Consider the following 56,233-nt stretch of genomic DNA (forward strand, 5'->3'; position numbering starts at 1 on the left):
CCTCGAAGGGCAACGCCTCCGCATTGGCCTCGACGAATGTCAGCCGATCCAGAAGACCGGCCTTGCCCGCCCGTTCCGCGCCGACATCGAGCATTGACCCGTTAATGTCGAGCACCGTCACCTGAGCGTTGCCGCGCGAGGCATCGACAATGCGAAAGGCGATGTCGCCGGTGCCGCCAGCCACGTCGAGCGACGACCAGCCCGGCCGTTTTCCCGGCTGAAGCCAGGCCACCATCGCGCTCTTCCAAGCGCGATGCATGCCCATGCTCATCAGGTCGTTCATCAGATCGTAGCGACGGGCGACGGTGTGAAAAACCGTATCGACCTTCGCCTGTTTCTCGTCTTCGCCGACCCTTTGGAATCCGTAGGAGGTTTCCATACCGCCGGCGGCGGTTGTGCGATCTGTCGACATGATATCCTTTCCGAAGAGTGTTCTTCCCGGATCGATTGGCTGGCGCATAACAGATCGGCTACGGCAAGGCGAGATCAGTCAGGCTGTTCCTGCCGATATATGCAACTGGACGCACTGCTTTAACCGTCGTTGAAGACCCATCGGCTAAAATGAAGGTCCGCCGATCGATTTCCAGGTCCCGACATGCTTTTTCGAATGGTTCTTCCTGCTGCCGCCATCGCGCTTCTGATCGCTTATGCCGGGCCGAAGATCATCGAACGGCAGCTCGACCGGATTTCATCGGAAAAAGAGGTGGCGGACCCCTTGGAAGCCACGGCTTCTGTAGCGTCCATCGAACCTACCTCGCCGCAGCCGATACTGGATGGCTGGGATCGTCAATACGTCATGACGGCCGACGCCGGCGGCCATTTTCGCGGAACCTTCATTCTGAACGGCAAGCCGTTTCAGGCGATGGTCGATACGGGCGCGACACATGTCGCCATCAACCAGTCCATGGCACGGCAGGTCGGGCTCAACCTGATCCCGGCCGATTTTACCCACGAGGTGCAGACCGCCAATGGACGCGCCAAAGTGGCGCTCGCCGAGTTGCACAGCGTTCAGATCGGTCCCATCCGCCGGGAGCGCGTGTCCGTTCTCGTGACGCCCGACAGCGCGCTTTCGACGCCGCTGATCGGCATGAGCTTTCTGAAGCAGTTGAAGTTCGAGATCGCGAAGGGCCGCCTCGCCTTCCAGGGATAAAGCCCGGGCAACAGTCTTCAACCGATATCGGCCACGGCCTGGCGCATGATCGCGGAAAGCCGCGCGCCGCCCTGTTTGGCCACCCGCTGCGTCTGTTCGTGCGACAGCGGCTCGGTCTGCATGCCGGCGCCCAGATTGGTGATCATCGACATGGCGCCGACCCGCAATCCGTAAAATCGCGAGAGGATCACTTCGGGCACGGTCGACATGCCGACCGCATCGGCGCCGATATGGCGCGCCATGCGAATCTCGGCGGGCGTTTCGAAGGACGGGCCACTGAACCAGCAATAGACGCCTTTGTGGATCGGCTCGCCGACCTTGGCGGCGGCAGCGGCGATGGTTCGGCTCAGTGCAGGGTCGTAGGCGTGCGACATATCGATGAAGCCGTCGCCGCCGGCGCGACCGATCAAGGGGTTCGGCCCAAGGGCGATATGATCCTCGATCAGCATGACGCTGGCCGGACCCATCGTTTCGTGAACGGAGCCGGCGGCATTGGTGAGCAGCAGCGTTTCGATGCCGAGACCGGCCAGCGATTCCAAAGCGCCAGCCATCGCCGCCGGATCGCCGCTTTCGTAATAATGCGAACGACCCGCCAGCATAAGAATCGAGCGACCGGCGAACTCGCCAGCCACCACTTCGCCGGCATGACCCGGCACGGTCGAGACCGGAAAAGCCGGCAGATCGGCATAGGGAATGCGGATCGCATCCACCACCTCCGAGGCCAGCGGCCCGAGACCCGATCCGAGAACCATGGCCAGCGTCGGCGTTCGTCCTTCCAGACGTTCGATCAGAATATCCACCGTCCGTTTCGCCATGCGATGCTTCCTCTATTGCCTTGGGCGCAGTTTGCGGCATTCCGTGATGGCTGCAAGCGCGATTTTCGCCGCAAGCTCGACAGTCCACCGTTCGGCTGCCAAGTTCCGCGAGGATCAGGGCTGAAGGACAGGCAGGAACCCCAGGACGATGCGTTTATGAACGAGATCGGGACAAGCGGCGCAAGCAGGCGAACCAGGCGGGGCGGGCGCGCCGATTACCGTATCTTTCGAACACTGACCACACGCTGGTCCGACAATGACGTCTATGGCCATATGAACAATGTCGTTCACTACGCGCTGTTCGACACCGCAGTGAATGGCTGGCTGATCGAAAAGCAGGTTCTCGATCCGCTTAAGGGCGCGAATATCGGTCTGGTCGTCGAAACCGGTTGCCGCTATTTCGCCGAGCTTGCGTTTCCCGATGCGGTGACGGCCGGCATTCGCGTGGCGCGTGTCGGCACGTCCTCGGTGCGCTATGAGGTCGGGCTCTTTCGAGGAGAAACCGACGAGCCGGCCGCCGAAGGCCATTTCGTTCACGTCTATGTGGACCGGCTCACCCGTCGCCCGGCATCGCTCGCCGACGATTTGCGAACGCTGCTTCAAACCGCTCTCGCGGAGGAAGAACCATTATGAGCGATGCGGAGACCATCGCCGATCTGCAAAGCCGGATCGCCGAACTGGAGCGCGAGTTGGAGACGCTGAACGGCGTCGTAACCGATCAGGCGACGACCATTGCAGCCGTGGAAAAGCGCATGGCGGCGCTCATCGAACGATTTCTGGCGGTGGAAGAGCAGGCGGGCGGCGACGTGCCCATCGACAGGCCGCCGCACTGGTAGGCGAAAGGCGACTACTGCGCCGCTGTCGCTTCCACGCCTGTCGGGGCCGGGCATGAGACGCCCGTGCCCGCAAGGCCGCAATAGCCGTTCGGCACCTTTTGCAGATATTGCTGGTGATCGGCCTCGGCGTAGAAAAACTCCGGCGCCTGCCGAATCTCCGTCGTAATCCTGCCCTTGCGGCCCGCACCGGCCAGCGCGGCCTGATAATCGTCCCGGCTTTGCAACGCCGCCTCGTGCTGCGCGTCGGACGTCGTGTAAATCGCCGAGCGGTAGGTCGTGCCAATATCGTTGCCCTGCCGCATGCCCTGGGTCGGATCATGCTCTTCCCAGAACAGCTTCAGAAGCGACTCATAGGAAACCTTCGCCGGATCGAACACGACTTTCACGATCTCGGCATGGCCTGTCTGCCCGGTGGTCGTCTCATGATAGGTCGGGTTAGGCGTATAGCCACCGGCGTAGCCAACGGCGGTCGAAATCACGCCCGGCGTCTTCCAGAACAGCCGCTCGGCGCCCCAGAAGCAGCCCATGCCGAAATAGGCGGTTTCGGTGCCGGCATCGAACGGCCCCTTGAGCGGCGTGCCGAAGACGGCGTGGGTTTCGGCCGTCTTCATCGGCTCGTCGCGTCCGCGAAGCGCATTGGCCGGTTCCGGCATATCGGTTTTCTTCTTCAGCATGTCGGACAGAAAGAACATCGTTTGCCTCCCGGAAAGATCGCTAGGTGCCCGACGTCAGACCGGCGCGGCGAAGCCGCGCTCTCGTCGGCGCTTGTGTCCGATCATATAGGAGAGAAGGGCCATGATTGCGAAGAGAACGGCGCCCGGCACCGACAGCACTGCCGACGCCAACCACCAAAGCGATGCGTCGATGCCCTGAAGGCTGTCCCGCAGACCAAGCGTCAAGCGCGGCAGGGCAGCCTGCATCGATTCGAGCAGCGGCGTCATCACGATGGCCGAAGCCGCAACCGACCGGCTGATATCGATCACTGCGAGAATGATGGCGATGGCCAAAAGAAAAAGCGACAAAGCGCGAAAGACAAAACGGATCATTGCGGTTCGATAGCTCGTCGATGGAACGAATGGTGATGCCCCTCATAAGACGGCACGAGCGGGCCGTCCATGTATCCGGCGCATTTGCATCTGCTGCATCTGCGCGTGCCTGCCGCCGGATGTTGGAGAAGGGCGGCAAGGACCCTCTCGGCGGCAAGGTTGAAAAGGGCACGCCGACGCAGCAAATAAGCCCTTGCCCTCGCGATGGTTCTGGCTATAGTCCGCGCCGCCTGCAAAGGCTTACGGTCCGCCAGCGAATTTCGATTCCGGCCGACCGGATTCCCCGGTGAGGTGGCCGAGTGGTTGAAGGCGCACGCCTGGAACGCGTGTATACGGGAAACCGTATCGAGGGTTCGAATCCCTCTCTCACCGCCATTTGCGTTTCTGTCACACCCCGACAACGAAATTCTCTCCAAGCCTCGTCCATACGGCGGTCAGGCCAATAGGAGCCGCCCGACGCCGAGATTTGGCAGAGCGCTTTTGCGAAAAAGTGCGCGGCCATAAACGTTCCGCCCCCGGATCGATTGAGGCTTGGAAGGCTTTCCCATCCCACCAGTCTCAAGATAGTATACCTTTGACGACGCGATGCCTGACGGCGGTTCCTGCCATGCAGTCACGGTAAATCGAGCCAGACATGCGTATGATTCTGATTCTTCTGCCCGTGCTGACGGCCGCCATGCTTGCAGGCCTGCTCGGCTGGCGGCAGTTCGACCGTCGCGCGGATCGTATCGAAACCGATCGCCTGATCGGGTTGCAGCCAGCCCATCCCGACATGTTTTCTGCTGCCATGGTCGCCAATCTTCCGGAGCCCGCGCGGCGCTTTCTCACCTTCGCCATCGCCGAGGGCACGCCGCTCTATACGGTCGCCCGGATCGAGATGGAAGGACAGTTCGGCATGGGCGACAAAGAGAAGCCGGGCTATCAGCCGATGCGCGCAACACAGGTGATCGCCGCTCCCGAAGGCTTTGTCTGGGCGATGTCGGGCGGATCGGGGACGATGCGCATGTCGGGCTCCGACAGCGGCACCTGGACGCGGTTCTGGCTCTTCGGCCTGTTGCCGGTCGCTCGGGCAGGCGGCACAGCCGATCATGTCCGTTCGGCCTTCGGGCGCTACGTCTCCGAAGCGGTGTTCTGGACACCGGCTGCCGTCCTTCCCGGTCCGAACGTCACCTGGGAGCCTCTGTCAGAAAATGCCGCCCGCGTGACGATGCGGCACGGCGATCTGGAGCAAGCCGTCGATATCGTCATCGACGATGATGGCAAACCGCTATACGTCTCCTTCATGCGCTGGACCGATGCAAACCCGGACAAGATGCATCGCCTGCAGCCGTTCGGCGGCTATCTTTCCGCATTCCGCGACTTCGAGGGCTTTACCGTGCCGACACATATAGAGGCGGGCAACATGTTCGGGACCGAGGATTACTTTCCCTTTTTCATCGCAGATGTAACCGAAGTCCGCTTTCCCTGGCCCGGCTCCTAGTCGGCGCCTGCATAGAAAATTTGGCGGATTGCCGCGGCACACGGGTGAGCAGCCGGTCGGCCAGACTTTCCGCACCACCTGCCCGCGGGTCTGCGCCCGGCGCGTGGCCGTTCGCTGGACGTCAGATTCAACACTTCTCCAGAACTCTCCGCCATCCTTCCTTGCGCCTGACGTCTCGGGGCCGTTTCGGCAAATAATTGTCATTGGTCAAGGAAGCGATCCGCCCGATCGACGATATTGCCCGGCGCAAACTGGCGGAGAATCGTATCAATGACAAGGGCACTGAAGACATTGCGGCGAGGCCGTCTCCAGATCTGGCTGGCCGCACTGGTTTTCCTGGCTGCTCCGGGCGCCCAGACCGCGAAGGCCGATTCGATATCGGTGGATCAGATCACCGATTTGTCGGCCAAGGGCGCGCGAACGATGTTCCGTTTCGCGCCAGAACTTGTCCGAATCGACGCGGGCGGCACTATCGAAATCCGCAATTCCGTCCGCGGCCATACGGTGCATTCGATACCGGAACTTTGGCCCGCCGACGCACCGCCGGTCGCGATTTCGTATCGCCCCAGCGCAGTCGTCCGATTCACAGAATCGGGGCTTTACGGGCTGACCTGCAAGCGACATGGCGTTTACGGCATGGTGATGCTGGTTCTCGTCGGCGATGCCGAATCGCCGGACGATCTGAACGACCGCATCGAAGCTGCAAAGCTGTCGGACGACGCCAGGCAGAAACTGAAATCCATCGCGGCGGGCGGAGGTCTGCTGGACTGACCGGTCCAGGCAGAAAACGGCGCCACTCCCAATCTGGAAGAGTGGCACCGATCGAATGCGTTCGTCGCGTGACGCGCCGTTTCAAGCCATAAGACGGATCGGCCGGCCGGGCGCGATACGGCTCGCGGCCGCGACGATCGCGTCGGCATCGATTCCGAAATGGCGGTAGAGATCGCCGATGGTGCCGGTCTGGCCGAAATGCTCCACCCCGAGCGGCACAGTGCGATGGCCGGCGACGGCGCCGAGCCAGGACAAGGTTGCCGGATGGCCGTCGATCACCGTGATGAGAGTGCAGTGCGAAGGCAGCCGACCGAGCAGCCGTTCGGCAAGGCTTTCCGCGGCGGCCTGCCCCCTCGCCCGCGCGCGGCGCGCGGCCGTCCAGCCGGCATTCAGCCGGTCGGCAGACGTCACCGCCAAAACGCCGATGTCGCGGCGGTCTCCGGCGATCCGGCCAGCCGCCTCGATAGCCTGATCGGCCACCGTGCCCTGATAGGCGATCACGACTTCGGCATTGTGCCCCGGTTCACGCAGCCAATAGGCCCCATCGATGACACCCTGTTCGAAAGCCGCGTCGTCACGGTGGTGGGGCTGTTCCATTGGCCGTGTCGACAGCCGCAGATAGACCGATCCGCCAGTCTCGTCGCGCAGCCAGGTGCGCTCGTCCGGATCGCCCTCGCCGTCACGCTGGAGATAGTCGAAAGACCAGTCCATGATGATGGAGAGTTCGTCGAGAAAAGCCGGCTCGAACGCCGCCAGCCCGTCCTGCGCCATGCCGATCAGCGGTGTGCCGATCGACTGATGCGCCCCGCCTTCGGGCGCGAGTGTCACGCCGGACGGTGTGCCGACCAAAAGGAAGCGTGCATCCTGATAGCAGGCGTAGTTCAGCGCATCGAGGCCACGCGCGACAAAGGGGTCGTAAACCGTGCCGACGGGAATCAGCCGTTCGCCGAACAGGCTGTGGCTGAGGCCCGCCGCGCCCAGCATCAGCATCAGGTTCATCTCGGCAATGCCGAGTTCGATATGCTGGCCGTTCGGCGAGAAGGCCCATTTCTGCGCGGAGGGAATGCGTTCGTCGCGGAACGTGTCGGCGCGCGCGTCACGGGCAAAGAGACCTCGCCGGTTCACCCATCCGCCAAGATTGGTCGAGACCGTGACGTCGGGCGAGCAGGTCAGGATCCGGTCGGCGAGCGGCCCGCCCTGCCGGGCGATCTGATCGAGAATCTTGCCGAAGCCGGCCTGAGTGGACAGAACCTTGTCGTTCAGCGTCACCCGTTCCGGGCAAGACAGCGCCGGGGCAGCGTAGCGGCGCGCGCCCTTGGCGAAAAACGGGACATCGTTGAGAAAGCCTCGCAGCTTCGCCTCGTCCGATACAGCGGCGAACGGCTGCCACTCTTCGCCCTCCGGCACGGCCATGGCCGTCTGGAACTCGGCCATCTGGGCGGGCGTCATCAGGCCGGCATGGTTATCCTTATGGCCGGCAAGCGGCGTACCCCATCCCTTGACGGTGTAAGCCAGAAACACGGTCGGGGTGTCGTCGGATTTCGCTTCGTCGAATGCTTCGCAGAGACTTTGCAGGCAGTGTCCGCCGAGATTTTCCATCAGCCGGGCCAGTTCGGCATCGTCCCGCCGGTCGATCAGGGCGCGGGCTTCGCTGTCCTCGCCGAAATCCTCTATCAGGCGTTTGCGCCAGGCTGCGCCGCCCTGAAAGGTCAGGGCCGAGTAGAGCGCATTGGGGCAGTCGTCGATCCAATTGCGCAGCGCCTCGCCGCCCGGCTCGTCAAAGGCAGCGCGTTGCAGCGCACCGTATTTCAGGCGCACCACCCTCCAGCCAAAGGCGGAGAAGATCGCCTCGATGCGCCCGAACAGGCCTTCGCGCACCACGCCATCCAGGCTCTGGCGGTTGTAGTCGATCACCCACCAGACATTGCGCAGATCGTGCTTCCAGCCTTCCTGCAGGGCTTCGTAAATATTGCCTTCGTCCAGTTCGGCATCGCCGATCAGCGCGACCATGCGGCCGAGCGGCGCTTCGCGACCGTGACCTTCGAGATAGTCCTGGACCATGGATGCAAAGGAGGTAATGGCAACGCCGAGCCCGACGGAGCCGGTGGAGAAATCGACATCGTCGACATCCTTGGTGCGCGACGGATAGCTCTGCACGCCGCCATAGCCGCGAAAATTCTGCATCTTTTCCAAGGGCATATTGCCCATCAGATAGTGGATGGCATGGAAGACGGGGCCGGCATGCGGTTTCACCGCAATACGATCCTCTGGCCGCAAGGCGTGGAAATAGAGCGCCGTCAGGATCGCCGCCATGGACGCGGATGACGCCTGATGGCCGCCGACCTTGACGTCACCCTCATCCTTGTCCCGCAGATGATTGGCGTTGTGGATCGTCCAGCAGGACAGCCACAGCAACCGCCGATGCAGCGTTTCGAGGTGATCGATATCAAGCTCAGTCATCGCGCTCTTTCTCCCATGGCGTCTGTTCTGTTTACGCGGCGGAGGCCGCCGCCGGCGCGTCCAGCGCCCGGGTCAAATCCGCCAGAATGTCCTCAACCTCTTCCAGCCCGACCGAAAGGCGGATCAGCCCTTCGGAAATGTCATGCGCGGCGCGCTCTTCAGGGGTGTAGGTCGAATGCGTCATGCTGGCGGGATGCTGGATAAGACTTTCGGTATCGCCAAGGCTGACCGCCCGACGGATCAATTGCAGGCGGTTCATCATGGCCGCCGCGGCAGAAAACCCGTCTTTCAGTTCAAATGCAATCATCGCTCCGAAACCCGGCATCTGACGCGTGGCCAGTTCGTGCTGCGAAAAGGTTTCCAGGCCAGGATAATGTACTTCGCCGATCGCCGGATGATCGGCCAGCGCCCGCGCAATCGTCATCGCGTTCTGGCAGTGCCGCTCCATGCGCAATTTCAGCGTTTTGAGGCCGCGCAGGACCAGCATGGCGTTGAATGGCGCCATGACCGCGCCTGTCATGTCCTTCATGCCGACAATGCGCGCTTCACCGATCTGCTCGGCCCGCCCGACCGCGATACCGCCGACGAGATCGCCATGGCCGCCCATATATTTTGTGGCCGAATGGACGACGATATCGGCGCCCAGTTCGATCGGGCGGGTTAGCACGGGCGTCGCATAGGTGTTGTCGACGACGACCATGGCGCCGGCCTCATGGGCGATGGCCGAGACCGCTTCGATATCGACAAGGCGCATATTCGGATTGGCAGGCGTTTCGAAATAGACCATGCGCGTTTTCGGCCCCATGGCCGCGCGCACTGCGTCGTGGTCCTTCAGGTCCACATGCGTAACTGTGACGCCCCATTTCGCCAGTCCGTGACGCATGAAGGCGAAGGTGCAGCCGTAAAGCGTCTTGTCGGTCACGATCTCATCGCCCGGCGACAGGAAGGTCCAGAGGACTGAGGTGATGGCGCCCATGCCGGACGACAGGGCAAGCCCCGCTTCGGCGCCTTCCAGATCTGCAACGCGTCGTTCGAGCAGATCGAGTGTCGGGTTGGAGATGCGCGAATAAAAGTGACCGGTGCGCTCGCCGGAAAACAGTGCGGCGCCATGCTCGACGGAATCGAATGCGAAGGTCGAGGTCAGATGCAGCGGCGGCGTCAGCGCGCCTTCATGGTCGGATGGCTGATAGCCGAGGTGAATGGCGCGGGTGGCGAAACCGTTCGAATGGTTCGGGTTCATGACAAGGCTCCTGCGAAATGAATTGTTGGCATGATCGCACAAAGCGCGTGGCATTTATCGTTAAATCATGCCAGCATAGATCTTCGAATTGGCATAACAGGCAGGAATATGGCTTCGGAACGTTCCATAGATTCCAAGGACCGGCAGATCGTCCGTGCGCTCCAACAGGACGGGCGGCTCAGCAATATCGATCTGGCGGAGCGGGTGAACCTGTCGCCCTCGCCCTGCCTGCGGCGGGTCCGACTGCTGGAAGAGGGCGGCGTCATCCAGGGCTATAGCGCGGTCGTCGATCCGAAGGCGGTCGGTCTTCGCATCACCGCTTTCATCCGCATCACGCTGGCGCGGCACGACCGGGAGGCCGTCGGCCGTTTCGAAGCGCAGGTTCAGACCATCGATGAAATCCTCGACTGCCATCTTCTGACAGGCGAAGCCGACTATCTGCTGCGCGTCATGGTCGCCGATCTCGATGCCTATGAGGATTTCGTGCGCGAGAGGCTACACGGTATCACCGGCATCAGTTCGATCACCACGAGCCTCGTTTTTGGTACCGTCAAGGCCTCGCGGGCGATGCCCATCTGACGGGACGGATCATCGCTCGGCAAAAGGCAATGGCGGCTCTTGCCGGAGCCGCCATTGCTTCACTCGGTCCCGCCTAATCCGATCCGGGACCTGTTGCATACTCGAGAAGCCAGCTGTCGCTAGAACTCGGCCCATTCCGCGTCGGCAGCGACAGCAGCCGAGCCCTTCGAGGAAAACGCGCCCGTCAGTTTATCGACGAGCTTTCGCGCCGGCGAAGCCTGCTGCTTCGCCTTGTCCTCATCGCTTGCATTGGTGGCGCGCGGAGCCCTCGAGGCGGGTTTCGTTCCACCGAACGCCTCTGCGGGCCTGCCGGACGATCCGTCTGAAAGGCTGAATTCGCCGATCATGCGTGTCAGACTGTTGGCGTCGCCGGCCAGACTATGAGACACGGCGGTCGTCTCTTCGACCATGGCGGCGTTCTGCTGCGTTACCTCGTCGATCTGCCCGACAGCGCTATTGATCTCCTGAACGCCGGTAAGCTGTTCGTTCGAAGCGGTCGCGATAGCGGAGATGCGCCCGTCGATCTCGGTGACGTGCTCTGCGATCTTCTCCAGAGCATCGCGCGTCGCACGGACGAGTTCACCACCATTGGCCACCCGCTCGCCGGACTTCGTGATCAGTTCCTTGATCTCCTTGGCGGCGACAGTGGTGCGCTGCGCCAGTTCCCGCACTTCCTGCGCGACCACGGCGAAGCCCTGCCCCGCCTCGCCGGCGCGCGCAGCTTCGACACCGGCATTCAGCGCCAGCAGATTGGTCTGGAAGGCGATGTCCTCAATCACGTCGATGATCGAGGCGATCTCCTTGCTCGCGGTTTCGATGTCCGCCATGGCGGTCGCTGCGCGCTGGACCACATCCGCCGACGTATCGGTATCGGTCTTGGCCAGTTTGGCTATCGACGTCATTTCACCGGCTCCGCGCGAACTTTCGCCGATGGTCGCCGTGATTTCTTCGAGCGCCGCCGATGTTTCTTCCAGTGCTGCTGCCTGCTGTTCGGTGCGCCGCGAAAGATCATCCGTTGCCGAACGCACTTCCTGCGCGTTGGAATCAAGCGTGGAGGAGATGTCGCGAATGCCGCCAAGGGTCTGGTTCAGCTTCTCCACCGAGCTGTTGAAGTTCAAACGCAGGCCGTCCAGATTCTCCATGAAAGGCCGGTCCAGCCGAACGGTCAGATTGCCATCGGCCAAAGCGGTCAGACCGCCCCCCAGGGCGTCGACGGCTTCCTGCATCCGCGCGGTTTCCTCCGCCTTGGCTGCCTCGCGTTCGGCGCGTTCCTTTTCGGAAAGGGACCGATTGTCCTCCGCCTCGGCCTCCAGACGCGCCTTGTCGATAGCCGCATCGCGGAACACGGCGACCGAGCGCGCCATGTCACCGATTTCGTCCCTGCGGTCCTGTTCCGGCTCGATGCGCGTATCGCCATCGGCCAGATCCTTCATCTGCCCGACCAGCAGGGCAATGGGCCGGGACAGGCTTCTGGCGAACATGACGGCAAGTGCGATTGCGATTGCCAGCACAGCCAGCGCGATCATGGCAATGGTATTGCGCAGCGACGCGATCCCCTTGAGAATCTCCGCGTCGTCCATGATTGCACCGACGGTCCAGCGGGCATTGGCGAACGGCACTTCCGCCAAAGCGATATCGGCGTGCATGTCGCGATAGCCATCGAATTCCGCCGTCACGATATTATCCGGTGACAGTTCCTCGATTCCCGGCACATTCAGGCGGACCTTCAGCGTCTCATCCACTTCGGTCTTCATCGAGTCGGTCAGGATCATGCCGTCGGCCTTGATGAGAAGGGTCTCGCCCGTTTCGCCAAGGCCAGTCGTTCCCGACAACAGGGCAGCGATCTTTTCAACCGGCAATTGAAGGGCGAGTACGCCGACCTTCTGGCCTTCGAAGTCGACGATAGGGGTCGCCATGAAGGTCGCAGGCGCACCGTCGGAGGGGCCGTAGGGTGCAAAATCGTCGAAGGCGAACTTGTTATTCGTCTCCAGTTCCATCGCCGCGCGATAAGCCCGTCCGAGGCCGGAGCTGGCCCATTCCCCTTCGATGAGATTGGTCGAGAAATCACGTTCCTTGAACACGGAGTAGACGACGTCGCCTTCCTTGTTGAAGAGGAAGATGTCGTAATAGCCGTGATCCTTCAGGTGCTCGCGAAATCCCGGATGATACTTCCTGTGAAGCGAATCGTACTGATCGCCGCTTTCTGCAAAGAGCAATTCGTCCTTCTGGCCGACCGCGTTAGGATTGCCGGTGATGTAGCGGTCCTGAAGAATGGCCTTCGGATCATCGCCGACCTGAACCCAGCTGCTGCTGAAATATTTGACGGCATTGATGGTATCGCGGTTCGCCGACAGGCCCTTCAAATCGAGGCGAACCGCCTCGAGATAACTCTGCAGCTGATTGCGGCGACCATCGGCGATCGCACTCAGCCGATCAAAGGATTTCTCCTTCAGAGCCGATGACGATATGACGATGGCGGCTCCGCTGACGGCGACAATGGCGAACAGGGTAAGCAGGGTCGCAGCGATCGCAAGACGCGCGCCGATACGAAATCGTGAGAGCATGACGACACTCGCAGAAGTTGTTGCCATCATGGCTTCGGGACCGGCTTTCATGCCGATTTCAGGCACCCAACATTTCACCATCGAGCTTAATCGAGTGTTAATCCTGTCGCGGAATTCGTTCAGGTGACGACAAAATATCTAGACCGACCGGTCTTACAACCATTTATTTTCTATAAACAATTGCCATTTTTCAATTGATCGCCAATGCGTTACGCGCCGCTTTACCGAAGAGCCGCTTCGATCCGCGCTCGATAGGATGCCAGTACGTTCAATCTTCAGACGATCGTCTGCGCACAGCCCTACGAGAAGAGGCGCCCTCTCGGAAAAGTTGTTCCGTTCGCCATGTCTTTCGAATCCGTTCCCGCCTTACGAGGGCACGACGGTCGTCCTCGCCGGACATCATCGGCGGCGGTACTCCTTGACATCGCCGGTCTTATGACGCATCTGAGCGCCGTACCGCGCTGCCGCGTGAGTAAGCCGCGCCTTCAGATTTCTTTGTCGGGCGCATCGGTACACTTTCCCAGATCCCCATCACGCAGGGTTCTTACGGTCGAGCCGCAACGCACAGGATTCCCCTGTGACTGCCGAGGCTTCGCCGCACCCTCGCGTGCCGTAAACCATCACGGCACATCACACCGGATTCGTGTGCGCAATAATGCGTGCGCATTCCGCAAAGGATATGATTTGACTGATTTTACTTCGCTCGGCCTCGCTCCCGCGCTGGTCAAGACCCTTCAGCATTCCGGTTTTACCGAGCCGACGCCGATCCAGAGCCAGGCCATTCCGCTGGCGCTCGAAGGCCATGATATTATGGGCCTCGCCCAGACCGGCACCGGCAAGACGCTGGCCTTCGGCCTGCCACTGATGGACAAGCTGTTGCGCATTCATGGTAAGCCGGAGAGCAAGTCGGTCCGCGCCCTTGTTCTGGCGCCGACCCGCGAACTGGTTAACCAGATCGCCGAGAGTCTTCGGGCCTACACGAAATCCACGCCGATCAAGATCAACACCGTTGTCGGCGGCCAGTCGATCGGCCGCCAGATCGGCATGCTGAACCGTGGCAGCGACATCGTGGTCGCCACGCCCGGCCGCCTCATAGATCTGATGGAGCGCAATGCGGTGCGGCTCGACACCGTGCGCTTCCTCGTGCTCGACGAAGCGGACCAGATGCTCGATCTCGGTTTTATCCATGCGCTGCGAAAGATTGCCGCGAAGCTGGGCCAGCCGCGGCAGACCATGCTGTTTTCGGCGACCATGCCGAAGCAGATGGAAGAGATCAGCCGCGCCTATCTGAAGGATCCGAAGCGTGTGCAGGTTTCCGTGTCCGGCAAGGCCGCCGACAAGGTAACCCAGAGCGTGCACTTTCTGGACAAGCGTCAGAAGCCGGCGACGCTTCGCCAGATTCTCTCCGCCAATCCCGATGCGTCCTCCATCGTCTTCGCCCGCACCAAGCACGGCGCGGAAAAGCTGATGAAGCAGCTTGTGGCCGACGGCTACAATGCCGCCTCGATCCATGGCAACAAGAGTCAGGGCCAGCGCGACCGCGCCATCCGTGCATTCCGCGGCGGCGAAACCAATGTTCTGGTCGCGACCGATGTGGCCGCCCGTGGCATCGACATTCCGGGCGTGACTTACGTCATCAATTACGAACTGCCCGATACGCCGGAAAACTATGTGCACCGGATCGGCCGAACGGCCCGCGCCGGCCGCGAAGGCGAGGCCATCGCTCTTTGCTCATCCGACGAGATCGGCCAGCTTCGTCAGATCGAAAAGGTCATGAAGGCGTCCATTCCGCTCGCCGAAGGGTCCGCCCCGGAGCCCGCGCCCACTTCCACCGGTAAGCCGGCTGGACGCGGTGGCCCGAAGAAGGGCGGCAAGCCGCGCCATCGTGGCGACCGGCAGCAGCCGCGTTCGGAGCAGCAGCGTCCGCCGAACAGGAAGCCGCGCCGCACGCGCCGCAGCCGCGCCGCGTAACGAAACCGAAGCCAGCCGGCGGGTTCATCCCGCCGGCTGGACGACCGCTTTGTCAGACGATGGGCCCTGCCGACCGGTTGGGCTATGGTTGGTACGCCAGCCACATTAGAAGCTGTAGGGCAATTGACCGCGACGGTTCGGCTCCACCGTCAGCCGTCGCTTGAGTGGCGGTACGGCACGCTGATGACAATCGACCCGTTCGCAAATCCGGCACGACACGCCGATCGGTTCGAACGCCGTATCCCGCACTAAATCGAGATCGTCGGCATAGACGAGATGGCCTGCATGTTCGATCTCGCATCCAAGTGACAGCGCGTAGGTCTGCACCGGCGCGAAAAAGCCGGCCGACGGTTTGGTCACCACGGTTGCAAGGCACAGATAGCGGCGGCCATCCGGCGTCTCGGCAAGCTGGCGCAGAATGTCATTGGGGTTTTCGAAGGCGCGGTGCACGTTCCAGAGCGGACAGGCGCTGCCGAAACGGGCAAATTGCAGCTTGGCGGCGCTGTGCCGTTTGGTGATGTTGCCAGCCCGGTCGACCCGCGCGAAGAAGAACGGAATGCCCTGCCGCCCGGGCCGCTGCATCGTAGACAGGCGGTGCGCGACCTGTTCGATACTCGCGCCGAACCGCTCGGCCAGCAGATCGAGATCGTGGCGCAATTCCTGCGCTGCGGTAAGGAAGCGCTCATAGGGCAGCAGCACCGCTCCGGCAAAATAATTGGCAAGCCCGATACGGCACACCGCAGCGGCGTCCTGCGAGCGGAAATCGGCACGCTCGACGACCGGGTCAATCAGCTCGCGATAGGCAACCAATCCGATCTGGTGGGCAATCTGAAAGGCGTTCGTTGCCGCACCGGAACGCGAATGAAGACGCAATAGGCGGCTTTTCTCATCGTAATGCCGCAGTGTGAACGGACCGCCGGCCGCGGTCTCGACGATCACGCGGATCCCGCATTGCCGCGCTGCATAATCGGCCAGCGGCATCAGCCGGTCGCGTCCCATTCCATCGAGTTGACCGGCCAGCGCTTCACCCGCCCGATCCAGCTCGTCGATGTAATTGCCGATATAGTGGAAGAAATCCCGAACTTCCTCGTAGGGCGATGGCTCGACCAGAGCGCCCCGGCGTTCGATCGTATCGTCCAGCGCGGCAAGGCGCTCGCCCGACTGGCGCAATGAGCGATGAAGCGAAAGCACCGCATGGGCAACCGCCGGCGCATTCTGCACCACTAGCTGGATGTCCTGCGACGCTGGCGGCTGGCCGTCGAAGGCCGGATCGGCGAAGGCTTCCGCCAGATCGGCGAGCAAGCGATCCTCATCGCCGCCAGCGAAATCGCGCATCTCCACCGAGAACTTGTCCGCCAGCGCCAACAGAACCGGCGCGGTGATATGGCGCTGATTGTTTTCCAGCTGATTGAGATAGCTCGTCGAAATGCCAAGACGCGTGGCAAAGGCCGCCTGTGTCAGGCCATGTTCCTGGCGAACCGTGCGGATCTTTCGTCCGACAAAGATCTTCCTGTCACGCATGTTTGCAAATTCGCTTTTTGCTGTTTGCAAAATTTCTATTTTCGCAACGCCACAATTTCAAGCCTGTTCTGCCACGATCCTTCGGCCTAGGCGGAAAGCAAGGGAGACTCACATATGCTGGAAATCATCGATCAACTTGAAAAGCGACGGGGCGAAGCGCGGCTCGGCGGCGGGCAGAAGCGCATCGACGCGCAGCACGGCAAGGGCAAGCTGACCGCGCGCGAGCGGCTCGACGTGCTGCTCGACGAAGGTTCCTTCGAGGAATACGACACGTTCAAGACGCATCGCTGTACCGATTTCGGCATGGAAACCCAGCAATATCCGGGCGACGGCGTCGTGACCGGCTGGGGCACGATCAGCGGCCGGCCCGTCTATGTCTTCTCGCAGGATTTCACCGTCTTCGGCGGCTCGCTCTCCGAGACCCATGCGGAGAAAATCTGCAAGGTGATGGATCTGGCTGTGCAGAACGGCGTGCCGCTCATCGGCCTCAACGATTCAGGCGGCGCGCGCATTCAGGAGGGCGTCGCCTCGCTCGGTGGCTATGCCGAAGTGTTCTGGCGGAACGTGCAGGCGTCTGGCGTGATCCCGCAAATCTCCGTCATCATGGGGCCATGCGCGGGCGGAGCGGTCTATTCGCCGGCCATGACCGACTTCATCTATATGGTGGAGGACTCCTCCTACATGTTCGTCACCGGCCCGGACGTGGTGAAGACGGTGACCAACGAGATCGTCACCGCCGAGGAGCTGGGCGGGGCCTCGACCCACACGAAGAAGAGTTCGGTCGCCGATGGCGCGTTCGAAAACGATGTCGAAGCGCTGATGGAAATCCGCCGGCTGTTCGACTTCCTGCCGCTCTCCCAGCGCGAGAAGCCGCCGGTCTACGCGACCGAGGACGATCCGCAGCGCCTGGAGATGAGCCTCGACACGCTCATCCCGGACAATGCCAACAAGCCGTACGATATGGGCGAGGTGATCCGCAAAGTCGCCGATGAGGGCGAGTTCTTCGAAGTGCAGAAGAACCATGCCGGCAGCATTCTGATCGGCTTTATCCGTCTGAACGGCTCGACCGTCGGCATCGTCGCCAATCAACCCATGGTGCTCGCCGGCGTGCTCGATATCGACAGCGCCAAGAAGGCGGGCCGCTTCGTCCGCTTCTGCGACGCCTTCAACATTCCGATCTTGACCTTTGTCGACGTGCCCGGCTTCCTGCCCGGCACGGCGCAGGAATATGGCGGCATCATCAAGCATGGCGCGAAACTCCTCTTCGCCTATGCCGAGGCGACCGTGCCGAAGGTGACGGTCATCACGCGCAAGGCCTATGGCGGCGCTTATGACGTGATGGCGTCAAAGCATATTCGCGCCGATGTGAACTATGCCTGGCCGACCGCGCAGATCGCGGTGATGGGCGCCAAGGGCGCGGCCGAAATCCTCTACCGCTCGGAACTGGGCGATCCGGAGAAGATCGCGGCGCGCACGAAGGAATATGAGGACCGCTTCGCCAATCCGTTCATCGCGGCGCAGCGCGGCTTCATCGACGAGGTGATCATGCCGCACTCGACCCGCCGCCGCATCATCCGGGCTCTGGAGATCCTGAAGACCAAGCAGGTCGAAGGCCCGACCAAGAAGCACGACAACATTCCGCTGTGATGAGTGACGAAGCAAAAAAATCGAACATCAACGTCGACCTCGGCCTCAGCGCTCGAGCCGAAATCAAGGGCGAAGTCCCATCCACCAGTATGGGCAGATTAGTTGATGCGCTCACGGATGCGATCCGGCCATTTACTGAGGCTCGTGGCCTAAGAGCTGATCAGGTTCGGCTACAGAGAGAAGATGTTCTCATCAAGATCGCGGAAAGAGCTCGCTCCCGAATGGCTAAGGAATCTGAGCGAGTTTCGCCGATCCCCCTAAGAGTGCTACAGCCGATACTGGAAAAGGCGTCCCTAACTGATCCGGATGACGAGCCCCTAGTAGAAACATGGGCGAACATCCTTCGATCAGCCTCGAAGAACGAACGGGCCAATCATATAATTTTCGCTGACATTTTATCTAAAGTAGATGTCTCTCACCTTGAATTGCTAAAATGTATTTGCAAGCCCAACGAAGGGGGTGCCGCAGACGCTTGCTTAGATTTACAAAGTGATCTCCGCACATTTTTGCCAGATCTAGTGCGTGATTCGACGCAAAAGGCCTCGCGTGGAGAACGTTCAGGCGACATCGCCGATAGTATGAGAGAAGATATCAGAAAGATTGTCGATCGGCGAGGCTCGGCCTTAGTAGCAGCGGGCGCCAATATTCGAACGCGAGATGAGGATAGATATTTTGAACTAGCAACTGGATTTCATATCGATAAATTTCCAGAAGATTTGGGTTTTGCCCTCGAAAGTTTAAACATCTTGAGAATAGCCGAATTCGATGAGGGTATCATAGGAAAAACTTCTATCTGGCTAACCGCTTACCAAATGACATTGTTCGGCCTGCAATTCTTTTATGCTGGGTATGATGGAACTGATATTTATAGATAAATCGATCATCGCTCGAACTGTTGGGAGGCTGATAACAGTTCTCATACCAATCTATCCGATCAGGTTCAATTATGCCCAAGCTTCCTGAAATGACCAAGCATCGCGGTTTTCCGTCCGGCCTGCCCGGCACGGGGCTTCAGTTCACCATTAGGCGCGCCAATCCGAAGGGCGTGGCGAAACTGTTTTCCAAGCGCCGGACGGCGGATCGGCCGGCCATCGAGAAGCTGGCCGATACCGCCTTTCTGCACGCCATCTGGCGTCATTTCGGCACTGAACCGTTCGAGCGCGGCAATCTGGATGCGGGCCGTCTCAGCTGGGTCTTCGGCCAGGAAATCGTGCCGGCCGAGCACCCGTTCGATCCGGCCTCCTATCAGGCGCTTCTCCGGCTCGACGAGCCACTGGCGCGATCCACCCACCCCGAAGCCTTTGAGGATGTTCTGACAGTATGAGCAACAAGCCTTTCACAAAAATCCTCATCGCCAATCGCGGAGAGATCGCCTGCCGGGTCATCAAGTCGGCGAAAAAGATGGGCATCGCGACGGTCGCGGTCTATTCCGACGCCGACCGCGACGCCGTGCATGTCCAGATGGCCGACGAAGCGGTGCATATCGGCCCGCCGCAGGCCAACCAGTCCTATCTGGTGCAGGACAAGATCATCGAAGCGTGCAAGTCGACGGGCGCGCAGGCCGTCCATCCCGGCTATGGCTTCCTGTCGGAGAACGCCAAATTCTGCGAGACGCTGGAAGCGGCCGGCATCATCTTCATCGGCCCCAAGCCGAAGGCCATTGAGGCGATGGGCGACAAGATCACGTCCAAGAAGCTGGCTCAGGAGGCCGGCGTTTCGACCGTGCCGGGCCATATGGGCCTGATCGAGGATGCGGCGGAAGCGGCGAAGATCGCCGCCGAAATCGGCTATCCCGTGATGATCAAGGCAAGTGCCGGCGGCGGCGGCAAGGGCATGCGCATCGCCTGGAACGATGACGAGGCGCGCGAAGGGTTCGAGCGGTCCAAATCGGAAGCGGCCTCCTCCTTCGGCGACGACCGCATTTTCATCGAAAAGTTCATCGAAGAGCCGCGCCATATCGAGATCCAGGTGCTGGCCGACAGCCACGGCAACACGCTCTATCTGAACGAGCGCGAATGCTCGATCCAGCGGCGCAATCAGAAGGTGATCGAGGAAGCGCCCTCGGCCTTCCTCGACGAAGAGACGCGCCGGGCCATGGGGCAGCAGTCGGTCGCGCTGGCAAAGGCGGTCGATTATGAGAGCGCTGGCACGGTGGAGTTCATCGTCGACAAGGACCGGAACTTCTACTTCCTGGAGATGAACACCCGCCTGCAGGTGGAGCATCCTGTGACGGAGCTGATCACCGGCGTCGATCTGGTTGAACAGATGATCCGTGTCGCAGCCGGCGAGAGGCTGGCGCTCACGCAGGACGATATCGGCATCGATGGCTGGGCGGTCGAAAGCCGGCTCTATGCCGAAGACCCGTACCGTAATTTCCTGCCCTCGATCGGCCGGCTGACCGCTTACGCGCCGCCGCCGGAAGGCCCGATTGGCGAACGCAGCGAGGGCGATCCCGTCTTCGAGGGTCCCGGCGGCTCAGCCATTGGCGGCGGTAAACCGGTTATCCGCAACGATACGGGCGTGACGGAAGGCTCGGAAATCTCGATGTTCTACGACCCGATGGTCGCGAAACTCTGCACATGGGCGCCGACGCGCGAAGAGGCGACCGACGCCATGGGCGACGCGCTCGACAGCTTCGTCGTGGACGGGATCGGCCACAATATCCCGTTCCTGTCGGCCATCATGGCGCATCCGAAATGGCGCTCCGGCGACATCACCACCAAATTCATCGAAGAGGAATATCCGGACGGGTTCGAAGGCGCCGAACCGCGCCAGAACGATCTGCGCGATCTCGCCATTGCCGCCGCCCTGATCCGCCGGCGCTCGGCCCGCGAACCGCTCGGTGAGACCACCGGCGGCAATCTGCATGTCGGCGGCGTACCGAAGGTGCTGGAAGTGTTCCTCGGCGATGAGCGCATCGCGGTCGAGGCCGAACCGGTCGATGGCGGCTTTGCGGTCACGGCCGATGGCGACGATCTCGGCACGGTGACGCTGGACTGGCGACGCGGCGTGGCGCTGGCGCGGCTGACCATCGATGGCACGGTTCGCTCGATCCGGGTCGACCCCGTCAGCGCCGGCTATCGGCTCCGCCATCGCGGTCTCGATCTTGTCGCCAAGGTCTATTCGCCGCGCGTCGCCGAACTTGCCGCGCTGATGCCGGTCAAGGAAGCGCCCGATACCTCGAACCTTCTGCTCTGTCCGATGCCGGGGCTGATTGTCTCGCTGATGGTGAAGGAGGGCGAAACCGTCCAGGCCGGTCAGGCGCTCGCCATCGTCGAAGCGATGAAGATGGAGAACGTGCTGCGCGCCGAACGTCAGGCGACGGTCAAACGGCTCGCGGTCGAGGAAGGCGACAGCCTGGCCGTCGACGAAACGATCATGGAGTTCGAAACGACCGCCTGAACCGGTCCGCCCGTTCTATTCGATACCCGAATCGTCCTTGCGCAATTTGCGCAGGGTCTGCGGTTCGTCGACGCCGTCCCGCCGCTTGATCACGGCGACATCGCCGGCCGATTCGATCGTCAGCGCCTCGACCTCGGAAAGATCGGCCACATCGTTCTGCCGCAGAAGCATGTCGATCTCCTCCTCGACCATCTGCTCCTTGCGCATATTGTCGCGTTGCATCTCTCCCTTCCGAACGAGCACCACCGGCGGCGATTTCAGCAGTTCGCGCACCCACTCGGATTTCAGGGCCGCCTGCGACAGCAGCCAGTCGATTGCGACGACGACGGCCATGGCGAGGCATCCCTCGACCACCGTGACATCCTTCAGAACGATCATGGAGGCCAGGATCGATCCGACCGTGAAGGTCAGGATCATGTCATACATGTTGAACTTGGCGACCGTGCGCTTGCCGGCCAGGCGCAGCAGGAAGATCAGCCAGGCAAAGCCGATGATCGCCGAAATGAGAATGCCGAGCGGGCCGGGATCGTTGTCATACCACATGCAATCTGCTCCTTATGCGGACTGCAAATCGCCCCGCAATGGGAAAAGGCCACCCCGGCCCGATCAAACAATTGTCAAGCGCGGAAGCCCGGCGCCTTGAAGAGCGCGCCCTTCGCCCAGGCATGCATGGCCCGATAAACCATCAGCGCGATGATGGCGAAGACGGTGTGAATGGCAAAAAGCGCCAGCCAGGAGAGATCGTTACCGCCGAAGAAGAGCCGCGCCAGAACGGACGGCACGACGATGCCGACCAGAAGCGAGAGGATCGCCGCGATGGATTTCGGCAGCGCCTTATAAAGAAACGGAAAGCTCGCCGTGACAGCAATGGCGACGACATAGCGCCCCCACATCACCATCAGGTCCTGAAAGGCCGCGCCGTCGGTGAAAATCGAGACGACCAGATTGGTCGCGACCGCGCCCAGAACGCCACCGGCGCCGATGGCAATAAAATCCGTGGCGATCATTCGTTTGGCGGCCATGACGCCCTTCCCTCTTCCACCCGTGACGATACACGAAATATCGGGCGGGTTCCGGCAAGGTAAAGGGCGCTATGCGCTGGTTTTACCGGTCGATCGTCGTCCTGTCGTGGCGCGGCAGATCGTCGTGAAGATCGAGCCAAACAATCCTCTCCGGATAGAAGGCATGGACCGTCGGCGCAAAGCGGTCCGGCGTCTCGAGCACGGCCGTGTAGAAATAGGTGCGTCCGTCCAGCCGCGCGTCCCGGTAGCCAATGGGCGAGCCGCAGGTGTCGCAGAAGAACCGGGTCACGGGCGGCTCGCCATATCGGCCGGAGGGCTCGCCGCGCCAGACGATCTCGCTGTCATGAACGCCGACAAAGGCGACCCCCGGCGCACCGGTCGCCCGGCGGCAATCCTCGCAATGGCAGTAGCTTGTAAAATGCGGCTCCGCCGTCAGTTCGAAGCTAACCGCGCCACAACGGCAGCGGCCGTTCGCGACCGACGTCAAGTTCGGCTCAGCCCGCCGAACAGGGTCGGCATGTCGAGCGGGCGGAAACCGTAATGGGCGAGCCAGCGCACATCGGCGTTGAAGTAGTCGCGCAGGTCCGGCATGCCGTATTTCAGCGTGGCGATGCGGTCGATGCCCATGCCCCATGCGAAGCCCTGATAGACGTCCGGGTCGAGACCGGCCATGCGCAGCACGTTCGGGTGCACCATGCCGCAGCCGAGAATTTCCATCCAATCGTCACCCTCGCCGAAGCGCACCTCTCCTGGCGTCGAACGGTCGCATTGGATATCGACCTCGAGGCTCGGCTCGGTGAAGGGGAAGAAGGACGGCCGGAAGCGCATCGCCACCTGATCGACCTCGAAGAAGGCCTTGCAGAACTCGCCCAGCACCCATTTCAGATTGGCCATATTGGCGCTCTCGTCGATTACCAGCCCCTCGACCTGATGGAACATGGGCGAGTGGGTGGCGTCGCTGTCCTGCCGATAGGTCTTGCCGGGAATGACAATGCGGATCGGCGGCTTCTGCTCTTCCATCGTTCGGATCTGCACGGGCGAGGTATGGGTGCGCAGCAGCTTCCTCTCGCCATTCTCGTCTGGCGGGAAGAAGAAGGTGTCGTGCATCTCGCGGGCCGGATGGCCTTCGGGGAAGTTCAGCGCCGTGAAGTTGTAGTAGTCGGTCTCGATGTCCGGACCTTCGGCGATGGCGAAGCCGAGATCGGCGAAAATGGCGGTGATCTCGTCGATCACCTGGCTGATGGGGTGAATACGGCCGACCTCCGCCGGTGAGGCATGCACCGGCAGGGTCACGTCGACCGTCTCGGATGCCAGCCGCGCCTCGATCGCCGCATCGCGCAAAAGACCCCGGCGCGCCATGATCGCATCGTTGATTTCGGTCTTGAGTGCGTTCAGCGCCGGACCGGCGCTCTTGCGCTCGTCCGGCGTCATCTTGCCGAGACCCTTGAGCAGTTCGGAGACGCGCCCCTTCTTGCCGAGCGCCGAGACGCGCACTTCTTCCAGCGCCGGCTCGTCCGCCGCCGCCTCCACCGAAGCGATGATTTCGTCGCGAAGCGCTGCGTAGTCGTCCATGAATTCGTCCATTGCTTACGGTGCCGGGCGGGTGGCCGGCGCGAAAAACCCGCGAACAGCCGAGCCATTCGCGGGTTTGTCCTGTCAGAAAGCGTAGCGCGGTTCAAGCCGCGCCGGCCGCCTCACCGACGCTTACGCGCCGACGGCGCGCTCATATTCGTTGGCGTTGCCGTCCTTGAGGTAGGACAACGCATCCTTGGCCTGGGCAACGACCGCAGCGAACGCATCGGGCTCGTGGATCGCCATGTCGGACAGAACCTTGCGGTCCATCTCGATGCCGGCCTTGTTCAGACCGTCGATCAGGCGGCTGTAGGACAGGCCGTGCTCGCGCGCGGCGGCGTTCAGGCGCTGGACCCAAAGCGCGCGGAAATTGCGCTTCTTGGTGCGGCGGTCGCGCGTCGCATACTGCATGGACCGTTCGACGGCCTGCTTGGCGATGCGGATGGTGTTCTTGCGACGACCATAGAAACCCTTGGCGGCCTTGATGGTCTTCTTGTGCTTGGCGTGCGACGTCACGCCTCTTTTCACGCGGGCCATATTCGTTCTCCTGCGTCAGTGTTTTCGGGAAAGGGATCAGCGATTGTACGGCATGAAGATCTTGACGAGCTTGGCATCCGGCTCGCTCAGCACCATCGTGCCGCGCGCATCGCGAATGAAGTCGTTCGACCGTTTGATCATGCCATGGCGCTTGCCGGCAGCCTGCGCCTTCACCTTGCCCCGTGCAGTCATCTTGAACCGCTTCTTGCAGGACGATTTCGTCTTCATCTTGGGCATTTTGCTCTCCTTTAATGGTGGGTGCGGCAATGTTCATCCACTGCCGGCCCTCAAAGCCGACCCGAAAGCGACGAACGATCGGGTTTAGCATTTCGAACCGCCACGGCATGCCCTGCCGGACGGCTCCGAACGCGGGCTCATAACGCGTGTTCGAGCCAGACGCAAGGCAAAATAGGCGGCGACAGCGCGCCGCGATCACCGGTCTTTTCATTCGATGCCGCGCTGCAAAAATAGTCTGGAACAACGCGGCCCACACCGCGTTTTGCTGTATCAACCAGTTCGATGTGATTTGAGTAATGGCAACAGCAACCCACCCATCTTTCGGCAATAGAAAAGCCGTGCTGATCGTCGAGGATGAACCGCTCCTTCTGATGGATGCGTCCGATATGGTCGCCGATGCGGGATATGAGCCTATCGAAGCCACCAGCGTGAGCGAGGCGCTCGCTATTCTTCGCCAGCGGGACGATATCGCCATCCTGTTTACCGATATCAATCTGGCCGGCAGTTCCGACGGGCTGGAGCTTGCCCGCGAAGTGACGCGCCGTTGGCCACCCATTGCGGTGATCGTCGCATCCGGTCGCCATTTTCTGGAGCCGTCCGCGCTACCGGGACGCGCCCGCTTCATGGCCAAACCCTATCTGCCATCAGACTTCAATCGAATGCTTGCCGATCTGACGCCTATGGCCATGTAATGTCGTCGTCTGATACCGCCGATGACAGCCATGCGGGTCGGGCAGGCAGCTTCTTTTCAGCAAGCGCCGAACGCGACAATGGCGACGGCCCTGCCAAAGGCTACCCCGTCCATGGGCCAAACGCTTCCGTCGAAGAACAGCTATCGCTGGTGCTCGAAGCCTCTCGCGTCATTGGATGGTGGGATTGGGACGTTCCGAACGATCGGCTTTATGCGGGTCGACAATTCGCCAATCTCTACGGCGTCGATCCCCTAGATGCGGAGCGCGGCGAACATCTTGCCAGCTTCATGGAGGGAGTCGACCCGCGCGACCGCGACCGGATCGCCAAAGCCGTCCAAAAAGCCGTCGATTGCTGCGGGCCGTTCCTCGAAGAGTATCGCATCGTTCGGCAAGATCACGACCATCGGCGACCGATATGGGTGATGGCGAGCGGCCATTGCTACGGCGATGAGGATGGCTCTGCGGTCCGTTTTCCCGGCGTCATCATGGAGATCACGAAGCGCAAGACGTCCGATATGCGCAAACAGGCCCTGATCGAACTTGGCGACAGGCTCCGCGACCTTCCCGACATGCAATGTATCGTCCGGGCAGCCGCAACCATTCTGGCCGATCTGCTATCGCCCGGTCGTGCGGGATTCGGCATTGTTGATAATGCTGCGAAGACCGTCTTCATTCCAACGGACTGGCACCGCGCCGACATGGAGAGCGTCGCCGGCACATATGATTTCAGCAGCTATGGCCCCGTTATCGAGGAACTGACGGCCGACAGGCTGGTGTTCATCGAGAATGTCGAGAAGGATGCCCGGACGGCAGGTTCAAAAGATGCTCTTGCGGATCTTGGCATCGTCGCCCTCCTCAACGTACCCATTGTGGAGCATGGCAAGCTGGTACTGGTTGCATTCGCCCATAATGACGGGCCCGTCGACTGGGATACGCACGATCTCAACTTCGTCCATGCCGTGGCCGACCGTGTTCAGGTTGCCCTTGCCCGGCTGCGAGCGGAAAACCGGCAGGAAATGCTGAACCGCGAACTTTCTCACCGGCTGAAGAACTCGCTGGCCATGGCGCAATCCATCGTGTCGCAGTCATTGCGCTCGGCCAGTGATCTGAAGACGGTAAAAGAGGATGTCGGACGACGCCTTTCGGTGCTGGGACGCGCGCATGAGATTCTTCTAAGCGGCTCTTCGGAAGAGGCCGATATTGCGATGGTCGCTCGAAACGCGCTGCTGCCATACCAGGAAGACCAGAAGCGCATCCACACCGAGGGTCCGCGAATTGCGCTTTCGGGACCGGCCGCGCTGTCACTGTCGCTGATCCTCCACGAACTGGCGACGAACGCGTTGAAGCATGGGTCTCTCAGCAATCCGGACGGCCATGTCGAACTTTGCTGGCGTAAAGAGGCATCCCCGAAGCCGCGCATGATTCTGCGGTGGACGGAGAAGGGCGGGCCTGCCGCCGCAGAACCGACCCGGCTCGGTTTCGGATCGCGCCTTATCCGCTACGGTATTACCGGTGCGACGGACCAGTCCATCTCGATGGACTACGCTCAAGAAGGGCTCGTCTGCGAATTGTCCGTCGCCATGGCCGAGATCACCGTGGACATGCCGGCCGATCCGACGACGGAGGTTCCTGCGGCGACGCCATCGTCCACCTGAACACGACGCACCGTCACCTTATCGAACGCCAGCCCGCTATCGTCAAACGCGGTGCGGAACCTTATCTGCCGGCATCATCAGACCTTTTCACGTCAATGAAGGATTCATTCATGGCCTCCACGCCATCACAGACGCTTTTTCAGCCTCACAAACTGGGCGATCTCATCGTGCCGAACCGTGTGTTCATGGCGCCGCTGACACGCAACCGAGCCCATGATGACGGAACGCCCTGGGAGGTGACCGCCACCTACTATGCCCAGCGCGCTTCCGCTGGCCTCATCGTTTCGGAGGCGACCCAGATCAACCCACTCGGCAAGGGCTACATCAAGACGCCCGGCATCTACACCGAGAGCCACGTCAAGGCATGGAAGGCCATTACCGATGCCGTTCACGCCGCTGGCGGACGCATCTACTGCCAACTCTGGCATGTCGGCCGCATCCGCCACGTGGACATCGAACCGAAGGGCGAACAGCCGGTGGCGCCCAGCGCCGCCCGGGCCGATGCGAAGACCTTCACCCATAACGGTTTCGAGGACGTGTCCGAGCCTCGCGCGCTATCGCTTGAAGAAATCGACCGGCTTGTCGAAGACTACGCCAACGCAACGCGTTGTGCGATGGAAGCCGGCTTCGACGGTGTTGAGATCCATTCGGCCAATGGCTATCTTCTGGACCAGTTTCTCCATACCGACTCGAACCGGCGGGAGGACGAGTATGGCGGCTCGATCGAAGACCGGTGCCGGCTGACACTTCGCGTCACCGACCGTGTCATTCAGGAAATCGGATCGAACAAAGTCGGCATCCGGCTGTCGCCGCTCGGCGAAGCCAACGATGTCGAAGAGGATGATCCGGTCTCGCTTTATTCTCATCTGGTGGCCGAACTGGACAAGCGCGAACTGGCCTATCTGCATTTCGTGGAGAGCTTTGCCGGGGCCGACCGGTCGAAGGAAAACGCCGAGATTCTACAGTCGATCCGCAAGCACTGGAACGGCTTCTATGTCGCCAATGGCGCGTACGACGTGGACCACGCAGCGAAATATGTCGATGAGGGCTGGTGCCATGCCGTGGCCGTCGGCCGCGACTTCCTGGCCAATCCGGACCTGCCGAGCCGCTGGCTGACCGGCGCGGCGTTGAACGAGCCCGATCAGGACACGTTCTATGGCGGGACGGAAAAGGGCTATACGGATTACCCCTTCGCCACACTCGGCCGCGACTAAGCGTTCAAGTAGCAAAGGCCGCCGGCATGAACGTCGGCGGCCTTTGTTTCATTTCAGCGCGCCATCAGGCCGCATGACGGCTGGAAACGCCGTCCAGATCGTCCTCGACCTCGGTATTCAGTTCAACACGGAAACGCGCGACAGCCTGTGCCAAGCCCTCGCTCTGGCCAGTCAAAGCCAGCGTCGCCGCGGTGGCCTCTTCCGACATAGCGGCATTCTGCTGGGTCACCTGATCGAGTTGGACGAGCGCTTCGTTCACCCGCTTCAGACCTGCGGCCTGCTCGCGGGAGAAGGCGGAAATGCCCTCCACGAGACCACTCATATCTCCCATACCATGAACGATGCGCTGTAGGGCGTCGCCAGTCTGGCGGACCAGCACCACCCCATCGTCGACCTGGCTGGATGAAACGGAGATCAGGCCCTTGATCTGCTTTGCCGCTTCGGCCGAACGCTGAGCCAGTTCGCGAACCTCCTGGGCGACAACGGCAAAGCCCAGACCCTTCTCGCCGGCCCTGGCGGCTTCGACGCCGGCATTGAGCGCAAGCAGATTGGTCTGGAAAGCGATCTCGTCGATCACACCGATAATATCCGAAATCTGTTTCGACGACTGCTCGATATCACCCATCGCAGACACGGCTCGCGAGACGATTTCACCACTCTCCTCCGCATCCGACTTCGCCTTGCTCATCGTGTTCGCTGCATCCTGCGCCCCGCGAGCGGCCTCGTCCACTTTGGCGGTGATCTCGGAGACGGTGGACGTGGTCTGTTCCAGCGTTGCGGCCTGCTTCTCCGTGCGGCTGGACAGGTCCGACGATGCGTTGGCAATTTCGGACATGCCCGATTTCAGCTTCGTGATGCCGCCGGAAACGTCGGCGATGGCCTCTTCGAGCTGGCCAACGGCGGCGTCGAAATCCTTGCCGAGGCGCTGATAGGCTGCCGGTAGATCATCGCCCACGCGGATCGTCAGATCGCCCTCCGCCAGGCGACGAAGGGCGAGACCGAGACAATCGGCCGCAACGGCGAGTTCCTGTGCCGAACGATCCCGCTCTTCGGAGCCGCGCTGGCGTTCCTTGTCGGCTGCTGCGCGCTGGCTGACGGCTTCGCCCTCCAGGCGAACCCGCTCATGTCCGGACTGACGTAGCAGTTCCAGCGCACGGCCGATCGTACCGATCTCGTCCTTCCGCCCACCGCACGGAACGGAAGAGTCCAGATCGCCACTTGTCAGTCCGTCAATGCGTTCCGCCACGGCGCGCAATGGCCGTGTCACCTGCCGGTTCACGACAGCGCCGATAACGCCGATGGTGATCAGAGCGGCGAGGCTGCCGACCAGAACGATGCTCCAGAACACGGTCATGGTCTGGGCTGCCATGAGCTCGGTGCCCCAACCGATAACGATATGGCCGAATACCTCATCGTCGCCCTCCTTGGTAACAGGAGAGGCGGTGATCATGAGATCGCCCGTGGTGAACGGTTCGCCGGACGCCATAATTGCCGCCGACGAGGCTTGAAAGGCGTCAAGCGCCTGTGTGGCCAGCGTTCCATCAGCCGGGTAGCTCGCCACGACCGTCCCATCCGGCGCGATGGCGACCACGGTCAGGATTTCCGATTCCTCGGTGATGAGCGGCTGATAGGTGTTCGATACCACATCCGCCTTCTGCCAGCGCATGGCGCCGGACACGCTCGATGCAAGCTGGTCGGTCACCACATTGCGCATCAAGCCCTGGGAATGTTCGTAGCCGTCGCGGACGATCGGGTAGTTGACGAGAGCCGTCACCAGGGCGCCGAGGGCGCAGACGACCGTGATGGTGCCGAGGATTTTCGCCAACAGGCTCCGGCGGAACGAAACCTCCCCGCCCGTTTCGTCCTGTTCACTTCCGCTTTTCAAATCGCTCATGCCCCACCTTTTCATGCAACTACCCGGTCGTCCGGACCTTTACTCAGAGATTGTCGACATTAATGCCAACGGTCACCGCGCCGATCGCTTCGCCCGACTGGGGATCGACAACGGTCTTGGAAACCTGTGACTGAAGCGTCTGCGAGGATTCATCCTCTTCGATCTCGTCGACGAAAACGGCATCCGCGCCGGCGCCGAAGCTCTTCTCGAACTTGGCTTCGTCGCCCTGCCAATAGTCCGAGGTCACGTCGCTCTGGCCGACATTCAGGCCCTTATTGTCCATCACGAAAACTTCGCTGATAAGACCGCCGGACTCCTCCTTGCGCTCCTTGAGGAACGCCGACAATTCATTGGTCAGGACCTCATCGATCATCGGCTTGCTGGATGCGCCGGTCTCTTCGCGCCATTTGCCGTCCATTGCGTCGATATCGGCCTGGGTGATACCGGCATGCGCCGCATTCTGGGCCTTCACCGCCTCGATCACGACCGGATCATCGAGCCAGCCATCGACGTTATCCGCCACATAAGCCTTGACAGGCGCGACGTGGGGGCCTTCCGCCGAAGCGATGGCCGGAAGGCCGATTGCGAAGACGGTTGTCAGAAGAGCGATGGAGATGCGGTTCATGGGGTGTCCTTTACTCACAATGGATATTCGGTTGGCTGTCGGGCATGACCCGTTGCTTGAGCGGCGCGATCGGTTTTCGCTCGCCGGGCGTTCGCGAATGCGAGCCGATACCGGCGTAGCCATCGGGCAACGGCCTCTAAGATCGTCGAACTTGAAGAGAGACATGCCGCGAAGCGGCTATCGAGACTGGGCTTCATGCCGCAGTGCGCAGGCACAACTTCCGTGTACCTGATCGGCACAATGGATATAGAAAGTTGAAATAGCACTAATGCCATGGCGCACCGCGCATCGACGGTGCGTTCGGCCCAACCGCCCAAACGAAAAGACCCGCCACGCTGCGCGCGGCGGGTCTTCGAACGTTCTCTTCGGCATTTCCGCCTAGCGCGGGGCCAGCACCATCATCATCTGACGGCCTTCCAGCTTGGGCTCGGCTTCGACCTTTGCGATCTCGACCGTGTCTTCCTTCACCCGGTTCAGCAATTCCATGCCGAGTTCCTGGTGCGCCATTTCGCGGCCGCGGAAGCGCAGCGTGACCTTGACCTTGTCGCCATTCTCGAAGAAGCGTCGCGCCGCCTTCATCTTCACATCGTAATCATGGGTGTCGATGTTCGGGCGCATCTTCACTTCCTTGATCTCGATGGTCTTCTGCTTCTTGCGCGCCTCAGACTTCTTCTTCTGCTGCTGATATTTCAGCCGGCCGAGATCCTGAATCTTGCAGACGGGCGGCTTGGCGTTGGTCTGCACCTCGACAAGGTCGAGGCCAGCCTCTTGCGCCATGCGGATTGCGTCTTCGGTGGGGACTTCCCCGCGATTTTCACCTTCGGCATCAATGACAATGACGGTGGGAACGCGGATTTCCTGGTTTGCGCGCGGGCCCTCTTTGGTGGGGGGTGGCGCTCGAAAAGGTCTGCGAATGGTCGTGGTCTCCTGAACCATTGAACTTACGAATTGCGTGCCGCCGGGCCGCGCCGAAGCGCATGCCATGACGACCTCTACCCATATAGGGATTGCCGATTGCCATGACGACGGTGGCTCTCCATAACACGGCCCGGACAGTATTTCACCCCAAAAGCGGAAGCGAGGGAATCGGCATATGTCGAAAGAGAGCGGTCAACTTTCCTTTGACGAGGTCGCCATCGCATGGCGGCGGGTCACGGGCGCATCGCCCACTTTCGTCTGGCTGGGCGGTTTCCGCTCCGACATGATGGGCACGAAGGCCCAGGCCATTTCCGACTATTGCGGGACGACCGGCCGCGCCTTCCTGCGCTTCGACTATTCCGGCCACGGCGAATCCGGCGGCGCGTTCGAGGACGGCACGATCTCCAAATGGCTTTCCGAAACACTGGCGGTGCTGGACGAACTGACCGATGGCCCGCTTATTCTCGTCGGCTCGTCCATGGGCGGCTGGATTGCCTTGCGCGCCGTGCAGGAGATGGCCGCTGCGAACAGGAGCGGCCGCATCGCAGGACTGATTTTGCTGGCGCCCGCGCCGGACTTCACGGCGCGGATGCTGGAGCATGAACTGACCGGCGAGGAAAAAGCGGTACTCGAAAAGACCGGCCGCCACGAAGTGCCGACACCTTACGGCCCCGATCCCAATGTCTTCACCAGAGCGCTGTTCGACGATGGGGAGAAGAACCGCGTGCTGACCGGCCCGATCGATACGCACTGCCCCGTCCATATCATTCAGGGCATGAACGATCCCGATGTACCCTGGCAGACGGCACAGGATCTGATGGAACGGCTGCCGTCCGACGATGTGACGCTCACCTATGTGAAGGATGGCGATCATCGGCTGTCGCGAGAGCAGGATATCGCGCTTCTGCTACGGGTTTGCGACATCATGGTCGAGCAAGTCGAAAACCCGTAATCGGCAAGTTCCCATCCGATTTCGGTCTGCGAAATCTTGAATCGGATTTCGTCAATTCCCACCTTTCAAGGCATAGAGGCCGCGTCCCCCGACATTCCGTTTTTGTGCGGCCACCCATGTGAAAGGATGGCTTTCGATGAAAACCAATGCCCTGATCCGTCCGGCCTGGACGCCCGCAACCATCGCGCTCATGATTATCGGCTTCATGCTGTGGTGGCCGCTCGGCCTCGCCATGCTCGCCTTCATTCTGTGGGGCGACCGGCTGGAAGCCTTCAGGACCGACGTCAACGGCGCGACCGACCGCGTCTTTGCCGGCTGCCGCCGCGCAGCCCGCGCCGCAGCGGCGCCCTCCACGGGCAATGTCGCTTTCGACGCCTGGCGCGACGAAGAGCTGAAGCGTCTGTCGGAAGAGCGCCGCAAGCTCGACGAGATGCGCAGCGAGTTCGATTCCCACATGCGCGAACTGCGCATGGCCCGCGACAGGGAGGAGTTCGATTCCTTCATGGCGGCGCGCCGCGAGCGCAAGACCGTCGAGCATGAGAAGGACGACAAGGCCGGCGAACTGCCAGGCGGCGCCTTCGCCAGCTAAATGCTGCCCGACATCAAGGAATGATAGGGGCCGGGTTCAAACGAACCCGGCCCTTCTTGTTCTTGGTTTGAGTGACACGGTGAGCATATGGACGAACCCGGACGTTTCACGATTTTCGTTATCCGAGCGGTTCTCGATGTCATAATCTACGTCATCGTTTCGAAGGTCTGGCGGGGCATTCAGAAACTCTTCTGGGTGCTGCTCACCTTCGACATCAGATATTTCCGGCGCGAGGCCAATGTCGGCCGCCCCAGCGACAGGGTGGTTGCATGGTCCAAGGTCCTGCCATTCGTGATCACGACCGCCCTTTTTCTGGCCGCGCTCCTGATGCGGACCGCAAATGGCTGAGCTGACACAAAAAGCTGTCAGTTCCCGTTAACCTCCTGGAACCGAATCGCTTTATTGTGCACGGCATGGTTGCCGCATCGCCCCTCCTCTTTCAGCGCCGCTCGTCCTCCCAGACGAAGGAAGAACGTCTGCATCCCGTCGGCGAACGGGCGCTGCCGCTCGCCATTCATCGGAACCCGCGCGCCCGACGACTGATCCTGCGCATCGTGCCGGGTGGCCGGGCGCTTCGAGTGACGGCGCCGCCGCAGGTCTCCGAAAAGGACATCGACGCCTTTCTGGCGCGCAATGCCGGCTGGCTCGAAGAGCGATTGGACCGCCACGGCGGCTGTACGCTCGGCATTGGCGGCGAGCTTGCCTTTCGCGGGCGGACCTACAGTATCGCCCATTCCGGGAAGTTGCGGGGTCTGCCGGCATTGACCGGTAACGATACGTCCGCGCCGACGATCCTCGTTCATGGTCCCGAAACGGCGCTCCGCAAGCGCATCGGCGAGTTCCTACGCCGCGAGGCCGAAGCGATGATGGTGCCGCTGGCCCATCGCCACGCCGCGACGCTCGGTCGGTCGATCAAGACCGTGCGCTTTCGCGATACGCGTAGCCGCTGGGGCAGCTGCACGGCGGACGGCACGCTGTCCTTCTCCTGGCGGATCATGATGGCGCCGGATTTCGTGATCGACTATTTGGTCTGCCACGAGGTTGCGCATCTGGCGGAGATGAATCACGGGCCCCGCTTCTGGGCGCTGTGCCGCGAACTATGTCCTCGGGTCGACGAAGCGAAAGCCTGGCTGAAAGAGCATGGCGGACGGCTCCAGGCCGTCGATTTCAGCGGCGGTTGATCGCCGCGCGTTGACCATGACGCGCGGTTCTGGCAGCCATGCAAGCTGTTTTCTTGCACTGCAATGGACAAAAGCATAGATTGGACGACGCGCATTCGTTCGATAGGACGAGTGCGTTTCTCTTGTTCAAGGGTCGGAGCACAAATCGATGGACGTAAAGATCTGCGGGTTGGGCACCGAGCAGACGGTGGATGTCGCAATCGCATCCGGTGCCAGCCATGTCGGCTTCGTTTTTTATCCGCTGTCGCCGCGCCATGTCGGCCCGTCTCATGCCGGACAGCTGGCCAAACGCGCCAAGGATCAGCGCATCAAGGTCGTTGCCGTCACGGTCGACGCCGGCGACGGCATGCTGGACGCGATCATCGAAGCTATCTCGCCCGACATGCTCCAGCTTCATGGCAAGGAAGAGCCGTGGCGCATCGACGAGATCAAGGATCGCTACGGCCTGCCCGTCATGAAGGCGATTTCCCTGGAAGGCGCCGATGATCTGGCCATGATCGACGAATATGCCGATGTGGCCGACCGCCTGCTGTTCGACGCGAAAGCGCCGAAGGGTTCTGCCCTGCCGGGCGGCAATGGCGTTTCGTTCGACTGGTCCATCCTGAGGGACGTCAAGGGCGACTGGTTCCTGTCCGGCGGGCTGTCGCCGGAAAATGTGGGCGCGGCGCTGGAAGTCTGCAACCCCGGCGGTCTCGACGTGTCGTCTGCGCTGGAAAGCGCGCCTGGCGTCAAGGACCCGGACCGCATTCGCGCCTTCTTCGCCGCCATCCGCGAGGCCGAAGCGGCTTAAGACGCGGTCCCTTTCGCTTGTTGTGAAAAGGATGGGCAGGCGAGGCTTCGCCGGGCCGATGCCGTATCTGAGCGCCGGCGGTTTTTTTCATCGCCGGCGGCGCGTCACCGTTCAGGCATGGATCCTCGGATCGAGTCCGAGGATGACGAAGCTCATAAGGTATCGCTTGATTCTGCACCGTCCCAGTACGGCTTTGCATTCGACTGTTCCGTGACAGGCGAACCCAAAAAGGCACGGTCGTCATCCTCGGACTCGATCCGAGGATCCATGCCCGCAACACCCGACCTCAGCACGACGAAGAAGAAACAGCCCGTTTCTCCGTTTGAAGGAGATCGGAAAACCCGGCGTTCGTTTCTAGTGGGCCGAAACGGCCAGATGCCTTCCATCCAAGCGGTGCGTCGCCCTTGTGACTCCCTCCAGGCAGCGACCGCATGTTGTTGCCCCCTACCCCGGCTTTCGCTAGAACGCGCCTTTAGCCTGCCGCGAAGTTGCGGCAGGGTGATCGCATAACCGTTTCCAGTGAAAGTCCGCGCCCCGTGAATTCTCCCCAGACGCCCAATTCCTTTCGCGCCATGCCCGATCCCGAGGGCATGTTCGGCATCTTCGGCGGGCGCTTCGTCGCCGAAACGCTGATGCCCCTGATTCTGGATCTGCAAGCGGAGTGGGATAAGGCGAAAACGGACCCGGATTTCCAGGCCGAGTTGCAGCATCTCAACGCCCATTATACGGGCCGGCCCTCGCCGCTCTATTTCGCCGAGCGGCTGACGGAGCATCTCGGCGGTGCGAAGATCTATTTCAAGCGCGACGAGTTGAACCATACGGGCAGCCACAAGATCAACAATTGCCTCGGCCAGATCCTGCTCGCCAAGCGTATGGGCAAGACGCGCATCATCGCCGAAACGGGCGCTGGCCAGCATGGTGTCGCCTCGGCCACCGTCGCGGCGCGGTTCGGTTTTCCTTGCGAGGTCTATATGGGCGCGACCGATGTGGAGCGGCAGGCGCCCAACGTCTTCCGCATGAAACTGCTCGGCGCGAAGGTCCACCCGGTCACTGCCGGCCACGGGACGCTGAAGGATGCCATGAACGAGGCGTTGCGCGACTGGGTGACCAATGTCGACGACACCTATTATCTGATCGGCACCGCCGCCGGCCCGCACCCCTATCCGGAGATGGTCCGTGATTTCCAGAGCGTGATCGGGACCGAAACGAAGGAGCAGATGCTGGCCGCCGAAGGGCGTCTGCCGGACATGCTGGTCGCGGCGGTCGGCGGCGGGTCGAACGCCATCGGCCTTTTCCATCCCTTCCTCGACGATGAGAGCGTCGAAATCGTCGGCGTGGAAGCTGGCGGCAAGGGGCTCGATGGCGAAGAGCATTGCGCTTCGCTCACCGCCGGATCGCCGGGCGTGCTGCATGGCAACCGCACCTATCTGCTGCAGAATGGCGACGGGCAGATCACCGAAGGCCACTCCATCTCCGCCGGCCTCGACTATCCCGGCATCGGGCCGGAGCATAGCTGGCTGAAGGAAACCGGCCGCGTCGAATATGTGCCGATCATGGACAATGAGGCGCTGGAGGCGTTTCAGCTTCTGACCCGGCTGGAGGGTATCATTCCGGCGCTGGAGCCAAGCCACGCGCTGGCCGAGATCGTCAAGCGCGCGCCGACGATGGACAAGGACCAGATCATCGTGATGAATCTGTGCGGCCGGGGCGACAAGGACGTCTTCACCGTCGGCAAGATGCTGGGGTTCGATCTGTCATGATCGAGGTTCACGTCACCACCCATTCGCGCGACACTGCGCTGAAGCTGGCGAAAGACGCTCTTGGCGAACGGCTCGCGGCCTGCGCCAATATTGTCGACCAGATCACCTCTCTCTACTGGTGGGAAGGGCAGATCGAGCACGACAAGGAATCGCTCGTCATCTTCAAGACGAGCAAGGCCCGCGCCGACGAACTGACCGCCTTCATCATCGCCAATCATGGCTACGATCTGCCCGCGATCATCCGCCACGAAGAGGTCATCCCGACGCCGGAATACCGGCGCTGGGTGCATCAGGAAACGAAAGCCGACCAATGAGCCAGACCCGCATCGACCGCCGCTTCGTCAAATTGCGCGAAGAGGGCCGGCCCGCACTCGTGACCTATTTCATGGCAGGCGATCCCGACATCGAAACCTCCAATGCGGTGATTGCCGCGCTGACGAAGAGCGGCGCCGATATCATCGAACTCGGCATGCCCTTTTCCGACCCGATGGCGGACGGACCGACCATTCAGACGGCAGGCCAAAGGGCGCTTGCCGGTGGGCAGACGCTGCCGAAGACACTGGATGTCGCGCGGCAGTTCCGCAAGAGCGACGACGAGACCCCCATCGTTCTGATGGGGTATTACAATCCGATCTACGTCTATGGCGTGGAGCGGTTTCTGGCCGACGCCAAAGCTGCCGGCATCGATGGGCTGATCGTTGTCGACCTTCCACCTGAGATGGACGAGGAACTGTGCATCCCGGCCCGCCAGGCGGGCCTCAACTTCATCCGCCTCGCCACGCCGACGACGGATGAGAAGCGGCTGCCGAAAGTGCTCACCAACACCTCCGGCTTCGTCTACTACGTCTCGATGACGGGCATTACCGGCTCCAGCCTTGCCACCGATACGCGCGGTGTCAGCGAAGCGGTCGCGCGCATCAAGGCGCATACGGATCTGCCGGTCTGCGTCGGCTTCGGCGTCAAGACCGAAGAGCAGGCGCGGGCCATCGGCGTTGCGGCGGATGGAGTCGTGGTCGGCTCGGCCATCGTTTCCGCCATCGCCGCCGCAAACTCGCCCGAAGGCGCCGCCGACGCCGTATCGACGCTTGTCGGCAGCCTCGCGCGGGGCTGTGCGGCGGCGCGCATACCCGTCGGCGCTTAATCCATTCGAACTGGGGCGGCATGTTTGTCATTGGCATCGGCCAGTCCTACGTGTGACACTAGCAGCGATCGCTCGACCGTCGCCAGGAGCCGGATCAACCGGAGGCAAGACCATGAACTGGATTACCAATTACGTCCGCCCGCGCATCAATTCGATGTTCGGCAAGCGCGACATTCCAGACAATCTGTGGATCAAATGTCCGGAGACGGGCGAGATGGTCTTCCACAAAGAGCTGGAAGACAATTTCTGGGTCATTCCCTCTTCCGGCTATCACATGAAAATTCCGGTCGATGCCCGGCTGAAGAGCTTTCTGGACGATCAGTGGTATGAACGACTGAAACTGCCCTCCGTGCCGCAGGACCCGCTGAAGTTCCGCGATGTGAAGCGTTACACGGACCGGCTCAAGGAATACCGCAACAAGACCGGGCTGGACGATTCGGTGGTCGTCGCGCTCGGTTCACTGGAAGATCTTCCCGTGGTGGTCGCCTGCCACGACTTCACCTTCATGGGCGGCTCGCTCGGCATGGCCGCTGGCGAAGCCATCGTGACCGGCATCATGAAGGCCATCGAGTTCAACCGGCCCTTCATCATGTTCGCAGCGTCGGGTGGCGCGCGGATGCAGGAAGGCATTCTGTCGCTGATGCAATTGCCGCGCACCACGGCGGCGGTCGACATGCTGCGCGAGAAGGGCCTGCCCTATATCGTCGTGCTGACCAATCCGACGACCGGCGGCGTCTCGGCCTCCTACGCCATGCTTGGCGACATCCACATCGCAGAACCCGGCGCGGTGATCGGCTTTGCCGGCAAGCGCGTTATCGAACAGACCATTCGCGAGAAGCTGCCCGACGATTTCCAGACCGCGGAATATCTGAAAGCCCATGGCATGCTCGATATGGTGGTGCCGCGCCACGAATTGCGCCCAACCATCAGCCGCATCCTGCGTATCCTGCTCAAAATGCCGCCCTCGGCGGATCGAGCCGCGATCGAGACGGATGTGCAGGACGATGCCGCTTCTGCTACAACAACCGAAAAGCCAGCGGCGGATCAGCCGGCGGCGGCTTGAGGTGAGCGACGTCAACACCGGCCCGAACCGGACGGAAGACCGCACCGAACGGGCGATCGCACATTTGATGGGCCTGCATCCGAAAGGGTTCGACCTGTCGCTCGATCGGATTGGCCGGCTGATGGACCGGCTGGACAATCCGCATCTGCATCTGCCGCCGGTCATCCATATTGCCGGGACGAACGGCAAGGGCAGCACATCCGCCTTCTGCCGCGCTCTGCTTGAAGAAGCAGGACTGGCCTGTCACGTCCATACCTCGCCCCATCTGGTGCGCTGGCACGAGCGTTTCCGCCTTGGCGGACGTGGCGGAAGCCGGCTTGTCGACGACGATACGCTGGCCGACGCGCTCGACAGGGTGGCCGACGCCAACCGGGGCGAGCACATCACCGTTTTCGAACTGCTGACCGCCACCATGTTCGTGCTGTTCGCCGAACACCCCGCCGATGTCGCCGTGATCGAGGTCGGTCTTGGCGGGCGGTTCGACGCCACCAACATTATCCAGCGCCCGGCGACCAGCCTGATCATGCCGATCGCGCTGGACCACACGGCGTGGCTTGGCGACAAGGTCGAACTGGTCGCAGCGGAGAAAGCCGGCATCATCAAGCCCGGCTGCCCTGTCGTCATCGGCGCGCAGATGCAGGATGCCGCCCGCGACGTGCTGGTCGAGACGGCGGAGCGGCTGGAATGCCCGACCAGCGTCTACGGTCAGGATTTCGTGGCGTTTCCCGATCAGGGCCGCTTCGTCTATCAGGACGGCGACGTGCTGTTCGACCTCGCCATGCCCCGACTTCTCGGTCGCCACCAGCTTGCCAACGCCGCCGCCGCCATCGCCGCCGTGCGCAGCGCCGGTTTCGACATCGGCCACGGCGCTGCCGATCGCGCCATGCAGAGCGTGCAATGGCCTGCCCGAATGCAGCGCCTGTCGCGCGGAGCGCTGGTCGATCTGGCCCCGGCCAACAGCGAAATCTGGCTGGATGGCGGGCACAATCCGGCGGCCGGACAGGCCATTGCCGAAGAACTCGCCGCCCGCAACGAGATCGACGACCGGCCCGTCTTCATGATCGCCGGCATGATCGACACCAAGGACCAGACCAATTTTTTCCGTCAGTTCGCCGGGCTGGTGAAGCGCGTCTTCACCGTGCCGGTGCCGCAGACCGAAGCCTCCGTGCCCAATGACGAACTGGCGGTGAAGGCCAATGAGGCGGGCCTGCCGGCCGAACCGATCCATTCGGTCGCCAATGCGCTGCGCCTTCTGGCCGACAATCAGGAGACGGACGATCTGTCGCCGCGCATCCTGATCTGCGGCTCGCTCTATCTGGCCGGCGCGGTGCTGAAGGAAAACGGGACCGTGCCGGAATAAGCGGGCGTTACGTTATCAGGGGCAGATTGGGGTCCGACGCCTGACGAGGCGTTCCAGCGTTATGCCGCGAATGCGTGCTTTGAGCCCAAACTATCGCGGCGCAAACGCTCTGCTAGAAACCTGAACAGAGTTTCCCGAGGGGTCTTTGGCATTGGCAAAGACGTAGCCATCCGCCTGATGGATTTTGCCGAACGTCAGCCCGTCGCCCTTGGCGGCCTCGCAAAATGCCGCAACGTCTTCGACATCAAACACGAGCTTTACAAGGGCCTGCCCTTCCTTCTGCTTGGCTGACGCAGGATGGAGAAGGATCGAAACGCCAGCGGCTCCGGGTTTCAGTTCTATGATGCGGTCGCCTTCGGCTCGGTGAAGCGAAAAGCCGAAGTGCTTGTAGTAAAACTCTGCCATCTGCTCGATTTTGTTGGTGTAGATCACCAATCGCCCGAGTGCGGACATATCTGCGGCCCTTGGACTGATACCTTTGGGCAAGCATAGAACAAAAGACCACGCCATGTCAGCTTTGTCCGCATAGCCGCCGTCGCTCCACCCGACCGTTTAACACTTCCGACCTTCGTATCCCTCACCCATCCGGATCGGGAATCGTCAGCGCTTTTTGGCTGGCGGGGCGGTCCATACAGGTTTCGAGCCAGCGCGTGACGTTTTTCGCCTCGGTCAGGCCCAGCTCGTCGCCAGCCTTGTAGAAGTCGCGGACGCCCCGCACCCACGGCCAGATCGCAATGTCGGCGATGGAATAGGCGTCGCCGACCAGCCAGGTCTTGCCCTCCAGCGCCTCGTCCAGAACGCCCATCAGCCGGCGGCTTTCGTTCGTGTAACGGGTGCGCGGGTCTTTCTCGCCGAGATCGGTCCTGTCGGCATCCTTGTACTGGCCGAACTGGCCGAACATCGGCCCGATGCCGCCCATCTGGAACATCAGCCACTGGAGGACGGGGTAGCGCTCGTCATCATTGCCGCCCAGGAACGATCCGGTCTTCTCCGCCAGATAAATCAGGATAGCGCCGCTCTCGAACAGCGGTAGCGGCTTTCCGTCCGGCCCGTTCGGATCGATGATGGCCGGGATCTTGTTGTTCGGATTGAGCGAGAGAAATTCTTCGCTCTTCTGCTCGCCATTCAGGCGCACCAGATGCGGCTCATAGTCCAGCCCCGTCTCTTCCAGCATGGCCGACACCTTGATGCCGTTCGGCGTCGGGAAGGAATAGAGCTGGATCGCAGCAGGGTTCTGCGCCGGCCATCTGGCGGTAATCGGGAAGGCGGAAAGAGCGGTCATGAAGCATCCTTGCGACGGGTCGTTGGCACCGACAGATAGGGACCCGGGGTTGGCGTACAACATCGAGAGTGTTGCAGCACCGCCGCGCTTCGGCGACAGATTGTTCAATCCGCCTGGCGCATAGCAGCAAAGGACTGGCTTCCTATTCGATCCGACGTCACAACCGGAAAAACGGATAGGAACGGTTCTGTGAGAACGCATACGACGCTGGGCGCGATCTTTCTTTCCCTGCTGCTGCTGGCGGGCTGCCAATCCGCCTACAAACCAGACGGCGATTATTATTTCTCCACGGTCGAGGTTGCGAAGACCACGGCAAACGGCTCCCCCGCCATTGCCGCCATGACGCGGGACGATCTGCTCCGCGCCGTCGGCGGACGGCCGGAACAAGGCGCTCCGAAGCGGCTCGATGTCACGATCACCGACGTTCATTTCAAGAACCCGGTGCTGTCGCTCATCGTCGGAGACGGCAACCGGATGGCGAGCACGGCGTCGATCCGCGACGCGGCGACAGGGAAGACCGAGTGGGAGCAGAAATTCGTGACCACGGACAAGACCAGTTACATTCTGAACGGCGTGGCCGGCATCGCGGTATCGGCGCTGCAGAACAAGCGGAACGTCGAGGCGAAGATGGCGCGTGGCGCGGCCGAGCAAATCGGCGGCAAGGCGCTCGGCGGCAAGAGCGTTCGGCTCGCGGATACAAAGCCGGTGAACACGACGCTCCCGTCCGAAGGTTCGTCCCCGTTGCGGAGGCCAACAGATGACGCACCCGACGCGGCAGGCGACCCGGTATCCTGACACGCGATAGGATTGACGGGCACACCCGCCCTCCGACCCGCCGGGCCGGTCAACCGGCTTTCGTCACCCGGCGAAGGGTCAGGTTCAGCCGCCCGCCATCCTTCAGGAGGGACGAGGTGCCGGGCAGGATGCGGTCGACGCCATGCCGCGCCATCCTTCCCTCGCCGCCGAGTATTACGATGTCGCCACTGGCAAGGCGGAACGAGCAGGTGCGTCCGCCATCCGCCGGGCCCACCCGGAAGACCGCGGTATCGCCGAGGGAGATGGACAGGACGGGAGCTACCAGATTTTCTTCATCCTTGTCCTGATGCAGGCCCATCCGAGCCGGGCCATCGTAGAAATTGACGAGGCAGGCTTCGGGCGGGTCTGGCCAGTCGGAATGGGTCCGCCATAGATCGAGCAGCATGTCGGGCATGGCCGGCCATGGCTCACCGGTCACCGGATGGGTCGGCTGGTAGCGGTAGCCATGCTCCTTGTCCGTTACCCAGCCGAGCAGCCCGCAATTGGTCATGCGCACGCTCATCGCCTTGCCCGTTCTCGGCATGCGGGGCGTATAGAGCGGCGCTTTTGCCACGACAGCCCTGATCTCTTTCAAAAGATCGGTCTGCGCGCTTTTGTCGAGCGCTTCGGGAATGTAGCGAACGCCATCGGGAAGGGTTGTCATGCTCTGCCAAATGCGGACGGTGCCTGCCAGGGCCGGGACCCTGAACCCGTCTAAATGGCTGCTTCGTGCAGCTTGGCAACCGGCCCGGTCTTCTTGAGAAGCGGCAGGAGCGTCGTGATACAGGCGTAGAACGGCCCAACGTCCCGGCGGATCCGCGAATAGACGATCGCCCCTTCCAGCACCATCAGAACGGTCAGCGCGACCTCCTCCGCCCGATCGATCTCGTGGGACCGGAGATAGGCCGAGTAACAGGCGACGATTTCGCGATTGCAGTCCAGCAAAGTCTGCGTCACTTCGGCCTCGGCCTCGCCAAGGCCGGTTGCGAGCGTCGACAGAACCACGCCTTCGGTGAAATCGGTGTCGATAAGCCATTCGCAGCATTTGTCGCAAAGAAACGTCAGATGATCGATCGGCGGCATATTCTGTTCTTTCGCCAGTTCGAACAGCTGCAATATTCTGGCGGTAAGCGAGCGGACCGCCACACAGGCCAGGTCCGGCTTGCCTTTCGGGAAGTGATGATAGAGCGAACCTTTCGGCGCATTGGCCCGCGCCAGAATCTCGGCAACGCCGGTTGCGTGGTAGCCGCGCCGCTTGAAGAGCATGAGAGCGGCATTGAGAATACGCTCGCGTGTTTTTTCTGGCATGAGACGGTGCTCTTTTTCTGTCCTGCGCCGGTGATGCGTTGTTCTCGCGCTGTGCCGGCCGTGAGCCTGAAGCTAAGCGCCGGTACCAGCATATTCGACTATCGATATGTATATTAGCCACTCTTTTCGTGGCGTGCCGCGGTCCAGAAGGAGCATTGACCTATCCTTTTGGATAGGCAGCTATCAGCCGCCGGGTGGCTGGCGGAGCTTCTTGATCTCGCCGCGCTGGGTCTTGGCCTTCAAACGCCGCTCGATGGAGCCTCTGGTGGGTTTCGTCTTGCGCCGTCTCTTCGGGGGCGGTGCCGACGCCTCCCACAAGAGATCGGCCAGCCGTTGCCGTGCGGCGATACGGTTGGCTTCCTGGCGGCGCTCTTCCTGTGCCTCGATCACCAGTTCGCCATCCTTCGTCGCTCGATTGCCGGCCAGCTCAAGGAGCCGGCGTTTCGTGCGTTCATCGAGCTTGGCGGCGTGGGCGGGCATGAGACGCAGTTGCACGGCAGTCGCGTTCTTGTTGACGTTCTGGCCACCGGGGCCGGATGCGGCGACGAACTTCTCGCTCAGTTCGTGCGGGAAGACGATATTGCCCCGCTGGCCACGCAGCGGATCGTCTATGGAACGGATGGTCGGAGCGCGCGCCATGGCGTCTATTTGCCTCAAACCGCTAAAATGAAAAGGCCCGGCCCTATCTCTCGGGCCGGGCCTAAATTCATCGAGCGCTGGCTACCGCTATTCGGCGGCCATGCGAACCGTCGGCGCGGCATCGTTCACGGCGGCATCGACATGGGGCGCGAATTTGCGGAAGTTCTCGCGGAACATCTCCACCAGCTTGACCGCCTGGCTGTCATAGGCTTCCGGATCGGGCCATGTGCCACGTGGATCGAGCAGGCTGTCGTCCACGCCCGACAGCGAAACCGGCACTTCGAAACCGAAGAACGGATCGATGCGGAACTCCGCATCGTTGAGCGATCCATCCAGTGCGGCCGACAGAAGCGCGCGCGTCGCCTTGATCGGCATACGGTTGCCGACACCGTAGGCACCGCCCGTCCAGCCGGTATTGACGAGCCAGCAGGTCACACCGTGCTCGGCGATCTTCTTGCGCAGCAGATTGCCGTATTCGCTCGGATGACGCGGCATGAATGGTGCGCCGAAGCAGGTGGAGAACGTCGCTTCAGGCTCGGTCACACCCTTCTCGGTGCCGGCCACCTTGGCCGTGTAACCGGACAGGAAGGTGTACATCGCCTGCTCGGGCGTCAGGCGAGCGATGGGCGGCATCACGCCGAAGGCGTCCGCTGTCAGCATGATGATGTTTTTCGGGTTGCCGGCCTGGCCCGTCTCGCTCGCATTTGGAATGAAATGCAGCGGATAGGCGCAGCGCGTGTTCTCCGTCAGCGATGCATCGTCGAAATCGGGCGTGCGCGTATCGTCCAGAACGACGTTTTCGAGCACCGTGCCGAAACGCTGCGTAGTGGCGTAGATCTCCGGTTCGGCCTCGGCCGACAAGCGGATGGTCTTGGCGTAGCAGCCGCCTTCGAAATTGAAGACGCCGTCATCGCTCCAGCCATGCTCATCGTCTCCGATCAGCGTGCGCCTGGGGTCGGCGGAGAGCGTCGTCTTACCGGTGCCGGACAGGCCGAAGAACACAGCCGTGTCACCGGACGGGCCGACATTGGCCGAGCAGTGCATCGGCATGACATTCTTTTCCGGCAGGAGGTAGTTGAGAGCGGTGAAGACGCTTTTCTTCATTTCGCCGGCATAGGAGGTGCCGCCGATCAACACGATCTTGCGGTCCAGATCGCAGGCAACCACGGTTTCGGTCCGGCAGCCATGACGCTCCGGATCGGCACGGAAGCTCGGCAGATCGACGATCAGCATGTCGGTTTCGAAGGTCGGGAGGTCGCTGCGGTCCGGGCGGATCAGAAGATTGCGGATGAAGAGATTGTGCCAGGCATACTCCGTAACCACGCGGACATTGAGCTTGTGGCGCTCATCGGCCCCGCCGGTCAGGTCCTGGACAAAGAGCTCCTTGTCCACCAGATGCGCCTTGAAATCGTCGAAGAGGGTCTCGAAAGCCTGCGGCGACATGGGTTTGTTGTTGTCCCACCAGATCTTGTCTTCATTATCTGCCGTGCGGACGACGAATTTGTCCTTGGCGGAACGGCCCGTGTGCTGGCCCGTCTCGGCGACCAGCGCGCCGCCGCTCGTCAGCGTGGCTTCGCCGCGACGGACGGCCTCTTCGTAAAGCTCGGCCTCGCTGAGATTGTATGCAACCGATACTGCGCCCGTCAGGCCCTGGCTCTCGATCGGCTTGTTGAACGTTCCGGTCGTCGTCATTGCACTGATCCATTTGCTAGCCGCTGGCGGCATTTTCTCCATACCGCGTCTGCGAATGCAAACGGGCGATAGCGCCCGCTACTGGCAAACTCCTGCGGTCATTTCAAATATTTAATCGATTAGCGATGACGGAAAACACCTTAATCGATTAACGCCGTCTTTCGAGCCGCAAGTGCCCTGCGCGCTTGGCATTCGCGCCTCTTGCGCGCTTTCATCCATAGGCCCGCGGGCACCCGGCAGATTGGCAATAAGCACCGGCGGCAGGTCCCTGCCCCTGTTCGCCGCCACATTTTGTACCACATTCGTCCGGCATGCCGCTGGTCCGTCCACAGACCGGGACATCCGAACGAACGCTACGGAAAGGTTCGACATGACGACCATTGCACTCGTCGATGACGACCGGAACATCCTGACCTCCGTTTCCATCGCCCTGGAATCGGAAGGCTACAAGGTCGAAACCTATACGGATGGCGCTTCCGCGCTGGACGGCCTGCAGGACCGGCCGCCCCATCTGGCCATTTTCGACATCAAGATGCCGCGTATGGACGGCATGGAGCTTCTACGCCGGTTGCGCCAGAAATCCGATCTGCCCGTCATCTTCCTGACTTCCAAGGATGACGAGATCGATGAGTTGTTCGGCTTGAAAATGGGCGCCGACGATTTCATCAAGAAACCCTTCAGCCAACGTCTGCTGGTGGAGCGGGTCAAGGCGGTCCTTCGCCGGGCCAGCGCGCGCGAAGCCGCCGCTGCCGGCAAGGTCGGGCCGGATGCGGCCTCCTCCATGGAGCGCGGGCAACTGGTGATGGATCAGGAGCGGCACACCTGCACATGGAAGAACGAGCCCGTCACGCTGACGGTCACCGAATTTCTCATCCTTCACGCATTGGCCCAGCGTCCGGGTGTCGTGAAAAGCCGTGACGCGCTGATGGATGCGGCCTATGATGAACAGGTCTATGTCGACGACCGGACGATCGACAGCCACATCAAGCGGCTGCGCAAGAAGTTCAAAGCTGTCGACGACGAGTTCGACATGATCGAGACCCTTTATGGCGTCGGCTATCGTTTCAGAGAAGTCTAGCGCGAAAGACCCTTCCCCAGCCGCGAATGCGGCGAATGATGGCGCGCCGCAAAGTCCGTCCCGGGCGCGCGCCATGCGGTCGGCTGCGCCGGCGCCGCTGCGCCGGCACTGGCGCAATCTGCCTTTCAACGCCCTGCGCTTTACAAGGCGGGCCACCCGTTATCTGGTCCTCTCCTCCATTACCCGGCGGATTCTCTTTCTCAATCTCGTGGGGCTCGGGGTCCTTGTCGTCGGCATTCTCTATCTCAACCAGTATCGTGAAGGACTGATCGAAGCGAAGGTCGAGAGTCTTTCAACCCAGGCGCGCATCATTGCCGGCGCGATCGCCGCATCCGCTACGGTGGAAACCGATTCGCTTCAGATCGATCCGGAAAAACTGCTGGAACTTCAGGCGGGGCAGTCCATCGTTCCCTCATCGGACGGGCTGGACAGCCTCGTCTTCCCGATCAATCCCGAACGCGTTGCGCCGGTGCTGCGGCGGCTCATTTCGCCGACCCGCACGCGGGCCAGGGTCTACGACCGCGACGGCAACATCCTTCTGGATTCGCAGCAATTCTATTCGCGCGGTCAGATCCTGCGTTACGACCTGCCCAAGCTGGAGCCGGCGGTTCCCACCGTGTTCGACCGGCTGGAAGCGTATTTCCTCAGCCTGTTCGGACGCGACTACATCTCGCTCGATCATGAAGAGCCGGGCATTTCGGGATCCAACTATTCGGAGGTCACCGCTTCGCTGACCGGCGAGCCACGCAGCGTTGTCCGCCGCAATACCGAAGGCGAGACGATCATCGCCGTCGCCGTGCCGATCCAGCGTTTCCGCGCCGTGCTGGGCGCGCTCCAGCTGTCCACCATAGGTGGCGATATAGACGAGATCATCCGCTCCGAACGGACCGCCATTCTGGCGGTGTTCGGCGTCGCTGCGGCCGTGACGATCTTCCTGTCGGTGTTGCTGGCTTCCACCATCGCCAAGCCGCTGCGGCGGCTTTCGGCTGCGGCGGTCCGCGTGAAACGCGGCCTGAAAGAGCGCCAGGAGATCCCGGATTTCTCCGATCGTGGCGATGAGATCGGCAATCTGTCCGGCTCGCTGCGGTCGATGACAGAAGCGCTCTACAACAGGATAGAGGCGATCGAACGGTTTGCCGCCGATGTCGCCCATGAGTTGAAAAACCCGCTGACGAGCCTGCGCAGCGCAGTGGAGACGCTGCCGCTCGCCAAAAACGAAGCCTCCCGGCAACGACTGCTCGAAGTGATTGAGCATGATGTGCGGCGGCTGGACCGGTTGATCACCGATATCTCGGATGCGTCCCGGCTGGACGCCGAACTGGCGCGTGTGGACACCGAACCCGTGGATCTGCGCAAGCTGCTTTCCGACATTGTCGAAGTGGATCGGCAGACCGCCAAGGTGCACAGCAATGCCAAACTGTCGCTGACGATGGATGACGACCATCGCGGCAAACGGGCCTTTGTCGTGTCGGGTCACGATCTGCGGCTCGGACAGGTTTTCTCCAATCTGATCGGCAATGCCCGTTCCTTCGTGCCGGACCGAAACGGCGCCATCTCCATCGAACTGTTCCGGCGCAACAACCGCGTGATGATCTGGGTCGAGGATAACGGGCCTGGCATTGGCGGCGAGGATATCGAGCGGATCTTCGAACGGTTTTACACCGATCGTCCGGAAGGCGAAGCCTTCGGGCAGAATTCCGGGCTTGGGCTCTCGATCTCCCGGCAGATCGTCGAAGCCCATGGCGGTCAACTGACAGCGCAGAACATCGCCGATGAAGATGCGCCGAACGGCATTGCAGGCGCGCGTTTCATCATCGACCTGCCCGCCCGCCACTGACAGCCACCGGCATCCGGTTGCAACCGTATGGGTCGCATGACCGATCACTGTGCTGCTTTGAACACTTCTTCAGCATTTCGCCCTTAAAATCGTCATTTCGCGCTTGCGTTCAGGTCAGAGGACGACAAGATAGATTAAGTGTAACAGTGTGTGACTTCTCAAGGACGACACGAATGCTGCATTGCCGAAACAGCGAGGAAGAACGAGCATGATCGGTCTTGTGCTGGTGACGCATGGCCGTCTTGCCGAAGAGTTTCGGCAGGCCGTCGAGCATGTCGTCGGCCCGCAAGATCAGTTCTCCACGGTGTGCATCGGCCCCGAAGACGATATGGAGCAGCGCCGCCGCGAGATCATCGAAGCCGTCAGCAAGACCGATAGCGGCAGCGGGGTCGTCATTGTCACGGACATGTTCGGCGGGACGCCATCAAACCTCGCCATATCTGTGATGGATGAGGGCCGGGTCGAAGTCATTGCCGGCATGAACCTTCCCATGTTGATCAAGCTGTCCTCGGTACGTGGCAGCGTGGCCATGAAGACAGCGCTCGAAGACGCCCAGACGGCCGGCAAAAAATACATCAACGTCGCCAGTCAGATCCTCGCAAAATGAACGAGCTGGCGACCGATAACGGCATCGTGCGCCGGCTCACCATCTGCAACAAACGCGGGCTTCATGCCCGGGCCTCGGCCAAATTCGTGCAAACCATCGCGGCCTTCGACGCCAAGGTGCTGGTCGAACGCGACGGCCTGACGGTCGATGGCACATCGATCCTCGATTTGATGATGCTGGCCGCCGCCGACGGTGCGGTTATCACCGTGTCCACCAGCGGGCCCCAAGCAGCCGAAGCGATGGATGCGCTTGAAATGCTCGTCGCAGATCGGTTCGGCGAAGCCGTCTAAAGGCTTCTTACGGGCATAAAGTTTTCCTTATATGATGTTGCGACCCCTCCGCTGCTCTGATATGGCGTACGCCATGTCACGGCATCCGATGGACGCCGCTTCCCCCTTTACGAGCTTTCAGGAGCGCTTCATGGCCCAGGACTATGTGATCGCCGATATCGGTCTGGCCGATTACGGACGCAAGGAAATCGAAATCGCCGAAACCGAAATGCCAGGCCTGATGGCCTGCCGAGAGGAGTTCGGCGCAGACAAACCGCTATCGGGCGCCCGCATCACCGGTTCGCTGCATATGACGATCCAGACCGCCGTTCTGATCGAGACGTTGACGGCGCTCGGCGCCGAGGTCCGCTGGGCTTCCTGCAACATCTTCTCCACGCAGGACCACGCCGCGGCCGCCATTGCTGCGACCGGCGTTCCGGTTTTCGCGGTCAAGGGCGAAACGCTGGAAGATTATTGGGGCTACACCGACGCCATCTTCAACTGGCCCGACGGCGAACCTTCCAACATGATCCTCGATGATGGCGGCGATGCTTCCATGTACATCATCCTGGGTGCGCGCGCCGAGGCGGGCGAAGACGTTCTGTCCAGTCCCGGTTCGGAGGAAGAGGAGGTTCTCTTCGCTCAGATCAAGAAGCGGATGGAGCAGAGCCCAGGCTTCTTCACCCGCCAGCGCGCCGCCATCCAGGGCGTCACCGAAGAAACCACCACCGGCGTCAACCGGCTCTATCAGCTTCAGAAGGCCGGGCTTCTTCCGTTCCCGGCGATCAACGTCAATGACAGCGTGACGAAGAGCAAGTTCGACAACAAATATGGCTGCAAGGAATCGCTGGTGGACGGCATTCGTCGCGCCACCGACGTTATGATGGCCGGCAAGGTCGCCGTGGTGTGCGGCTATGGCGATGTCGGCAAGGGCTCGGCCGCGTCGCTTCGTGGCGCCGGCGCGCGCGTCAAAGTGACCGAGGTCGATCCGATCTGCGCCCTTCAGGCCGCAATGGACGGCTTCGAGGTGGTCACGCTGGAGGATGTCGCGCCGACCGCCGACATCTTCATCACCACGACCGGCAATAAGGACGTCATCCGCGTGGAGCACATGCGCGCGATGAAGGACATGGCCATTGTCGGCAATATCGGCCACTTCGACAATGAAATTCAGATTGCGGGTCTGCGCAACATGAAGTGGACCAACGTCAAGCCGCAGGTCGACATGATCGAGATGCCGAGCGGCAACCGCATGATCCTGCTGTCGGAAGGCCGCCTTCTCAATCTCGGCAATGCGACCGGCCACCCTTCATTCGTCATGAGCGCGTCCTTCACCAACCAGGTGCTGGCGCAGATCGAACTGTGGACCAAGGCCGATCAGTACAAGAACGAAGTCTATGTGCTGCCTAAACGCCTCGACGAGCATGTCGCCCGGCTGCATCTGGCCAAACTGAGCGCCGAACTGACACGGCTTTCGGATGAACAGGCCAGCTATATCGGCGTGTCGCCGGAAGGGCCTTACAAGCCGGAGCATTACCGCTACTGAGCCGGTTTTCCGAACCGGACGAAAAGGCCCGCTTCCAGCGAAGGGAAGCGGGCCTTTTGTTTTGCCTATCGCAGTCGGGCGATCAGAACTCGTCCCATTCATCCGCACCGTCGGTTCCGGTTGCGGCGAGCTTCAGCGTGACGGGCGCAACCGGCGCTTCCTGCTTGCGCTGGGCAAAAGCGTGCGGGGTCGCCTTCTTCAACTGATCGCGCAGGGCGTGATCCTTTGAGCGACTGGCAGCCGGTGCATCCTGCATGGCGCGCGACTGGCTGGTCTTGAACCGCGTGATCTCGTGCGACAGCTCGTTCGCCTGCTGCATGAGCTGGTCGGTCGCAGCCGTCGATTCCTCGGCCATCGCGGCATTGTGCTGCGTGACGTTGTCCAGCTCGTTGACGGCGGAATTGACCTGTTGCAAACCGGCGGCCTGCTCCTGGGCGGATAGCGAAATGGATGAGACCACTTCATTGATCTCCTTGACGCCCTTGACGATCCGCTCCAGCGCTTCGCCGGTCTGGTTGACCAGCTTGACGCCCTCATCCACCTGACCGGTCGAGGTCGAAATCAGATCCTTGATCTGCTTGGCGGCATCGGTACAGCGCTGCGCCAGAACGCGAACCTCGGAGGCCACGACCGCGAAACCCCGTCCGGCCTCGCCGGCGCGGGCCGCTTCGACGCCGGCGTTGAGCGCCAGCAGGTTGGTCTGGAACGCCAGATCGTCGATCACGCCGATAATCTCGGAGATCTGCTTGGACGATTTCTCGATATCGCCCATGGCGGAGACGGCGCGCGAGACGACTTCTCCGCCCTTTTCCGCATCCGCACCAGCCTTGGCCATCGTATCGGACGCCTGAACCGCGCCCTCCGCCGTACGGTTCACCGTTTCGGTGATTTCGGTTACCGCTGCGGCCGTCTGCTGAAGCGTGGTCGCCTGGCTTTCGGTCCGGGTCGACAGATCCTTCGAGGCTCCGGCGATCTCGTTGGTGCCGGTCTTCAGCTGTGTGACACCGCGCAAGACATTCTCGATCGTTTCTTCCAGCTGAGACACCGCCATATCGAAATCACGGCCGAGGCTTTGCAGGTTCTCCGGCAGATGTTCGGAGACGCGAACCGTCAGATCGCCATCGGCAAGCTTGTGCAGCGCCTCACCAAGGGCGACGGTCGCTCCGCTCAGTTCGGATGCGGCCTCTTCGCGTTCCTCATCACGGCGGGCGCGGTCGGTCTCGCTCGTCTGGCGAACGTCCAAGGCTTCCTTTTCAGCCTGCAGCTTCTTGATGTCGTTCTGCTGGAAGACCTCGATCGCGCGGGCCAGCTTGCCGATCTCGTTGGTGGCGTCGCGATAGGGTACATCGACATCGTGATTGCCGTCAGCGATTTCCGATGCCGTATCGGTCAAGTGAGGAATGGGCCTGAGGAGCATCCGCGAAAGAAGCGCCATGGTAAGAACCGCACCCATCAGAACAAGAAGAGAGACGATCAGAAGCGGCTTGGCGACCTCGGTGAAGAGGCTGTCGATCTGCGCCTTGTCGATACCGGCGTAGAGAATGCCATTGATCTGCCCATCCGGGCTGTAGATGGGCGAATAGACTGTGTAATACGGCGTGCCGAGGACGATCGCCTCGCCGGTGTAGACCTCGCCGCGCATGATGACCGGATAGACGGTGCCGTTCTGGCCCAACTGCGTGCCGACTGCCCGATCGCCGTCCGGCTTGACGATATTGGTGCTCTTGCGCCAGAAATCTTTGGTTGCGTCGTCCCATTTGAACAGCGTCACGGTTTCGCCCGTCACCTGGCCGATCTCATCGATCAGGGCGTGATCGGTGAATGTTTCGGGAATATCCGCCATTACGATTCGCTGGATGTCGCCATGGGCATCGGTCGAAATTTCCACGCCGTCGAGATCGCGGCTTATGATGGCCGCAGCAGTGCGCAGGCTGATCTCGTGCCGTTCATTCGCCTGGGAAACGATCTGCCCCTGAATGCTGGAAAAAACTGCAATTGCGACGGCTCCAAGAGCGATCGTGACCACGCAGGCTGTCGCCAGGGAAACAATTCTCGCCAGGCCGAATTTTAGGTGAGGCTTCATTTTAGGGTACTCTCCGGTGCATCAACTGAGAGCAACCCTTGCGCGTATTCCGTGTAAATTTAATTAAATACGTTGTTTTTGCCGAGCCCTGAATCGCCTTCCGTAACGGTCCCGTCCGAACCGCCAGGCGACGCTTAACCTTTTGTGCGCGCTTTGTTGCACTTTTCGCGAATCCACCCCTCGGCTATGCTGTGATTCGGCTTCACCGTGCGGGGTCCGGTGCCGGTCAGGGGCAGTGCGGCACTGAATACCCAGCGAGGGTGAGGGAAGATATCCGGCGGAGCGGCTCGCCGGAGCATGTATTCTTCGTGTTGCGTATGTTCGCGCCACCGGGCGAGCGGGCCGTCCGACAGCCGGTTAAGAGGGGTTCAAGGGTGCCATACGAGGATGGCGGACAGCACGCAGCCGATGGTTGTCGGCTCATGCCGCTGCGCATATGCGGCGGCGGCTTCGCCATGGGCGGGGCCGCTCTGATGGTTCTGGCTACGACGGAACAGGCCGAAGCGGCCATTCTGGCAGATCTGTCGACCGCCAATGTGATCATGACGGCCATTCTGGCCGGTGTGCTGGGCGCCGCCTTTCTGCTGACCTTCTGGATGATCCGCGAGCGCGGACGGGCCGATGCGCTGAACGAGGAACTGCGCAACCGCGTTTCGGATCTTGCGTCGGCTCTGCAACGCAATGAAAGTCTTCTCAATCTGCGGGATCAGCGACTGGTCATCTGGGCGCGTCAGGAAGAGGGCCGGGCCGAACTGGTCGGCCACCTGCCGCCAGATTGCGGCGCGCCGCATGAACGGTCGGCCTTTCTCGCCTTTGGACGATGGCTGACCGGACGCACCGCCGCCGAACTGGAAACGGCGATCATCGCCCTCCGCGACAATGGCGAGCCCTTCGACATGATCGCCGCCAGCCGGAACGGTACGCTGATCGAGGTGATTGGCCGACTGACCCCACACCACAGCATCGTGCGCTTCCTGTCGGTTTCGGCCATGCGGGCGGAGCATGTGGCGCTGAAGGCGGAGCATGACGAAACCCGCAAATCGCTGCATCTGTTGCAGGAGCTGGCGGAGGCCGCGCCGCTGCCGGTCTGGATGCGCGATGGCGATGGAACGCTGGTCTACGTCAACCCGGCTTATGGCCGCCTGACGGGTCTGGATCGCGAGAAGAATCCGGCGGAGCCCCCCGTCGAACTGCTCGACAATGCGGCACTCGAAATGTTCAACCGCCGGCATGGCGCTGAAACGCGAACCCGCCAGGAGATGGGCCTTGTCGTTGCCGGCGACAAGCGCCAGCTCGACATCACCTCCGTTCGAACCGCCGAGGGCGGGGCCGGTCTCGCCGTCGACCGTACGGAGACGCTGGCCCTGCGGGACGAGCTGGAGCGGATGGCACAGAGCCATGCCCTCACCCTCGACCGACTGAGTACCGCCATCGCCATTTTCGACCGCGACGAAAAGCTCCGTTTCTACAATCAGGCTTTTCAAAGCCTGTTCGGAATGGATACGCCCTTTCTGGAAAGCGCGCCGTCCAACACGCTTCTGCTCGATCGCCTGCGACAGGAGCGCGTTCTGGCGGAACAGCCGGAATGGCGGCGCTGGAAAGACAATATTCTTTCCGCCTACCGGGCCATCGAAAGTCAGGAGCACTGGTGGCACCTGCCCGACGGACGGACGATTCGCGTGATCGCCAATCCGCAACCGAAGGGCGGGGTCACCTGGATCTTCGAGAATTTGACGGAGCAGATGGCGCTGCAGAGCCGTTATACGCAGGCCATGCGCGTACAGGGCGAGACCCTCGAAAACCTTGCCGAAGGCGTCGTTGTGTTCGGGCCTGACGGCAAGATCCGGTTGGCCAATCCCGCCTTTACCAGCCTGTGGAGCCTGCCCGCCGATCTCGTCAAGGAAGGCGTCCATATCAGCGCGGTGCGCGCCGCCGCCGATGCCGAACATGGCGAGACGCCCTGGGCCGGTCTTCTATCGCTCGTCACCGGCTTCGACGAGAGCCGTTCGACAAGGCAGGGAACGACGGAGCTTTCCGACGGAATGATCCTCGGCTGGACAGCAGCGCCGCTGCCAGCCGGACAGTTCATGGTGACATTCGTCGACCAGACCGACTCCGTCCGTGTCGCCCGAGCGCTCAAGGACAAGAACGAAGCGCTGCAGCGGGCCGACCAGCTGAAGAACGATTTCGTCCAGCACGTTTCTTACGAATTGCGCAGCCCGCTGACCAATATTATCGGCTTCACCGACCTCCTGGCCACCGGCATGGCCGGACCACTCACCGAGATGCAGGGCGAATATATCGATCATATTTCCACTTCATCGGCCACATTGCTGACGATTGTGAACGACATCCTGGATCTTGCGACGGTGGATGCCGGCATGATGCAGCTGGAGATCGAAGAGGTGGATGT

The 56,233-nt window shown here is 61.6% G+C and carries 55 protein-coding genes, 1 tRNA gene and 2 pseudogenes (2 of these 58 only partly in view); 34 read left to right on the plus strand and 24 right to left on the minus strand.

The genetic code is table 11. The features are described 5' to 3' along the window. Positions 1-412, minus strand: partial view of a bifunctional demethylmenaquinone methyltransferase/2-methoxy-6-polyprenyl-1,4-benzoquinol methylase UbiE gene (gene ubiE, locus B7H23_RS03455; RefSeq protein ID WP_094076853.1) — the 5' portion only. The gene continues 365 nt to the left of window position 1, outside the view; the window shows 412 of its 777 coding nt (coding positions 1-412); the start codon lies at positions 410-412; its stop codon lies beyond the left edge, outside the window. 195 nt (positions 413-607) lie between these two features. Here ubiE and B7H23_RS03460 point away from each other — a divergent pair, with 195 nt between their 5' ends. Beyond that, positions 608-1,150 (plus strand): retropepsin-like aspartic protease family protein, encoded by a 543-nt coding sequence (locus B7H23_RS03460; protein ID WP_158215753.1) that lies wholly within the window; start codon positions 608-610, stop codon positions 1,148-1,150. A gap of 17 nt (positions 1,151-1,167) precedes the next feature. Here B7H23_RS03460 and B7H23_RS03465 read toward each other — a convergent pair whose 3' ends face one another. After that, the gene (locus B7H23_RS03465) at positions 1,168-1,965 is read right to left on the minus strand and encodes a purine-nucleoside phosphorylase (protein WP_094075969.1); all 798 of its coding nucleotides are present in this window, start codon (positions 1,963-1,965) and stop codon (positions 1,168-1,170) included. Positions 1,966-2,121: 156 nt separating this feature from the next. On the opposite strand from B7H23_RS03465, the gene B7H23_RS03470 reads away from it, so the two are divergent. After that, entirely contained in the window at positions 2,122-2,598 is a 477-nt protein-coding gene (locus B7H23_RS03470; RefSeq protein ID WP_094076854.1) for an acyl-CoA thioesterase, read from the plus strand. Beyond that, a complete protein-coding gene (locus B7H23_RS03475; protein WP_094075970.1) occupies positions 2,595-2,801 on the plus strand; it encodes a SlyX family protein in 207 nt (68 codons plus the stop codon). The genes B7H23_RS03470 and B7H23_RS03475 overlap by 4 nt, the downstream gene beginning before the upstream one ends. Positions 2,802-2,812: 11 nt before the next feature. Here B7H23_RS03475 and msrA read toward each other — a convergent pair whose 3' ends face one another. Both msrA and B7H23_RS03485 read right to left on the minus strand, forming a co-directional pair. Beyond that, complete coding sequence (msrA, locus tag B7H23_RS03480) at positions 2,813-3,493, minus strand: peptide-methionine (S)-S-oxide reductase MsrA (RefSeq protein ID WP_094075971.1); 681 nt, start codon at positions 3,491-3,493, stop codon at positions 2,813-2,815. A 36-nt stretch (positions 3,494-3,529) separates the two neighbouring features. Then, the gene (locus B7H23_RS03485; protein WP_094075972.1) at positions 3,530-3,847 is read right to left on the minus strand and encodes a hypothetical protein; all 318 of its coding nucleotides are present in this window, start codon (positions 3,845-3,847) and stop codon (positions 3,530-3,532) included. Positions 3,848-4,132: 285 nt separating this feature from the next. Between B7H23_RS03485 and B7H23_RS03490 the strand changes: the two genes are divergently transcribed. The 3 genes from B7H23_RS03490 to B7H23_RS03500 all read left to right on the plus strand — a co-directional run bounded on the left by B7H23_RS03490 (position 4,133) and on the right by B7H23_RS03500 (position 6,098). Then, positions 4,133-4,222, plus strand: a tRNA-Ser gene (locus B7H23_RS03490). A 259-nt stretch (positions 4,223-4,481) separates the two neighbouring features. Further along, entirely contained in the window at positions 4,482-5,327 is an 846-nt protein-coding gene (locus tag B7H23_RS03495; RefSeq protein ID WP_094075973.1) for a DUF6544 family protein, read from the plus strand. Positions 5,328-5,597: 270 nt separating this feature from the next. Beyond that, positions 5,598-6,098: a plastocyanin/azurin family copper-binding protein gene (locus B7H23_RS03500; protein ID WP_094075974.1), complete on the plus strand. Its 501-nt coding sequence runs from the start codon at positions 5,598-5,600 to the stop codon at positions 6,096-6,098. An 81-nt stretch (positions 6,099-6,179) separates the two neighbouring features. Here the strand turns inward: B7H23_RS03500 and B7H23_RS03505 are convergent, their stop codons facing one another. Together B7H23_RS03505 and B7H23_RS03510 are read right to left on the minus strand one after the other, a co-directional pair. Beyond that, on the minus strand, positions 6,180-8,558 hold the full coding sequence (locus B7H23_RS03505) for a 1-deoxy-D-xylulose-5-phosphate synthase N-terminal domain-containing protein (protein ID WP_094075975.1): 2,379 nt from the start codon (positions 8,556-8,558) through the stop codon (positions 6,180-6,182). Between the two features lie 31 nt (positions 8,559-8,589). After that, the gene (locus tag B7H23_RS03510; RefSeq protein ID WP_094075976.1) at positions 8,590-9,798 is read right to left on the minus strand and encodes a methionine gamma-lyase; all 1,209 of its coding nucleotides are present in this window, start codon (positions 9,796-9,798) and stop codon (positions 8,590-8,592) included. A 108-nt stretch (positions 9,799-9,906) separates the two neighbouring features. On the opposite strand from B7H23_RS03510, the gene B7H23_RS03515 reads away from it, so the two are divergent. Next, the gene (locus tag B7H23_RS03515; protein ID WP_240534958.1) at positions 9,907-10,377 is read left to right on the plus strand and encodes an Lrp/AsnC family transcriptional regulator; all 471 of its coding nucleotides are present in this window, start codon (positions 9,907-9,909) and stop codon (positions 10,375-10,377) included. 119 nt (positions 10,378-10,496) lie between these two features. On the opposite strand, the gene B7H23_RS03520 is transcribed toward B7H23_RS03515, so the two are convergent. Next, on the minus strand, positions 10,497-12,941 hold the full coding sequence (locus B7H23_RS03520) for a methyl-accepting chemotaxis protein (protein WP_158215754.1): 2,445 nt from the start codon (positions 12,939-12,941) through the stop codon (positions 10,497-10,499). 684 nt (positions 12,942-13,625) lie between these two features. Here B7H23_RS03520 and B7H23_RS03525 point away from each other — a divergent pair. Beyond that, a complete protein-coding gene (locus tag B7H23_RS03525; RefSeq protein ID WP_094076856.1) occupies positions 13,626-14,912 on the plus strand; it encodes a DEAD/DEAH box helicase in 1,287 nt (428 codons plus the stop codon). A gap of 105 nt (positions 14,913-15,017) precedes the next feature. On the opposite strand, the gene B7H23_RS03530 is transcribed toward B7H23_RS03525, so the two are convergent. Continuing rightward, on the minus strand, positions 15,018-16,433 hold the full coding sequence (locus B7H23_RS03530) for a helix-turn-helix domain-containing protein (protein ID WP_094075978.1): 1,416 nt from the start codon (positions 16,431-16,433) through the stop codon (positions 15,018-15,020). 114 nt (positions 16,434-16,547) lie between these two features. Between B7H23_RS03530 and B7H23_RS03535 the strand changes: the two genes are divergently transcribed. From B7H23_RS03535 to B7H23_RS16315, 6 genes and pseudogenes are all read left to right on the plus strand, one after another. Then, on the plus strand, positions 16,548-18,080 hold the full coding sequence (locus B7H23_RS03535) for an acyl-CoA carboxylase subunit beta (RefSeq protein WP_094075979.1): 1,533 nt from the start codon (positions 16,548-16,550) through the stop codon (positions 18,078-18,080). Continuing rightward, entirely contained in the window at positions 18,080-18,955 is an 876-nt protein-coding gene (locus B7H23_RS03540) for an Abi-alpha family protein (RefSeq protein ID WP_094075980.1), read from the plus strand. The genes B7H23_RS03535 and B7H23_RS03540 overlap by 1 nt, the downstream gene beginning before the upstream one ends. A 71-nt stretch (positions 18,956-19,026) precedes the next feature. Then, a complete protein-coding gene (locus B7H23_RS03545; RefSeq protein WP_094075981.1) occupies positions 19,027-19,404 on the plus strand; it encodes a hypothetical protein in 378 nt (125 codons plus the stop codon). Further along, a pseudogene (locus B7H23_RS03550) lies at positions 19,401-20,514 on the plus strand (acetyl-CoA carboxylase biotin carboxylase subunit); the annotation flags it as partial. The gene B7H23_RS03545 and the pseudogene B7H23_RS03550, both read left to right, overlap by 4 nt. Before the next feature lie 110 nt (positions 20,515-20,624). Continuing rightward, positions 20,625-20,756 (plus strand): annotated as a pseudogene (locus B7H23_RS16365) (hypothetical protein); the annotation flags it as partial. A 6-nt stretch (positions 20,757-20,762) separates the two neighbouring features. Beyond that, on the plus strand, positions 20,763-21,482 hold the full coding sequence (locus tag B7H23_RS16315; RefSeq protein ID WP_476703824.1) for a biotin/lipoyl-containing protein: 720 nt from the start codon (positions 20,763-20,765) through the stop codon (positions 21,480-21,482). 15 nt (positions 21,483-21,497) lie between these two features. Here B7H23_RS16315 and B7H23_RS03555 read toward each other — a convergent pair whose 3' ends face one another. The 6 genes from B7H23_RS03555 to rpmI all read right to left on the minus strand — a co-directional run bounded on the left by B7H23_RS03555 (position 21,498) and on the right by rpmI (position 24,850). Continuing rightward, positions 21,498-22,025 (minus strand): DUF421 domain-containing protein, encoded by a 528-nt coding sequence (locus B7H23_RS03555; RefSeq protein WP_094075983.1) that lies wholly within the window; start codon positions 22,023-22,025, stop codon positions 21,498-21,500. A gap of 74 nt (positions 22,026-22,099) precedes the next feature. Continuing rightward, positions 22,100-22,504 (minus strand): hypothetical protein, encoded by a 405-nt coding sequence (locus B7H23_RS03560; protein ID WP_094075984.1) that lies wholly within the window; start codon positions 22,502-22,504, stop codon positions 22,100-22,102. A gap of 82 nt (positions 22,505-22,586) precedes the next feature. Beyond that, complete coding sequence (locus tag B7H23_RS03565; RefSeq protein WP_094075985.1) at positions 22,587-22,991, minus strand: GFA family protein; 405 nt, start codon at positions 22,989-22,991, stop codon at positions 22,587-22,589. After that, entirely contained in the window at positions 22,988-24,076 is a 1,089-nt protein-coding gene (gene pheS, locus B7H23_RS03570; RefSeq protein WP_094076857.1) for a phenylalanine--tRNA ligase subunit alpha, read from the minus strand. The genes B7H23_RS03565 and pheS overlap by 4 nt, the downstream gene beginning before the upstream one ends. A 132-nt stretch (positions 24,077-24,208) precedes the next feature. Beyond that, complete coding sequence (gene rplT, locus B7H23_RS03575) at positions 24,209-24,613, minus strand: 50S ribosomal protein L20 (protein ID WP_094075986.1); 405 nt, start codon at positions 24,611-24,613, stop codon at positions 24,209-24,211. 36 nt (positions 24,614-24,649) lie between these two features. After that, complete coding sequence (gene rpmI, locus B7H23_RS03580) at positions 24,650-24,850, minus strand: 50S ribosomal protein L35 (RefSeq protein ID WP_094075987.1); 201 nt, start codon at positions 24,848-24,850, stop codon at positions 24,650-24,652. 296 nt (positions 24,851-25,146) lie between these two features. On the opposite strand from rpmI, the gene B7H23_RS03585 reads away from it, so the two are divergent. The 3 genes from B7H23_RS03585 (at position 25,147) to B7H23_RS03595 (ending at position 28,411) form a co-directional block, all read left to right on the plus strand. Continuing rightward, entirely contained in the window at positions 25,147-25,542 is a 396-nt protein-coding gene (locus tag B7H23_RS03585; RefSeq protein ID WP_094075988.1) for a response regulator, read from the plus strand. Continuing rightward, the gene (locus B7H23_RS03590; protein ID WP_094075989.1) at positions 25,542-27,197 is read left to right on the plus strand and encodes a sensor histidine kinase; all 1,656 of its coding nucleotides are present in this window, start codon (positions 25,542-25,544) and stop codon (positions 27,195-27,197) included. The genes B7H23_RS03585 and B7H23_RS03590 overlap by 1 nt, the downstream gene beginning before the upstream one ends. A gap of 110 nt (positions 27,198-27,307) precedes the next feature. Next, positions 27,308-28,411, plus strand: a complete 1,104-nt coding sequence (locus B7H23_RS03595) for an alkene reductase (protein WP_094075990.1) — start codon at positions 27,308-27,310, stop codon at positions 28,409-28,411. Between the two features lie 64 nt (positions 28,412-28,475). Here the strand turns inward: B7H23_RS03595 and B7H23_RS03600 are convergent, their stop codons facing one another. The 3 genes from B7H23_RS03600 to infC all read right to left on the minus strand — a co-directional run bounded on the left by B7H23_RS03600 (position 28,476) and on the right by infC (position 31,845). Beyond that, a complete protein-coding gene (locus B7H23_RS03600) occupies positions 28,476-30,305 on the minus strand; it encodes a methyl-accepting chemotaxis protein (RefSeq protein WP_158215755.1) in 1,830 nt (609 codons plus the stop codon). 43 nt (positions 30,306-30,348) lie between these two features. Continuing rightward, the gene (locus B7H23_RS03605; RefSeq protein ID WP_094075992.1) at positions 30,349-30,930 is read right to left on the minus strand and encodes a hypothetical protein; all 582 of its coding nucleotides are present in this window, start codon (positions 30,928-30,930) and stop codon (positions 30,349-30,351) included. A gap of 378 nt (positions 30,931-31,308) precedes the next feature. Continuing rightward, positions 31,309-31,845, minus strand: a complete 537-nt coding sequence (infC, locus tag B7H23_RS03610; RefSeq protein WP_205320007.1) for a translation initiation factor IF-3 — start codon at positions 31,843-31,845, stop codon at positions 31,309-31,311. 178 nt (positions 31,846-32,023) lie between these two features. Here infC and B7H23_RS03615 point away from each other — a divergent pair, with 178 nt between their 5' ends. From B7H23_RS03615 to B7H23_RS03660, 10 genes are all read left to right on the plus strand, one after another. Next, positions 32,024-32,800, plus strand: coding sequence for an alpha/beta hydrolase (locus B7H23_RS03615; RefSeq protein WP_094075993.1), 777 nt, complete (start codon positions 32,024-32,026; stop codon positions 32,798-32,800). Between the two features lie 136 nt (positions 32,801-32,936). Beyond that, positions 32,937-33,389: a DUF2852 domain-containing protein gene (locus B7H23_RS03620; protein ID WP_094075994.1), complete on the plus strand. Its 453-nt coding sequence runs from the start codon at positions 32,937-32,939 to the stop codon at positions 33,387-33,389. 87 nt (positions 33,390-33,476) lie between these two features. After that, positions 33,477-33,737 (plus strand): hypothetical protein, encoded by a 261-nt coding sequence (locus tag B7H23_RS03625; RefSeq protein ID WP_094075995.1) that lies wholly within the window; start codon positions 33,477-33,479, stop codon positions 33,735-33,737. Positions 33,738-33,802: 65 nt separating this feature from the next. Next, positions 33,803-34,570 (plus strand): M48 family metallopeptidase, encoded by a 768-nt coding sequence (locus B7H23_RS03630; RefSeq protein WP_094075996.1) that lies wholly within the window; start codon positions 33,803-33,805, stop codon positions 34,568-34,570. Between the two features lie 148 nt (positions 34,571-34,718). Next, positions 34,719-35,360, plus strand: a complete 642-nt coding sequence (locus B7H23_RS03635) for a phosphoribosylanthranilate isomerase (protein WP_094075997.1) — start codon at positions 34,719-34,721, stop codon at positions 35,358-35,360. 572 nt (positions 35,361-35,932) lie between these two features. Further along, complete coding sequence (gene trpB, locus B7H23_RS03640; RefSeq protein ID WP_173861894.1) at positions 35,933-37,120, plus strand: tryptophan synthase subunit beta; 1,188 nt, start codon at positions 35,933-35,935, stop codon at positions 37,118-37,120. After that, positions 37,117-37,434 (plus strand): divalent-cation tolerance protein CutA, encoded by a 318-nt coding sequence (cutA, locus tag B7H23_RS03645; protein ID WP_094075999.1) that lies wholly within the window; start codon positions 37,117-37,119, stop codon positions 37,432-37,434. The genes trpB and cutA overlap by 4 nt, the downstream gene beginning before the upstream one ends. Beyond that, positions 37,431-38,261, plus strand: coding sequence for a tryptophan synthase subunit alpha (gene trpA / locus B7H23_RS03650; RefSeq protein WP_094076000.1), 831 nt, complete (start codon positions 37,431-37,433; stop codon positions 38,259-38,261). The genes cutA and trpA overlap by 4 nt, the downstream gene beginning before the upstream one ends. A 112-nt stretch (positions 38,262-38,373) precedes the next feature. Continuing rightward, complete coding sequence (gene accD / locus B7H23_RS03655) at positions 38,374-39,324, plus strand: acetyl-CoA carboxylase, carboxyltransferase subunit beta (RefSeq protein WP_094076001.1); 951 nt, start codon at positions 38,374-38,376, stop codon at positions 39,322-39,324. A 67-nt stretch (positions 39,325-39,391) separates the two neighbouring features. Next, positions 39,392-40,684, plus strand: a complete 1,293-nt coding sequence (locus B7H23_RS03660; protein WP_094076859.1) for a bifunctional folylpolyglutamate synthase/dihydrofolate synthase — start codon at positions 39,392-39,394, stop codon at positions 40,682-40,684. Between the two features lie 90 nt (positions 40,685-40,774). Here B7H23_RS03660 and B7H23_RS03665 read toward each other — a convergent pair whose 3' ends face one another. Continuing rightward, complete coding sequence (locus B7H23_RS03665; protein ID WP_094076002.1) at positions 40,775-41,137, minus strand: VOC family protein; 363 nt, start codon at positions 41,135-41,137, stop codon at positions 40,775-40,777. A gap of 124 nt (positions 41,138-41,261) precedes the next feature. Next, complete coding sequence (locus tag B7H23_RS03670) at positions 41,262-41,966, minus strand: glutathione S-transferase family protein (RefSeq protein WP_094076003.1); 705 nt, start codon at positions 41,964-41,966, stop codon at positions 41,262-41,264. 189 nt (positions 41,967-42,155) lie between these two features. Here B7H23_RS03670 and B7H23_RS03675 point away from each other — a divergent pair, with 189 nt between their 5' ends. After that, complete coding sequence (locus B7H23_RS03675) at positions 42,156-42,761, plus strand: hypothetical protein (protein WP_094076004.1); 606 nt, start codon at positions 42,156-42,158, stop codon at positions 42,759-42,761. A gap of 49 nt (positions 42,762-42,810) precedes the next feature. Here B7H23_RS03675 and B7H23_RS03680 read toward each other — a convergent pair whose 3' ends face one another. From B7H23_RS03680 to B7H23_RS03695, 4 genes are all read right to left on the minus strand, one after another. Then, positions 42,811-43,425 (minus strand): alpha-ketoglutarate-dependent dioxygenase AlkB family protein, encoded by a 615-nt coding sequence (locus B7H23_RS03680; RefSeq protein ID WP_094076005.1) that lies wholly within the window; start codon positions 43,423-43,425, stop codon positions 42,811-42,813. A 50-nt stretch (positions 43,426-43,475) separates the two neighbouring features. Next, on the minus strand, positions 43,476-44,069 hold the full coding sequence (locus B7H23_RS03685; protein ID WP_094076006.1) for a TetR/AcrR family transcriptional regulator: 594 nt from the start codon (positions 44,067-44,069) through the stop codon (positions 43,476-43,478). 183 nt (positions 44,070-44,252) lie between these two features. Next, positions 44,253-44,708, minus strand: coding sequence for an alternative ribosome rescue aminoacyl-tRNA hydrolase ArfB (arfB, locus tag B7H23_RS03690; protein WP_094076007.1), 456 nt, complete (start codon positions 44,706-44,708; stop codon positions 44,253-44,255). An 87-nt stretch (positions 44,709-44,795) separates the two neighbouring features. After that, the gene (locus B7H23_RS03695; protein WP_094076008.1) at positions 44,796-46,400 is read right to left on the minus strand and encodes a phosphoenolpyruvate carboxykinase; all 1,605 of its coding nucleotides are present in this window, start codon (positions 46,398-46,400) and stop codon (positions 44,796-44,798) included. A 370-nt stretch (positions 46,401-46,770) separates the two neighbouring features. Here B7H23_RS03695 and B7H23_RS03700 point away from each other — a divergent pair, with 370 nt between their 5' ends. From B7H23_RS03700 to ahcY, 5 genes are all read left to right on the plus strand, one after another. Beyond that, positions 46,771-47,478, plus strand: a complete 708-nt coding sequence (locus tag B7H23_RS03700) for a response regulator transcription factor (RefSeq protein WP_094076009.1) — start codon at positions 46,771-46,773, stop codon at positions 47,476-47,478. 73 nt (positions 47,479-47,551) lie between these two features. Continuing rightward, positions 47,552-49,315 (plus strand): stimulus-sensing domain-containing protein, encoded by a 1,764-nt coding sequence (locus tag B7H23_RS03705; protein ID WP_094076010.1) that lies wholly within the window; start codon positions 47,552-47,554, stop codon positions 49,313-49,315. A 208-nt stretch (positions 49,316-49,523) separates the two neighbouring features. Further along, complete coding sequence (locus B7H23_RS03710) at positions 49,524-49,922, plus strand: PTS sugar transporter subunit IIA (protein WP_094076011.1); 399 nt, start codon at positions 49,524-49,526, stop codon at positions 49,920-49,922. After that, positions 49,919-50,212 carry an HPr family phosphocarrier protein gene (locus B7H23_RS03715; RefSeq protein ID WP_094076012.1) on the plus strand — a complete coding sequence of 98 codons (294 nt, stop codon included), beginning with the start codon at positions 49,919-49,921 and terminating at the stop codon, positions 50,210-50,212. The genes B7H23_RS03710 and B7H23_RS03715 overlap by 4 nt, the downstream gene beginning before the upstream one ends. A 130-nt stretch (positions 50,213-50,342) precedes the next feature. Continuing rightward, positions 50,343-51,737: an adenosylhomocysteinase gene (ahcY, locus tag B7H23_RS03720; RefSeq protein ID WP_094076013.1), complete on the plus strand. Its 1,395-nt coding sequence runs from the start codon at positions 50,343-50,345 to the stop codon at positions 51,735-51,737. A gap of 82 nt (positions 51,738-51,819) precedes the next feature. Here ahcY and B7H23_RS03725 read toward each other — a convergent pair whose 3' ends face one another. After that, complete coding sequence (locus tag B7H23_RS03725; RefSeq protein WP_094076014.1) at positions 51,820-53,820, minus strand: methyl-accepting chemotaxis protein; 2,001 nt, start codon at positions 53,818-53,820, stop codon at positions 51,820-51,822. Between the two features lie 422 nt (positions 53,821-54,242). Between B7H23_RS03725 and B7H23_RS03730 the strand changes: the two genes are divergently transcribed. Then, a protein-coding gene (locus B7H23_RS03730; RefSeq protein WP_158215756.1) for a sensor histidine kinase crosses the window boundary here: on the plus strand, positions 54,243-56,233 show its 5' portion. It continues 463 nt past the right edge of the window; 1,991 of the gene's 2,454 nt are visible here — the first part of the coding sequence; the start codon lies at positions 54,243-54,245; the stop codon falls past the right edge of the window.

The sequence above is a fragment of the Notoacmeibacter marinus genome, assembly GCF_002238045.1.
GTDB lineage: Bacteria > Pseudomonadota > Alphaproteobacteria > Rhizobiales > Rhizobiaceae > Notoacmeibacter > Notoacmeibacter marinus.

Bases quoted from the DNA above. Each gene is read 5' to 3' on its own strand.
- msrA (WP_094075971.1), bottom strand. From the start codon at position 3,493: ATGTTCTTTCTGTCCGACATGCTGAAGAAGAAAACCGATATGCCGGAA.
- B7H23_RS03665 (WP_094076002.1), bottom strand. From the start codon at position 41,137: ATGTCCGCACTCGGGCGATTGGTGATCTACACCAACAAAATCGAGCAG.
- B7H23_RS16315 (WP_476703824.1), top strand. From the start codon at position 20,763: ATGGCGCATCCGAAATGGCGCTCCGGCGACATCACCACCAAATTCATC.
- B7H23_RS03615 (WP_094075993.1), top strand. From the start codon at position 32,024: ATGTCGAAAGAGAGCGGTCAACTTTCCTTTGACGAGGTCGCCATCGCA.
- trpB (WP_173861894.1), top strand. From the start codon at position 35,933: ATGCCCGATCCCGAGGGCATGTTCGGCATCTTCGGCGGGCGCTTCGTC.
- B7H23_RS03595 (WP_094075990.1), top strand. From the start codon at position 27,308: ATGGCCTCCACGCCATCACAGACGCTTTTTCAGCCTCACAAACTGGGC.
- B7H23_RS03535 (WP_094075979.1), top strand. From the start codon at position 16,548: ATGCTGGAAATCATCGATCAACTTGAAAAGCGACGGGGCGAAGCGCGG.
- B7H23_RS03520 (WP_158215754.1), bottom strand. From the start codon at position 12,941: ATGCTCTCACGATTTCGTATCGGCGCGCGTCTTGCGATCGCTGCGACC.
- B7H23_RS03715 (WP_094076012.1), top strand. From the start codon at position 49,919: ATGAACGAGCTGGCGACCGATAACGGCATCGTGCGCCGGCTCACCATC.
- B7H23_RS03540 (WP_094075980.1), top strand. From the start codon at position 18,080: ATGAGTGACGAAGCAAAAAAATCGAACATCAACGTCGACCTCGGCCTC.
- B7H23_RS03705 (WP_094076010.1), top strand. From the start codon at position 47,552: ATGCGGTCGGCTGCGCCGGCGCCGCTGCGCCGGCACTGGCGCAATCTG.
- B7H23_RS03475 (WP_094075970.1), top strand. From the start codon at position 2,595: ATGAGCGATGCGGAGACCATCGCCGATCTGCAAAGCCGGATCGCCGAA.
- B7H23_RS03460 (WP_158215753.1), top strand. From the start codon at position 608: ATGGTTCTTCCTGCTGCCGCCATCGCGCTTCTGATCGCTTATGCCGGG.
- B7H23_RS03545 (WP_094075981.1), top strand. From the start codon at position 19,027: ATGCCCAAGCTTCCTGAAATGACCAAGCATCGCGGTTTTCCGTCCGGC.
- B7H23_RS03510 (WP_094075976.1), bottom strand. From the start codon at position 9,798: ATGAACCCGAACCATTCGAACGGTTTCGCCACCCGCGCCATTCACCTC.
- B7H23_RS03605 (WP_094075992.1), bottom strand. From the start codon at position 30,930: ATGAACCGCATCTCCATCGCTCTTCTGACAACCGTCTTCGCAATCGGC.
- B7H23_RS03710 (WP_094076011.1), top strand. From the start codon at position 49,524: ATGATCGGTCTTGTGCTGGTGACGCATGGCCGTCTTGCCGAAGAGTTT.
- cutA (WP_094075999.1), top strand. From the start codon at position 37,117: ATGATCGAGGTTCACGTCACCACCCATTCGCGCGACACTGCGCTGAAG.
- B7H23_RS03660 (WP_094076859.1), top strand. From the start codon at position 39,392: ATGGGCCTGCATCCGAAAGGGTTCGACCTGTCGCTCGATCGGATTGGC.
- B7H23_RS03725 (WP_094076014.1), bottom strand. From the start codon at position 53,820: ATGAAGCCTCACCTAAAATTCGGCCTGGCGAGAATTGTTTCCCTGGCG.
- accD (WP_094076001.1), top strand. From the start codon at position 38,374: ATGAACTGGATTACCAATTACGTCCGCCCGCGCATCAATTCGATGTTC.
- B7H23_RS03505 (WP_094075975.1), bottom strand. From the start codon at position 8,558: ATGACTGAGCTTGATATCGATCACCTCGAAACGCTGCATCGGCGGTTG.
- B7H23_RS03620 (WP_094075994.1), top strand. From the start codon at position 32,937: ATGAAAACCAATGCCCTGATCCGTCCGGCCTGGACGCCCGCAACCATC.
- B7H23_RS03470 (WP_094076854.1), top strand. From the start codon at position 2,122: ATGAACGAGATCGGGACAAGCGGCGCAAGCAGGCGAACCAGGCGGGGC.
- B7H23_RS03680 (WP_094076005.1), bottom strand. From the start codon at position 43,425: ATGACAACCCTTCCCGATGGCGTTCGCTACATTCCCGAAGCGCTCGAC.
- B7H23_RS03495 (WP_094075973.1), top strand. From the start codon at position 4,482: ATGCGTATGATTCTGATTCTTCTGCCCGTGCTGACGGCCGCCATGCTT.
- B7H23_RS03555 (WP_094075983.1), bottom strand. From the start codon at position 22,025: ATGTGGTATGACAACGATCCCGGCCCGCTCGGCATTCTCATTTCGGCG.
- B7H23_RS03515 (WP_240534958.1), top strand. From the start codon at position 9,907: ATGGCTTCGGAACGTTCCATAGATTCCAAGGACCGGCAGATCGTCCGT.
- B7H23_RS03465 (WP_094075969.1), bottom strand. From the start codon at position 1,965: ATGGCGAAACGGACGGTGGATATTCTGATCGAACGTCTGGAAGGACGA.
- B7H23_RS03700 (WP_094076009.1), top strand. From the start codon at position 46,771: ATGACGACCATTGCACTCGTCGATGACGACCGGAACATCCTGACCTCC.
- B7H23_RS03600 (WP_158215755.1), bottom strand. From the start codon at position 30,305: ATGAGCGATTTGAAAAGCGGAAGTGAACAGGACGAAACGGGCGGGGAG.
- B7H23_RS03485 (WP_094075972.1), bottom strand. From the start codon at position 3,847: ATGATCCGTTTTGTCTTTCGCGCTTTGTCGCTTTTTCTTTTGGCCATC.
- B7H23_RS03630 (WP_094075996.1), top strand. From the start codon at position 33,803: ATGGTTGCCGCATCGCCCCTCCTCTTTCAGCGCCGCTCGTCCTCCCAG.
- rpmI (WP_094075987.1), bottom strand. From the start codon at position 24,850: ATGCCCAAGATGAAGACGAAATCGTCCTGCAAGAAGCGGTTCAAGATG.
- arfB (WP_094076007.1), bottom strand. From the start codon at position 44,708: ATGGCGCGCGCTCCGACCATCCGTTCCATAGACGATCCGCTGCGTGGC.
- trpA (WP_094076000.1), top strand. From the start codon at position 37,431: ATGAGCCAGACCCGCATCGACCGCCGCTTCGTCAAATTGCGCGAAGAG.
- rplT (WP_094075986.1), bottom strand. From the start codon at position 24,613: ATGGCCCGCGTGAAAAGAGGCGTGACGTCGCACGCCAAGCACAAGAAG.
- B7H23_RS03560 (WP_094075984.1), bottom strand. From the start codon at position 22,504: ATGGCCGCCAAACGAATGATCGCCACGGATTTTATTGCCATCGGCGCC.
- B7H23_RS03590 (WP_094075989.1), top strand. From the start codon at position 25,542: ATGTCGTCGTCTGATACCGCCGATGACAGCCATGCGGGTCGGGCAGGC.
- B7H23_RS03530 (WP_094075978.1), bottom strand. From the start codon at position 16,433: ATGCGTGACAGGAAGATCTTTGTCGGACGAAAGATCCGCACGGTTCGC.
- B7H23_RS03625 (WP_094075995.1), top strand. From the start codon at position 33,477: ATGGACGAACCCGGACGTTTCACGATTTTCGTTATCCGAGCGGTTCTC.
- ahcY (WP_094076013.1), top strand. From the start codon at position 50,343: ATGGCCCAGGACTATGTGATCGCCGATATCGGTCTGGCCGATTACGGA.
- B7H23_RS03685 (WP_094076006.1), bottom strand. From the start codon at position 44,069: ATGCCAGAAAAAACACGCGAGCGTATTCTCAATGCCGCTCTCATGCTC.
- B7H23_RS03500 (WP_094075974.1), top strand. From the start codon at position 5,598: ATGACAAGGGCACTGAAGACATTGCGGCGAGGCCGTCTCCAGATCTGG.
- B7H23_RS03585 (WP_094075988.1), top strand. From the start codon at position 25,147: ATGGCAACAGCAACCCACCCATCTTTCGGCAATAGAAAAGCCGTGCTG.
- B7H23_RS03635 (WP_094075997.1), top strand. From the start codon at position 34,719: ATGGACGTAAAGATCTGCGGGTTGGGCACCGAGCAGACGGTGGATGTC.
- B7H23_RS03695 (WP_094076008.1), bottom strand. From the start codon at position 46,400: ATGACGACGACCGGAACGTTCAACAAGCCGATCGAGAGCCAGGGCCTG.
- pheS (WP_094076857.1), bottom strand. From the start codon at position 24,076: ATGGACGACTACGCAGCGCTTCGCGACGAAATCATCGCTTCGGTGGAG.
- B7H23_RS03670 (WP_094076003.1), bottom strand. From the start codon at position 41,966: ATGACCGCTCTTTCCGCCTTCCCGATTACCGCCAGATGGCCGGCGCAG.